General features: G+C 64.5%; 38 protein-coding genes and 4 tRNA genes. 26 read left to right on the top strand and 16 right to left on the bottom strand.

The features are described 5' to 3' along the window. The 4 genes from KMAL_RS05420 to KMAL_RS05405 form a co-directional block, all read left to right on the top strand. A partial coding sequence (locus KMAL_RS05420; protein ID WP_110094725.1) for a hypothetical protein occupies positions 1–187 on the top strand: 187 nt, incomplete at its 5' end. A 305-nt stretch (positions 188–492) separates the two neighbouring features. Continuing rightward, complete coding sequence (locus KMAL_RS05415) at positions 493–831, top strand: P-II family nitrogen regulator (RefSeq protein ID WP_110094724.1); 339 nt, start codon at positions 493–495, stop codon at positions 829–831. A 59-nt stretch (positions 832–890) separates the two neighbouring features. Then, on the top strand, positions 891–2,213 hold the full coding sequence (locus tag KMAL_RS05410; RefSeq protein ID WP_239019959.1) for an ammonium transporter: 1,323 nt from the start codon (positions 891–893) through the stop codon (positions 2,211–2,213). A gap of 318 nt (positions 2,214–2,531) precedes the next feature. Beyond that, a complete protein-coding gene (locus KMAL_RS05405; protein WP_408887895.1) occupies positions 2,532–3,791 on the top strand; it encodes an outer membrane beta-barrel protein in 1,260 nt (419 codons plus the stop codon). Positions 3,792–4,064: 273 nt separating this feature from the next. Here the strand turns inward: KMAL_RS05405 and KMAL_RS05400 are convergent, their stop codons facing one another. The 3 genes from KMAL_RS05400 to KMAL_RS05390 all read right to left on the bottom strand — a co-directional run bounded on the left by KMAL_RS05400 (position 4,065) and on the right by KMAL_RS05390 (position 6,993). Further along, complete coding sequence (locus tag KMAL_RS05400; protein WP_110094723.1) at positions 4,065–4,895, bottom strand: phosphoenolpyruvate hydrolase family protein; 831 nt, start codon at positions 4,893–4,895, stop codon at positions 4,065–4,067. Next, positions 4,895–6,112, bottom strand: coding sequence for a Tm-1-like ATP-binding domain-containing protein (locus KMAL_RS05395; RefSeq protein WP_110094736.1), 1,218 nt, complete (start codon positions 6,110–6,112; stop codon positions 4,895–4,897). Before KMAL_RS05395 ends, KMAL_RS05400 begins: the two co-directional genes overlap by 1 nt. A 170-nt stretch (positions 6,113–6,282) precedes the next feature. Further along, positions 6,283–6,993, bottom strand: coding sequence for a TetR/AcrR family transcriptional regulator (locus KMAL_RS05390; RefSeq protein WP_110094722.1), 711 nt, complete (start codon positions 6,991–6,993; stop codon positions 6,283–6,285). Positions 6,994–7,159: 166 nt separating this feature from the next. Between KMAL_RS05390 and KMAL_RS05385 the strand changes: the two genes are divergently transcribed. From KMAL_RS05385 to KMAL_RS05375, 3 genes are all read left to right on the top strand, one after another. After that, positions 7,160–8,782: an efflux transporter outer membrane subunit gene (locus KMAL_RS05385; RefSeq protein WP_408887893.1), complete on the top strand. Its 1,623-nt coding sequence runs from the start codon at positions 7,160–7,162 to the stop codon at positions 8,780–8,782. Between the two features lie 137 nt (positions 8,783–8,919). Further along, the gene (gene dksA, locus KMAL_RS05380) at positions 8,920–9,333 is read left to right on the top strand and encodes an RNA polymerase-binding protein DksA (RefSeq protein ID WP_110094721.1); all 414 of its coding nucleotides are present in this window, start codon (positions 8,920–8,922) and stop codon (positions 9,331–9,333) included. Positions 9,334–9,433: 100 nt separating this feature from the next. Then, a tRNA-Thr gene (locus tag KMAL_RS05375) sits at positions 9,434–9,508 on the top strand. Positions 9,509–9,723: 215 nt separating this feature from the next. On the opposite strand, the gene KMAL_RS05370 is transcribed toward KMAL_RS05375, so the two are convergent. Beyond that, positions 9,724–10,155, bottom strand: a complete 432-nt coding sequence (locus KMAL_RS05370) for a hypothetical protein (RefSeq protein WP_110094720.1) — start codon at positions 10,153–10,155, stop codon at positions 9,724–9,726. Between the two features lie 182 nt (positions 10,156–10,337). Here KMAL_RS05370 and KMAL_RS17185 point away from each other — a divergent pair, with 182 nt between their 5' ends. Next, positions 10,338–10,499 carry a hypothetical protein gene (locus KMAL_RS17185; protein WP_167400119.1) on the top strand — a complete coding sequence of 54 codons (162 nt, stop codon included), beginning with the start codon at positions 10,338–10,340 and terminating at the stop codon, positions 10,497–10,499. A gap of 22 nt (positions 10,500–10,521) precedes the next feature. On the opposite strand, the gene KMAL_RS17530 is transcribed toward KMAL_RS17185, so the two are convergent. From KMAL_RS17530 to KMAL_RS05345, 4 genes are all read right to left on the bottom strand, one after another. Continuing rightward, complete coding sequence (locus tag KMAL_RS17530) at positions 10,522–10,914, bottom strand: hypothetical protein (RefSeq protein WP_239019953.1); 393 nt, start codon at positions 10,912–10,914, stop codon at positions 10,522–10,524. A 335-nt stretch (positions 10,915–11,249) separates the two neighbouring features. Then, complete coding sequence (locus tag KMAL_RS05355) at positions 11,250–11,642, bottom strand: hypothetical protein (RefSeq protein WP_110094718.1); 393 nt, start codon at positions 11,640–11,642, stop codon at positions 11,250–11,252. Between the two features lie 214 nt (positions 11,643–11,856). Beyond that, a complete protein-coding gene (locus tag KMAL_RS05350; protein WP_110094717.1) occupies positions 11,857–13,137 on the bottom strand; it encodes an NAD(P)/FAD-dependent oxidoreductase in 1,281 nt (426 codons plus the stop codon). A 213-nt stretch (positions 13,138–13,350) separates the two neighbouring features. Beyond that, positions 13,351–14,862 carry an aldehyde dehydrogenase family protein gene (locus tag KMAL_RS05345; RefSeq protein ID WP_110094716.1) on the bottom strand — a complete coding sequence of 504 codons (1,512 nt, stop codon included), beginning with the start codon at positions 14,860–14,862 and terminating at the stop codon, positions 13,351–13,353. Positions 14,863–15,659: 797 nt separating this feature from the next. Here KMAL_RS05345 and KMAL_RS05335 point away from each other — a divergent pair. From KMAL_RS05335 to KMAL_RS05325, 3 genes are all read left to right on the top strand, one after another. Then, complete coding sequence (locus tag KMAL_RS05335) at positions 15,660–15,851, top strand: hypothetical protein (RefSeq protein ID WP_110094714.1); 192 nt, start codon at positions 15,660–15,662, stop codon at positions 15,849–15,851. 517 nt (positions 15,852–16,368) lie between these two features. Next, on the top strand, positions 16,369–17,475 hold the full coding sequence (locus KMAL_RS05330) for an AAA family ATPase (protein WP_180999742.1): 1,107 nt from the start codon (positions 16,369–16,371) through the stop codon (positions 17,473–17,475). Positions 17,476–17,730: 255 nt separating this feature from the next. Continuing rightward, a complete protein-coding gene (locus tag KMAL_RS05325; RefSeq protein WP_110094712.1) occupies positions 17,731–18,186 on the top strand; it encodes a hypothetical protein in 456 nt (151 codons plus the stop codon). A gap of 316 nt (positions 18,187–18,502) precedes the next feature. Here KMAL_RS05325 and KMAL_RS05320 read toward each other — a convergent pair. Then, positions 18,503–18,577: transfer RNA gene (locus KMAL_RS05320), tRNA-Thr, on the bottom strand. A 95-nt stretch (positions 18,578–18,672) separates the two neighbouring features. Here KMAL_RS05320 and KMAL_RS05315 point away from each other — a divergent pair. The 3 genes from KMAL_RS05315 to KMAL_RS05305 are packed head-to-tail and all read left to right on the top strand — an operon-like array spanning position 18,673 to position 22,482. Next, a complete protein-coding gene (locus tag KMAL_RS05315; RefSeq protein ID WP_110094734.1) occupies positions 18,673–20,181 on the top strand; it encodes a paraquat-inducible protein A in 1,509 nt (502 codons plus the stop codon). Further along, entirely contained in the window at positions 20,178–21,842 is a 1,665-nt protein-coding gene (locus KMAL_RS05310; protein WP_110094711.1) for a PqiB family protein, read from the top strand. Before KMAL_RS05315 ends, KMAL_RS05310 begins: the two co-directional genes overlap by 4 nt. A gap of 4 nt (positions 21,843–21,846) precedes the next feature. After that, positions 21,847–22,482 carry a PqiC family protein gene (locus KMAL_RS05305; protein WP_110094710.1) on the top strand — a complete coding sequence of 212 codons (636 nt, stop codon included), beginning with the start codon at positions 21,847–21,849 and terminating at the stop codon, positions 22,480–22,482. 294 nt (positions 22,483–22,776) lie between these two features. On the opposite strand, the gene KMAL_RS05300 is transcribed toward KMAL_RS05305, so the two are convergent. From KMAL_RS05300 to KMAL_RS05285, 4 genes are all read right to left on the bottom strand, one after another. Beyond that, entirely contained in the window at positions 22,777–23,205 is a 429-nt protein-coding gene (locus KMAL_RS05300) for a cupin domain-containing protein (protein ID WP_110094709.1), read from the bottom strand. 133 nt (positions 23,206–23,338) lie between these two features. Beyond that, on the bottom strand, positions 23,339–23,869 hold the full coding sequence (gene nusG / locus KMAL_RS05295; RefSeq protein ID WP_110094708.1) for a transcription termination/antitermination protein NusG: 531 nt from the start codon (positions 23,867–23,869) through the stop codon (positions 23,339–23,341). Between the two features lie 8 nt (positions 23,870–23,877). Continuing rightward, positions 23,878–24,072, bottom strand: coding sequence for a preprotein translocase subunit SecE (gene secE / locus KMAL_RS05290; RefSeq protein WP_040512887.1), 195 nt, complete (start codon positions 24,070–24,072; stop codon positions 23,878–23,880). Between the two features lie 138 nt (positions 24,073–24,210). Next, positions 24,211–24,287: transfer RNA gene (locus KMAL_RS05285), tRNA-Trp, on the bottom strand. Positions 24,288–24,527: 240 nt separating this feature from the next. Between KMAL_RS05285 and KMAL_RS05280 the strand changes: the two genes are divergently transcribed. The 7 genes from KMAL_RS05280 (at position 24,528) to atpC (ending at position 31,522) form a co-directional block, all read left to right on the top strand. Further along, positions 24,528–24,601, top strand: a tRNA-Gly gene (locus KMAL_RS05280). A 127-nt stretch (positions 24,602–24,728) separates the two neighbouring features. After that, the gene (locus KMAL_RS05275) at positions 24,729–26,222 is read left to right on the top strand and encodes an MFS transporter (protein WP_110094733.1); all 1,494 of its coding nucleotides are present in this window, start codon (positions 24,729–24,731) and stop codon (positions 26,220–26,222) included. A 297-nt stretch (positions 26,223–26,519) separates the two neighbouring features. Beyond that, positions 26,520–27,116, top strand: a complete 597-nt coding sequence (locus KMAL_RS05270; protein WP_110094707.1) for a F0F1 ATP synthase subunit delta — start codon at positions 26,520–26,522, stop codon at positions 27,114–27,116. Next, entirely contained in the window at positions 27,116–28,654 is a 1,539-nt protein-coding gene (gene atpA, locus KMAL_RS05265; RefSeq protein WP_110094706.1) for a F0F1 ATP synthase subunit alpha, read from the top strand. The genes KMAL_RS05270 and atpA overlap by 1 nt, the downstream gene beginning before the upstream one ends. Before the next feature lie 16 nt (positions 28,655–28,670). Beyond that, on the top strand, positions 28,671–29,552 hold the full coding sequence (locus tag KMAL_RS05260; protein WP_110094705.1) for a F0F1 ATP synthase subunit gamma: 882 nt from the start codon (positions 28,671–28,673) through the stop codon (positions 29,550–29,552). A gap of 31 nt (positions 29,553–29,583) precedes the next feature. Further along, a complete protein-coding gene (gene atpD, locus KMAL_RS05255) occupies positions 29,584–31,065 on the top strand; it encodes a F0F1 ATP synthase subunit beta (protein WP_110094704.1) in 1,482 nt (493 codons plus the stop codon). Between the two features lie 31 nt (positions 31,066–31,096). Beyond that, positions 31,097–31,522 (top strand): ATP synthase F1 subunit epsilon, encoded by a 426-nt coding sequence (gene atpC / locus KMAL_RS05250; RefSeq protein WP_110094703.1) that lies wholly within the window; start codon positions 31,097–31,099, stop codon positions 31,520–31,522. Between the two features lie 183 nt (positions 31,523–31,705). On the opposite strand, the gene queF is transcribed toward atpC, so the two are convergent. Continuing rightward, complete coding sequence (gene queF, locus KMAL_RS05245) at positions 31,706–32,197, bottom strand: preQ(1) synthase (RefSeq protein WP_110094732.1); 492 nt, start codon at positions 32,195–32,197, stop codon at positions 31,706–31,708. Positions 32,198–32,324: 127 nt separating this feature from the next. On the opposite strand from queF, the gene rnd reads away from it, so the two are divergent. Then, the gene (gene rnd, locus KMAL_RS05240) at positions 32,325–33,512 is read left to right on the top strand and encodes a ribonuclease D (RefSeq protein ID WP_110094702.1); all 1,188 of its coding nucleotides are present in this window, start codon (positions 32,325–32,327) and stop codon (positions 33,510–33,512) included. A gap of 150 nt (positions 33,513–33,662) precedes the next feature. Continuing rightward, positions 33,663–34,244: a GcrA family cell cycle regulator gene (locus KMAL_RS05235; RefSeq protein ID WP_408887894.1), complete on the top strand. Its 582-nt coding sequence runs from the start codon at positions 33,663–33,665 to the stop codon at positions 34,242–34,244. 211 nt (positions 34,245–34,455) lie between these two features. On the opposite strand, the gene KMAL_RS05230 is transcribed toward KMAL_RS05235, so the two are convergent. Next, positions 34,456–34,938, bottom strand: a complete 483-nt coding sequence (locus tag KMAL_RS05230; RefSeq protein ID WP_110094700.1) for a bactofilin family protein — start codon at positions 34,936–34,938, stop codon at positions 34,456–34,458. Between the two features lie 366 nt (positions 34,939–35,304). Between KMAL_RS05230 and KMAL_RS05225 the strand changes: the two genes are divergently transcribed. The 3 genes from KMAL_RS05225 (at position 35,305) to KMAL_RS05215 (ending at position 38,889) form a co-directional block, all read left to right on the top strand. Further along, positions 35,305–36,345, top strand: a complete 1,041-nt coding sequence (locus tag KMAL_RS05225; protein WP_110094731.1) for an adenosine kinase — start codon at positions 35,305–35,307, stop codon at positions 36,343–36,345. A gap of 203 nt (positions 36,346–36,548) precedes the next feature. Beyond that, a complete protein-coding gene (typA, locus tag KMAL_RS05220) occupies positions 36,549–38,372 on the top strand; it encodes a translational GTPase TypA (protein WP_110094699.1) in 1,824 nt (607 codons plus the stop codon). Between the two features lie 253 nt (positions 38,373–38,625). Next, positions 38,626–38,889: a hypothetical protein gene (locus KMAL_RS05215; protein ID WP_110094698.1), complete on the top strand. Its 264-nt coding sequence runs from the start codon at positions 38,626–38,628 to the stop codon at positions 38,887–38,889. Positions 38,890–39,117: 228 nt separating this feature from the next. On the opposite strand, the gene KMAL_RS05210 is transcribed toward KMAL_RS05215, so the two are convergent. Further along, the gene (locus tag KMAL_RS05210) at positions 39,118–40,374 is read right to left on the bottom strand and encodes a D-amino acid dehydrogenase (RefSeq protein ID WP_110094697.1); all 1,257 of its coding nucleotides are present in this window, start codon (positions 40,372–40,374) and stop codon (positions 39,118–39,120) included. Positions 40,375–40,456 lie beyond the last annotated feature (82 nt).

The following is a 40,456-nucleotide window of genomic DNA, read 5'->3' as shown; positions in this document are numbered from 1 at the left end:
GATGCCCGGCGCGCGCATGGTCCTTGCGGTCATCGCGACCGGGGTCCTGTCGGGGCTGGGCGGCATGGCGCTGGCACTGGCGCTGCATGCGATCCAGCATGTCGCCTATGGCTACGGGCAGGCGGGCTGGGTCATGGTGGCCCAATTCTATGCAGGATGTCCGTGCAGGATGCAAAAGCCGATGTAAAAAACCCGGCGTTACCGGGACTTAGGCACGGGTGGCGCGGACTGTGGCAATCATGTTGCGTGGCGTGATTGAAAAGACACTCCAGGTCTTGCGGAATCGCAATGATTGCTTGCATGGATCTATCATGTCGGGAATATGGCAACATGGGGCGTCCGTGCTGGCCCGCGGGAATGGCACGGCGGCCATGGCCCGGATGACCCGGTTTGCGGGTCCGGCATCCGGTCGGGCGCGCGCTGGCGCGCCGCCGCGCATCGCCAGCACCACCACGGGCCATTGCGTGCGCAGGTTGGGGAAGGAATGAAGACATGAAGTTCATCATAGCGGTCATCAAGCCGTTCAAGCTTGATGAGGTCAGGGAGGCGCTTTCCTTGATCGGCGTCGATGCCCTGACCGCGACCGAGGTCAAGGGATACGGTCGGCAGAAGGGCCAGACCGAGATCTATCGCGGGGCGGAATACAACATCCAGTTCCTGCCGAAGATCAAGCTGGAGATCGCCGTTCCCGACGCCATGGCCGACCGCGTGATGGACGTGATCCAGGCCGCGGCCAATACCGGCAAGATTGGCGATGGAAAGATTTTTGTCCTCGATCTGGAAAATGCCATGCGGATCAGGACCCAGGAAACGGGAGAAAACGCGCTGTGAACAAGATGACCGCCGCGCTGCTGCGCGGGTGTGCCCCGGTGGCGGCCTTTGCCGTGGCGATGGGGGGGGCGTCCGCCCTTGCCGCCGATGCAGCGCCCACCCCGCCGCCTGCCATCGATACCGGTGACACGGCATGGATGCTGGTCAGCACCGCGCTGGTGCTGATGATGACGATCCCCGGCCTTGGCCTGTTCTATGCCGGCATGGTGCGCAAGAAGAACGTGCTGGCCACGCTGATGCAGTCGTTCGCGATCTGCTGCATCATGACGGTGGTGTGGATGGTTGTCGGCTACAGCCTGACCTTCACGTCGGGCAATGCGTTCATCGGCGGCCTGTCGCGCGTGATGCTCAACGGCATGGGGGCCGGGATTTCCAAGGGGTCGGACGTTGCGTTCACCATGGCGGCGGGCACGCCTGCGGCCACGACCATGACCATCCCCGAAAGCGTGTGGATGACGTTCCAGATGACGTTCGCCATCATCACGCCCGCCCTGATTGCCGGCGCGTTCGCCGAACGCATGAAGTTCAGCGCGCTGTGTGTCTTTACCATCGTATGGTCGCTGCTGGTGTATGTGCCGGTGGCGCACTGGGTCTGGGGGCCGGACGGCTGGGTCGCGGCGAAGATCGGGGCCATCGACTTCGCCGGGGGCACGGTCGTGCATATCAATGCCGGGATCGCGGGCCTGGTCGCGGCCCTGGTGATCGGGCGGCGCAAGGGGTACGGGCATGACGACATGTCGCCGTACAACCTGACCTACGCCATCATTGGCGCGTCGCTGCTGTGGGTTGGCTGGTTCGGGTTCAACGCCGGTTCGGCCGGGGGCGCGAACGGGCGCGCGGGCATGGCGATGGCCACGACCCAGATCGCCGCCGCCGCCGCCGGTGTCGCATGGATGTGCGCCGAATGGGCCAAGACCGGCAAGCCGACCGTGCTGGGCATCATTTCCGGCGCGGTGGGCGGCCTTGTGGCCATTACGCCGGCGGCGGGCTTCGTCCTGCCGGGCGGCGCGCTGGCCATCGGCCTGATCGCCGGTGTCGTGTGCTTCTGGGGGGCGACCGGCCTGAAGCACATGATGGGATATGACGACAGCCTTGACGCATTTGGCGTGCATGGCATCGGCGGGATCGTCGGTGCGCTGCTGACGGGGGTGTTCGCCTATGGCCCGCTGTCGGCCACCGACGCCAGCCCCGACGGTGTCAGCGGTTCGTTCGCGCAGTTCCTGGCGCAGGCGGAATCGGTGGGCGTCACCATCGTGTGGTGCGCGGTACTGACGTTCGTGATCCTCAAGGCGGTGGACCTGACGATCGGCCTGCGCGTCACCCCGGACGAGGAGATGGAGGGCCTCGACATGGCGCTGCATGGGGAGCGCATCAACTCCTGACCCGGCCGCACAGGCGGGATGTGCGTGATGGAAGGCGGGGCAGGTCCCCGCCTTTTTTCATGCCCGGCGCCCGCCTGGTTTCGATTCCGGAATGTTGCTTATGCGCAATATGGTATGTGATTATTTTGACACATACCTTTGTGAATGTTACGGACCAAGGAGTGTTTCGATGTGTGGATAAAACCTGAACATCCAAATGGAATCTATATTAAATAAGCCAGCGGGGGCAGCTTGATGGGAAAGGCCGGGATGGGCGCGCGGGCGTTGCGTGCAGGCATTGGCTGTATCGTTGCGGTGGGGACGGGCCTGCTGGTGGACATGCGCGCGGCCCATGCGCAGGTGTCCGTGTTCAAGAGCATGGAAAAAAGCGATTCCTCCCTTGCGCGCTGGCTGTCGGGCATCACCCTGACCGGGCAGGTCGAGGGCGGGATCATGGCCAACCCGGCGCGGCCGCAGCCCGGCTACAACTTTGGCGACTTCTTTGCCGACCACGCCAACCAGGTGCAGCTCAACCAGGCGGAATTCACCCTGCAGAAGGCGATCGACCCGTCGCGCGGCGGCTATCAGGTCGGCTTCACGCTGGAGGGGATGTACGGGTCGGATGCGCGCTATTACCAGATCCTTGGCGTCAGCGCGCATGAATGGAATGCGCGCTACCAGCTGATCCCCGCGCAGGCCCATGCCGATGTCCACCTGCCGTGGGCGACGAAGGGGGGGCTGGACATGCATGCGGGCATCCTGCAGGCCCCGATGGGGGTGGAGACGCTCGACCCCACCACGCGGCCGTTCTACACCCTGGCCTACACTTCGGAATATTCCGTGCCCTTCCAGCATATCGGCGCGATGTTCAACTGGCATGTCACCGACATGCTGGACGTGACGTTCGGGATCGATACCGGCAACCAGACCTCCTTCGGCCGGTCCGACAACAACAATGCCCCTGCGGGGTATTTCGGCTTCAACCTGAACAACCTTGCGCACGGGAAGCTCAATATCGTCGAGCTCAGCCGCGTGGGGCCGGAGAACTCGCGCTATTCCTCCGCCGGGGGACGGCATGAGGCGGATAATGCCGAACGGTTCTGGAACGACATCAACGCCGTCTATGCCGTCAATGACCGCCTGACCCTGACGGCGGAGTTCAACTACATCCATGACCAGGGGCTGAACGGCATCCGCGCGAACGGCAATTTCAAGGCCGCCGATGCCGAAAGCTTCGTCAGCTTCCTCAGCTACAAGGTCAACAAGGTCCTGACCTTCAACTATCGCGGGGAAATCTATCGCGACAACAACAACCTGATGGTCGCGACCTTCATCGGCAACAATTCCTACATGGATGGCATCTCCGGCCGCACCACGGCGGCCGACGGGCTGATGCCGGGACCGGGCGGACATGGCACGACCTATGGCGAAATGACGCTGGGTGTGACGTACAAGCCCGATATCGGACACCATGTGCGCGTGTTCATGCTGCGCCCTGAAATCCGCTTTGACCGCTCGCTCAACGGCACGACGCCGTTCAATGGCGGGCGAAACAATGGCATGTTCACCTTTGGCGGGGATGCGGTGATCGGGTTCTGAGGTGTCCCGGCGTGCGGGGAAGGCGCTGCCCGGACCCGGCAGGGAGCGTGCTCCCTGCACCCTGATTCGTTAAAAGTCATGGTTTCCAAAGGGTAATACCCTTTGGTGGGGTTTCAGGGGCAACGCCCCTGAGACTGTCGGTGCATGCGACACCCGGGCGCTGCCCGGACCCGGCAGGGATCACGATCCCTGCACCCTGATTCGTTTAAAAGTCATGGTTTCCAAAGGGTATTACCCTTTGGCGGGGTGCAGGGGCAGCGCCCCTGCGTGGCTTCAGCGCTTCATCGCCTTGAACCGGCGCGTCTGTTCCGTCAGGGCGACCTCGACCGGCAGGCGCTCCATGCTCGACGCACCATAGAAGCCGTGGCAGTCGGGGCAGTTGTCGAGCACCTTCTGCGCGTCGTCGGGCATGGCGATCGGGCCGCCATGGCACAGCAGCATGATGTCGGGGCGGATGGTGCGTGCGGCCTCCGAAATCTCGTTGATCAGGGTGATCGAATCTTCCAGCGTCATGGTTGTGCCCGCGCCGATCGCCCCGCCGGAGGTCAGGCCCATATGCGCCACCAGCACGTCGGCCCCGGCCCGTGTCATGTCGCGCGCCTGTTCCGCGTCAAAGACGTAGGGCGTCGTCAGCAGGTCCTTCTTGCGCGCGCGGGCGACGACATCGACCTCCAACGCGTAGCTCATGCCGGTTTCTTCGAGGTTGCGGCGGAAATTCCCGTCGATCAGCCCCACGGTGGGGAAGTTCTGGATGCCCGAAAACCCGACCCGCTTCACATCGTCAAGGAACACGTCGAAATCGACAAACGGGTCGGTGCCGCACACACCGGCCAGCACCGGGGTATCGGGCACCACGGGCAGGACCTCGCGCGCCATGTCCATGACGATCTGGTTGGCGTTGCCATAGGCCAGAACCCCCGCCAGCGACCCGCGCCCCGCCATGCGGTAGCGGCCCGAATTGTAGATGACGATCAGGTCGATCCCGCCCGCCGCCTCGCACTTGGCGGACAGGCCGGTGCCGGCGCCACCACCGATGATAGGATGTTTGTCGGCAATCATCGTGCGGAATTTCGCCAGTATTTCTGCGCGTGGAATCGAAGGCATCAGGTGTTTTCTCCGTTAAAGAGGCCGCGGAACGTGGCGGCCAGTGTATCGGCAAATGCCGCGTCGTTCACCCCATAGGGCAGCGGAATCAGCCGGCGGCGCGGGGTCTGTTCCACCGTGCGCTCCAGCGCCTCGAACAGGGCCTGGTCCGCCTGCGGGTCATAGAACGGCTCCCCCATGCGGTCGAGCAGGGAGAACCCCCCTTCGGGCAGGAAGAAGCGGACTTCCCCCCGGCACTGGTTCAGCCGTTCGCCAATCCATTCCCCGATCGCGCGGCATTCCTCGACCGAGGTGCGCATCAGCGTGATCTGCGGGTTGTGTTCCACCAGGCGGCGGTTGCGGTAATGGGCGGGCACGGTGTCGGGCGCGCCGAAATTGACCATGTCCAGCGCCCCGCAACTGCCGACATAGGGCACGCCGGTGCGGATGGCCGCACCCAGCCGGTCGTCGTCGCAGGGGAAGATCCCGCCCGAAAGGTAGTCGCAGATTTCGGTGGTGGTGACATCGATGATGCCCGCAAGCTGCCCGGAATCGGCCATGCGTTCCATCGCGCGCCCGCCGGTGCCGGTGGCGTGGAACACCATGCAGTCGAAACTGTCGTCAAGGTCGCTGACGATGCGTTCCACACAGGGCGTGGTGACGCCGAACATCGTCAGCCCCACCGCCGGGCGCGGGTCATGCAGGGTGGGGGGCAGGTGGCTGGCCATGCCCGCCATGGCGTTGGCGGCGTTGGCAAGGATGCGGCGCGACAGGCGGTTCAGCCCCTCCATGTCCGTCACGGAATAGACCATGGCGATGTCCGACCCGCCGACATAGGGCGCGACATTGCCCGACGCGACGGTGGAGACCATCATCTTCGGCAGGCCCAGCGGCAGGGCCTGCAACGCGGGCGCGATCAGCGCGGTGCCGCCCGACCCGCCGATTCCCAGCACGCCGGAGATGTCGTTGCGCGCGCACAGGAAATGGCGCAGCGCGGTGGCCATCGCGGCGATGGAGGAACCGCGCCTGCGGGTGAACACCGCCTGCGTCCCGTCGGGATGGGCGGCGGCGACACTGGTGGGGGGGATCGTGTCGGCATCGTCGGGGCCGGGCGCGCGGTGGGCGGTGCTGACATCGACGATGACTGCCGGCACGCCCTGCCCGGTGATGAGGTCATGGACATAGCGTAGCTCAATGGCCTTGGTGTCGCATGTGCCGACTATGTAGACGCGTCCCACGGTGCTGTCCCCCTTCCTGCCCGCGGCAGAATTCGCGTCCGGGGCGAAGGCGTGCAACCCCCATGGCCGCCGGGTGGGGACACGCTTGCGTGAACATGCCGCCAGGCAACATTATGTCATCGAAAGGCCACTTTTCCGTGCCGCCCGGCGCAACCGCAGGAGGTGGCGCGTCAGGGGGCGGGGGAATAGGTCAGCGGCGGCAGGCGCGCGCCGCTGCGCTGGTAGGTGTTGAGGAAGACGCGCACGGCCGAACGCGCGACGAAATCGATATAGGCGGGGCTGGTGTCGACCGGCAGCTGCATGCGCGCGCGGCCTGCGATGTGCGTCTGGCACAGGGCATAGAACTGTTCGGCCGCGAACATCGCGTCGGGCACGTCGAGAAGTTCGCTCTGCGGTGCGCGGGTCAGCCACGCGGCAAGGATGCTGGTCGCCTGCTGCGGGCCGTTGGCCCAGAAGGTCTTGGCCAGTTCGGGGAAGGTCGCCGCCTCCGACACGATCACGCGGTTGAGCATCAGCGACAGTGGCGAGGTGATGAGTTCGATCAGCTCGCGCGCGACATGTTCGAGCGAGTCCGCCATCGTCGCCCCTTCGTCGATGCGGCGGAACATCAGCGGCAGCTTTTCACGGGTGCACTGTTCGATGAAGGCGCAGAACAGGACCGCCTTGCTGTCGAAATAATTGTAGAGTGTCCCCTTCGACACGCCCGCATTGCGCGCGATGCACGACATGCTGGCCCCTTCGTACCCGTGTTCGGCAAAGATGCGTGCCGCCCCTTCAAGGATCTGCGCGCGCTTGGCCGGCGAAGTGCCCGAGGAGGTGCCCGTCGCCACGGGGGGGACCTGCACCTTGTCCTTGCCGGGGAAGGGGGGCGTTGGTGCCATCAGACGTGTCCTGACCTTTTTGTCCGTTAGTTTCGATTGACCCGATGCATAAAGCGGATAGGTTATGGACCTGACCGAACTGATCGGTCAATGGAAGAAGATATCGCGCAACCGTTGCGTACGAACAGGTTTATCGTATTGGCGACAGGGACAACAGGGGGCCGCGTTGGTGGTTAGGGGATTTTCATGGCGCACCGCCGTGGTCGGGTTGTCGGTGGTGACGGCGGGCTGCGCCGTCGGCCCCAATTTCCACAAGCCGACCCCGTGGACGCCAAAGAAATATGGCGGCCCGACCAACATGCACACCGAAACGAAGGCCGGGGAAAACCCCGTCGCCAGCCAGGTGACGCCCGATGCCCCGGACCCGGCATGGTGGGACTGCTTCCACGACCCCATCCTGTCGGAACTCGAACGCAGGGTCGCGACCGATAACCTCGACGTCCGCCGCTTTGCCTACCGCATGGCCGAAAGCCGCGCGGAACTGCGCATCGCGGGCGCTGAACGCTTTCCCGCCATGGCGGCAAGCGGGTCGTACGCCCGCCAGCAGTACAGCACCAAGATGCTGCAGCGCATCGTCACCGACATCGAGCAGGAACACCCCGAGGCCCTCGGCTTCGCCCCTCCGCCGGGACAGGCGAAGATCCCGCTTTTCAACCAGTGGCGCGACAGCATCGACGCCACGTGGGAGGTCGACCTGTGGGGCCGCGTGCGCCGCCAGTACGAGGCCGCCGCCGCATCGGCGCAGGTCACGCAGGAAGCCCGGCGCGGCATGCTGATCTCGCGCGAGGCGGAGGTCGCGCGCGATTACATGGACCTGCGCGCAACCCAGGAACAGTTGCGCATCGTCATGGAAAACCGCGACGTGGCGCAGCGCATGCTCGACCTGAACCAGGACCGCTACACCCATGGCATGAGCAGCGATTTCGACGTGGAACGCGCCCGCGCCCAGCTTGAAGGCACGCTTGCGCGCATGCCCCAGCTTGAACAGCAACTGGCCCAGCAGGTCAACGCGCTGAGCATGCTGCTGGGCGAGCCACCGCGCGCGCTGTCGGACAAACTGTTCGTGGCGTCGGCCATCCCGCCGGTGCCCCCTGCCGTGCCGATTGGCGTGCCCTCGGAACTGGCGCGGCGCCGGCCCGACATCCGCCGCGCCGAAGCCAACCTGCACGCCGCCACCGCCGAGGTGGGGGAGGCCGTGGCCGAATTCTATCCCCGCGTGACGATCAATGCCGGGTTCGGCTTCGAATCCCTGTCGTTCCGCGACATGGGGTTCTGGAACGCCAAGGCATGGAACGTCGGCCCGTCGATCACGCTGCCGCTGTTCCAGGGCGGGCGCCTGCGCGGGCAGCTGGAACTGCGCAAGGCCGCGCAGAAGGAGGCGGCGCTCGCCTACCAGCAGACGGTGCTGCAGGCGTGGCATGACGTGGACAACGCGCTGACCGCCTATACGGACGAGCAGCGGCATCATGACTTCCTGGCCGCACAGGTCGCGGCGAACGCGGCGTCGCTGAAACTGGCGCAGGACCAGTACCGGCAGGGGCTTGTGACCTACCTGTCGGTGCTGGACGCGCAGCGCCAGCTGCTGTCGTCGCAATCCGACCTGACCAGCAGCACGGCGACGATCTCGGCCAATCTGGTGCGGCTGTACAATGCCCTCGGCGGCGGGTGGGAGATGACCTATCCCGAACCCGTGCCCAAGGGAAAGAAGGCGGCCCCCCGCGCCACCGCCGCGTCCACCACCACGCCCGTGGCCACATCCACCACCCCCGCCGCAGGGAAACCGGCATAGGGGAAAAGACCCGAAAAGGTGCGGAAATGCTTGGCGCGGCCAGACCTCGCCTGATATAAGCCGCGCGGTTCCGCCATGCCGGTCCCGACGCGGGGGCCGCAGCCATGCCGGAGCCGAGGTGCAGGGACCAGTTTGATATGCTTACATTGCCACCCGATTACCATCCCTCGGAATCCGAGGAATTCATGAACCCCCTCCAGGTGGAATATTTCCGTAACAAGCTGTTACGCTGGCGCGGGGAGCTTCTGAAGGAAGCGGATGAAACGCTGGCCAGCCTGTCCGAAGGCGGCATCCACGAAGCCGACATCACCGACCGCGCCAGCGTGGAAACCGACCGTGCGCTGGAACTGCGCACCCGTGACCGCGCGCGCAAGCTGATCGCCAAGATCAACCAGGCGCTGCAGCGGATCGAGGCGGGGACCTATGGCTATTGCGAGGAAACGGGCGAGCCGATCGGCCTGAAGCGGCTGGAGGCGCGTCCCATCGCCACCCTGTCGATCGAGGCGCAGGAACGCCACGAACGCATGGAAAAGATCCACCGCGACGACTGATGATGCCTTTTTCCGCCCTGTGTTTGCACAAGATGCACAAAATCCCATGAAAAGGGGTTGCAACGCAGGGCGGGAAAAGCTACCAACCGCCCACGGCGTCGCTGCTGTAGCTCAGTGGTAGAGCACTCCCTTGGTAAGGGAGAGGTCGACAGTTCAATCCTGTCCAGCAGCACCATGATTTCCCTACATGTTTTGTTTTCTGTCGGGTTGTTTCCTGTGCCAGTTGGCGCGGAAAACCCCCATGACCCAGACCGGGCCTGTGCTATCCGTCTGTGGAAAATCCGTGGGCACGACATCCGGATCATTGATTGGAGGTGTTCGGGTGTCGCCTTTTTCCAAAAAAAGGCGACGTCTTCCGAAGCATCTTGGAAAAAGCTTTGCCAGAAACGTCTACGCCGTTTCCCTGTCCTGCATCTTCTGCGTCTCTTTGCGCCGCTCCATCTCCGCCGTGATGAGGTTGAGCGCGTGGCGGGCGGCGTTTTCGTTGCCGTGGGTGAAATCCGCGCGGCACAGGTCGCGTATGATGGTGGAAAAGCAGGCGTCATCATCCACGGCGGCAAAGCGCTGCACCGCGTCCGTAATGCGGCGTGACAGGGGCATGCGGGGGCGGATCTCCATCCCCAGCCATTCGTGGATATAGAACACGGCGTGCTGCAGGTCTGACGTGCCGTCATGTGTGCTGGCGCGCCATCCGCGCCAGACGCACCGGACCGCGTTGCCAAGGCAGAAGGACATGTGGCGCGCGATATCGATGCACGCCACCCCGGACGGGTGCCGGTACGTGATGGCCGCGGGCGCGGCGGAAGCAGGGTGGTCGGCCACAGGACGGTTTCCTTGTTGTTTTGTCCTGCATTGTGCCGGATCAGCACGATCCGTGCTTATGCCCGTTATGCGAAGGCGTCATGCGTCAAAGCTTCATGCAATCGTCACACCGTCCCCGCAGGGTGGCTGCTATGGAACCCGTGCCCGCGCTGATGCGGGCGGCAGCCAGAGGTGTCCGGATCATGAAAACGAAATCCGATTGCCCCCCGAAACCCACCCGCGATCCCCACGAAGAATGGCGACTGGCCCTGATCCGCGCATGGAAGAACAGGCGTGGCTATACCCGGCCGACCGACATGGCCTGTGCCATCGCGGATGAAGATTTCATCCTCGACGAATTCTGACCGGGCCGTGTCACCGGCCGCTTTACTGCTGCGCCGCCGTGCCGGGGCTCGAAGGTGTGGAGGGGGCGGGCGTGGACGGGGTGGCGGAATGGTATTTCGAATGTTTATGCCCATGCCACGTCTGGCCGTTATGGATCGGGCCGGATGATTGCGTGGCCCCTGTTTCCCCGTTGCTTCCGTTGGATGGCGGTTGTGTCCCGGGCTGTTCAGTTACGGTGCGCGGGTTGTTCCACAGCTTGTCCGATGGATTGACCCGGTTGCCCGTGCTGTCGGTGGCGGAAGGCGGGTTCCTGCCCACTGCCGATGCGGCGGAATCCGCCGTGGGGGCGGGCGGGGTGGCCGGTTGCGCGACCGCAAGCGTCGGAACCCCGGCCAGGGTGGCGAGCACGCAGATGGAACTGAAGTGGATTTTCATGATGTTTCCTTTCTTGCGAAATGCCGACAGGTATGAATTCCAACAGGCTGCGTGCAAAAAGGTTGCGCAGGTATCGGCATGCGCCACGCGCGGCCATGCCTCATGGCGGACAGGGCGCAGGATGCGCCGCTTTGACCGTTCGGTACGGACGCCCGTGGATGCCACGCCCCGTCGTATCGTCATGGATGGCTGACGGTTTCCAGATAAGGTGCTGATGTAATCGATAAAAGTCCGTGGGGGCCGCCTTTTTTAAAAGGCGGCGTTCTTTCGAAGCTTTTTGAAAAAAGCTTCACCAGAAACTTTTGTTCCTGTTTTTTCTGTGTGGGCCGGGGATTTCATTCATCCGGGCCGGTTGTTTCTCCCTTGGAGGGGGGATCGCTGGCGGGGAAGCTGTCTTCGAGCGCCTCGTCACGGTCATGGTCTTTTTCGCTGTCCGGCTTGGGGACAGGTTTTTCGGGATCGTAGCCTGTGTTCGCCATGGAAATGTTCCCTTTCCAGAGTGCGGAATCCCTCAACAGCATGACCGCGCCAGAGTTCCGGAAATACTGCACTGTCGCGCAGGCAAGCATGGGGGGCGGGATGGGCTGCGGGTCGTCGATCGGCTGTGGGTCCTCGCCGGGTTCAGGCGGGTGCGTGGGGGGCACCGGCGTGCCCGGCGGCATTGGCGGCACCGGCGCGGGGCAGGGCGGCTGGTCCAGCAGAGGATGTGATACGGGGGCAAAGCGCATGTCTGTGTCTCCCTTGCGTGCAGGGGGCAACGGGGCTTTGCGGGGCCGGTTCCACGAAAAAAAATCGCCGGGCCCACGGTGGATGTGGACCCGGCGACAGGATGGGGCTGAAAAGGAAGCGATCAAAAGTCTTTGGTGAAGCTTTTTTCAAAAAGCTTCAGAAGACGTCGCATTTTTCCAAAAAGGCGACGCCCGGAAATATCTGCGGTCCTGATCAGTCCAGCCGGACGGACGGCCGCACGAACACGTCCAGCCAGTCCACAAGGCACGAGACAAGGCCGCGGAACGTGCCGTAAAGCTCGAACTGGTGCTGGCGATACAGCATCAGGTGGACCATGCGCGCGGTAATGCCCTTGAGCCAGCCGCCGCCGAACACCTTGCCGCCGGGGAAGGTGCCCCAGCCGTTATAGTCGCCAAGCGCCACGACCGCGCCCTTGTTATGGAACGCAAACGGCTGCAGCTGCCCGCCATTGATCCAGCGCGGCATGTAGCGCGCCAGGTGGTGCGCCTGCTGGCGTGCGACCTGCGCGGTGGGGGCCACCGGCTTTTCTGCGATGAAGGCGCAGTCGCCCATGGCAAAGATGTTGTCATCTTCCAGAAGCTGCAGCGTCGGGCGCACCTCAAGCTGCCCCGAACGCGACAGCTTCAGCCCGGCGAACTTGCGCGTCACGTCCGGCGCCTTCACGCCCGCCGCCCAGACACGCAGGGTGGCCGGAATGCGCGTCCCGTCCTTGAGCATGTAGCCCTTTTCATCCGCGCCGCTGACCATGGCCGATGTCATGACCGTCACCCCGATCGCCTCAAGCTGCTTCTGCGCGGCTTCGGATACGGATTCAGGGAAGGCGGGCAGGATGCGCGGCCCGGCCTCAAGCAGCGTGATCTTCAGCTTGGGCGGCTTCTTGCCAAAGCTATAGAGTGCCGCGAGGTCCAGCGCCTTGTGCAGTTCGGCGGCAAGCTGCGTGCCGGTGGCACCGCCGCCGACGATGGCGATGTCGAGTTCCTCGTTATTGCCAAACGCCTTGAGCAGTTCCATGCGGAAACGGTCATTGAAGCCGTTGGCATCGACAAGGTTGTCGATGAACAGGCAGTGCTGGGCCACGCCGGGTGTGCCGAAATCGTTGGCGCGGCTGCCGATCGACAGCACCAGCGCATCATATTCCAGCTTGCGTTCATCCAGGATGACCTCGCCGGTGGGCTCGACCACGGGGGCAAGCGTGATGGACTTGGCCGTGCGGTCCAGGTCCGAGATCTCGCCGGGCCAGAACTCGAAATGATGGCGGCTGGCCTGTGACAGGAAGCTGATGCGATCATTCTCGTTCGCGGCCGTGCCGGCGGCGAAGCAGTGCAGCATCGGCTTCCACACATGGGCGAAGCTCTTGTCGACCAGCGTGATTTCAGCGCGTCCCGACTTGCCGATGGAATCACCCAGGCGCGTTGCCAGCGCCAGGCCCGCGATACCACCGCCGACGATCACCACCCGAAACTTTTGTGCCATCCTATGCCTCTTTCACCCCTGCCGCACAGTGTCCCGGCCCCCGTGGGAAAAACCCTGTCGCATTCCTGATATATCAAAAACTGTTCATGTCCTGTGCCATCCACGCCCATGTGCGGGGACGGAAGACGGCAACGGCCGACCCGGCAAAATAACCGGCCCGGCCGCACCGCCTGCGCATCATGTCGTGGCGGCCTGCGCCGCCACGACATGCGATCAGAAGAAGCCGAGCTTCTTTTCGCTGTAGCTGACCAGCATGTTCTTGGTCTGCTGGTAGTGTTCGAGAACCATCTTGTGGGTCTCACGGCCGATGCCGGACTTCTTGTATCCGCCGAACGCCGCATGCGCGGGATAGACGTGATAGCAGTTGATCCACACGCGGCCGGCTTCCAGCCCGCGACCCATGCGGAAGCAGGTGTTGGCGTCGCGGCTCCACACGCCCGAACCCAGACCGAACGGGGTGTCGTTGGCGATGGCCAGCGCTTCTTCTTCCGTCTTGAAGGTCGTCACGGCCAGAACCGGGCCAAAGATTTCCTCCTGGAAGATGCGCATCTTGTTGTTGCCCTTGAACACGGTCGGCTGCACATAGCACCCCTTGTTCAGGTCACCACCCAGGTCCGGACGGCCGCCACCGGTCAGCAGCTGGGCGCCTTCGCCCTTGCCGATGTCGATGTAGGACAGGATCTTTTCCTGATGCCCGTGCGAGTTCTGCGCGCCCATCATGGTGTTGGGATCCAGCGGGTTGCCCTGGCGGATCGCCTTGATGCGCGGCAGGGCGCGCTCGATGAACTTCTCATAGATCGATTCCTGGACCAGCGCACGGCTGGGGCACGAACAGATCTGGCCCTGGTTCAGGGCGAACATCGTGAAGCCTTCGATCGCCTTGTCCAGGTAATCGTCGTCTTTTTCCATGATGTCGGCGAAGAAGATGTTGGGCGACTTGCCACCCAGTTCCAGCGTCGCGGGGATCAGGTGTTCGGCCGCGGCGTGGGCGATCATCTTGCCCGTCGGCGTGGAACCCGTGAACGCGATCTTCGCGATGCGGTCGCTGTTGGAAAGCGCTGCACCCACGTCCTTGCCAAGGCCGTTGACGATGTTCAGCGTGCCGGGCGGGAACAGGTCACCGATCAGTTCCATCATCACGAGGATGCTGGCGGGCGTGCTTTCGGCGGGCTTCATGACGACGCAGTTGCCGGCCGCCAGCGCGGGGGCGAGCTTCCACGAACCCATCAGCAGCGGGAAGTTCCACGGAATGATCTGCGCGACAACGCCCAGCGGTTCGTGGAAGTGGTACGCGATGGTCGTGTCCGTGATTTCGCTCAGCGAGCCTTCCTGCGCGCGGATGCAGCCTGCGAAGTAACGGAAATGGTCGATCGCCAGCGGGATGTCGGCGGTCAGGGTCTCACGGATGGGCTTGCCGTTGTCCCACGTCTCGGCGCGGGCGAGCAGCTCGAGGTTCTGCTCCATCTTGTCGGCTGCCTTGAGCAGGATCAGCGCGCGATCGGCAGGGGAGGTGTGGGCCCAGGCGGTCTTCGCCTTGTGCGCGGCGTCAAGCGCCAGCTCCACGTCGGCGGCGGTGGAGGCGGGAACTTCGCACAGCACGCGACCATCGACCGGCGAGGTGTTCGTCAGGTAATGGCCCGCGATCGGCGGCAGCCACTTGCCACCAATGTAGTTTTCATAGCGCGCCTTGAACGGCGGCTTCTCGGTCGTGTAATCGGAAGACATGTGTCATGTTCCCTTGTGGTTTTATTGTAACCAGGCATGTATTCCATGGAAATACGGAATACAGTTCCGTGGCTACCTGATCGTCCGGCGTTGCCGATCCCGGCGCCGGTCCCGCCTGAAGCCCGTATTCCGACAAGGGAATGCGATGAGGGCGATCATGTGCGAAACCAGTATTGTTGTTGCTGTTATGGCATTCGTTTCTTGAACTTCTGTGCCGGGATGAAATATTCGCGCATTTTCCACCCCGGTCTGCCGGTATCAGGGATCGGTGAGGAAAGAACAAAACCGCCGGATACAGCGGAATGTCTATATCCATTGGTATATAGATAAATTGTGATCCGCAAGCGCGATCGACATCACGTATCCGTGATCTGGACACTCAATGTCACATTGTCTCCCATAAAAATACATATATAACAACGTGTTATGAGTTCACGTTTTCGCAAAATTTCAATAAATGAAACATGATGAAAGAGCAGTTGCATAAAAAATGCCGCTGCGGGGACGGGGAAATGCGCGCCCCGGCGCCATGATGTCCATGGCCTGTGCATGCGGGGGCGGGAGTCGTGGAACATGCCGGGTTTCACAGGGCGGGATCGCGAATCCGGCACCGCGTGCCAGAAAGGCCGCGCGCGGTCATGATGCCCATGCACTTTCTGCCGCGATGGGGATGGCGGACACGGGGCGATGGCATGCGTGCCGCACGGGGCGCACGGGCGATGGATGGGGCTGACGGGCAGGGGGGCATGCGGTATCACGCGCAGTAGTCTAAGGACACACACGGACAAGGAAGTGCAATGACCCAGCAGACCCCGACCTCCCCCGCCACCGACGATCCCACGGCACAGGGCAAGGCCGCCGCCGTCCGGGGCGAGCCGCTGATCGAAAACCCCTTCAAGGAGGATACGCCCGAATTCGCGCAATGGTCGGCGGGATGGTGGAGCGTGCGTGAAAATGACGGCGATGAAGACCCGCTGGACCAGCCCTGATCCCCACGCCACCTGAATGAATGTCACGGCCGGGTATTACATCGCCGTGACCTCAGCGCGTTGTTACCGCAACCGTGTTGTATCGTTATTCAGATGTGTCATTAATAAAGAACAGGAACGCTGTTTTTCCAGACGGTTGTGACTGTTCTCAGATGGGCGGCATTCCTCAGGGGATGCCGCCTTTGCGTATTCAGGGATGTTTTTTCTTCGCGAAAGAAGAATTTTCCTTGAAAAAAGAACCGAAATCTGCCATATCCCAAGTATGACGTTTCAGCGAATAGCACTCTGATTGCTTCGTGACCACAGCAACACGCCATTGGTCGCCACCGTCTTTCCCCAACATGACTGCATACGATGTCCGTGCGCATCCCCACGTGCGTCCGGCATACCGTGCGGACTCTGTCCAGGTCAGGAAATGCCCATGTCATTGCCGATGTTGAAGTTCATACGTTTTGCCCTCCTCCCGGGCCGCAAGACTCCATGATCTCCAACATCAGGGCACCGCGATATGAGCAACATGAATTCTTCTGACGATGACGACGACAGCTCCTTCGACGAGTTGATGGCGTTCTGGAAGGAACAGTCCACGGATTCAGGCGAGGAGGAAGTGGACGAACTTGTCCTCATCCCGGACGGGGACGAGGAGTTCGAGGACCACGCCCCGCCGCGCCGCCGCCATCGCCAGCGGCCCGAAGAGGCCGCGCCGTCCCCGTCGTCCGGGGCTGGGGCCGATCCCGCCCCGGAAGGGGGCATCCGCATCCTGCCCGCGGATTTCAGGTTCCCGCAGGTCAAGTCGGGCACGCGCACGCCTGACCGCTTCGCCTCCGTGCGGCGGCTGGAAAAACCGGTACAGCTGCATGTCCCGGATTTCGTGGACTCGCGCATTGGCCTTGCGTTGCAGGCCTGTCCCCACGCGGCGGACGCGGTGGAGGCAATGGCCCATGCCGAACGTGAACTGATGGCGTGGGGCACGCCGGGGCGGATGCGTCCGGTCCTGCTGGTCGGGCCGCCGGGATCGGGGAAATCCACCGTCGCGCGCCATTATCACGAGGCGCTGGGCTATCGCGTGCAGAAGCAGAACGTGGCCGGCATGGCCGATGCCCTGTCGCTGGTGGGGACGCACCAGACCTATGGCGATTCCAAGCCGTCGATCGTGACGGAAGCCATCGCGCAGAGCGGCATGGCCAATGTCTGCATGATCATGGACGAGGTGGAAAAGGCCCCGCGTGAAAGCCGCAACGGTACGGTACAGGACGCGCTGCTGCAGTTCCTTGACCAGGGGGAGGCCCGCGCCTTTCGCGATGTGTACCTGAACACGTCCGTCGATGTCAGCCATGTGCGCTGGGTGCTGACGGCCAATGACCTGAACATGGTCACGGCCCCGCTGCGTTCACGCTGCACGGTGGTCCATGTGCCCGCCCCCACGGTTGAGCACGTGCCCGCGCTGGCGTGGAACATCATCCGCGAAATCGAGGTGGAGCGGAACCTGCAGCCCGGCTGGTTCGACCTGTCGGGCTATGAGATGACGAAACTGCAGGAAGTCTTTACCGGCGACATGCGCATGCTGCGCCGCTGTGTGGAGGTGGTGCTGCGTGAACAGGTGCGCCACTGGGCCCGCGCCTGACGCCATGGCAAGGCGGGATGCTGCCTTTCTGAAACAGGCAGTATTCCCCGGCGTTTTTTCAAAACAGCCTTGATGGGTCTGGGGGCGCCTGTTTCAGGGGCTTCGCCCCCGCTCCCCCCACCAAAGGGTATTACCCTTTGGAAATCGATGCTTTCATGTAACGTGAATGTTGCGCCTGCGTGCGTGCAGGATTGTAATGCAGTCCTGTCAGACCCATATCCATGTTATAACATGATGGCTGGAGGAGTTCAGGGCGTGATTGATCGTGATCTGCAGGTGGAAATGCTGATGTCCATGCAGGCGGCGGGTGGGACGGTCGCGTTGCAGATCCCCGATGGCGCGGATGAACAGAAATATGCACGCAACCTGCTCGACCTGGAGTTGCAGGGGTTCTGTACCGGCGGCGTGTCCGCCACGGCGCAGGGATTTCGCGTGCAGGGCGAAAGCACCATCACCGATGCGGGCCGGCAGTTCCTTGCGCGGCCCGAAAATGTGCAGATCACCATGAAAAGCCCCGACATGCTGGCGGCCCTGCGCCAGCGTGTCACCAATGATCCTTCCCTGTCGGAAGACAAGCGGCGCGAACTGCATGGGGCGCTGGACGGGATGCACCCGCTGACGCTGCGGGCGCTGGGGCGTGATCTGCTGGGCGCCGCGCTTGAGGACGGGCCGCATGCCGTCTCGCTCCTGCGGAAGCATTCGGGCACCTGAAGGCCGCGTTGCCACCGTGACGGAGTCTGCGGCGGATATCGCCGCGCGGCGCGGAGTCCCTGGCGGTCTTTTTACGTAAAAATGGTTACATAATATGACGGGCCGTCCCCTGCGGCCTGCTGCATGGCAGCCATGCTTCTGGCACGGCAGTGCAGCTTGGCGGCGCGTGCGGGCAGGGACGACAGGCTGCCAGTTGCCTGATTTCACGCGATAAGCTGCTGGAGAAAGAATCGGCGGGCAATATCGCGCCATGCTGGCGCCGGGTTGCCCCGTCCCTAGGGAAACATCCCCACATCCTTGGAAACCAAGGGGAAAATGGTGCCGACACTCGGAATTGAACCGAGGGCCTACTGATTACGAATCAGTTGCTCTACCCCTGAGCTATGTCGGCGAAAGTTGAGCGCTTGATATCCGACGTTGGACGCGGATGCAATATGCCAAATGCGGCATTCCTCAATTTAATTCGCGTTGTATGGTGGGACCGGCATGAGAACATTCATCAAGACCCTTCCCGCCCGGCTCGGCTGTCAGTCGCTTGGCGTCGCCCCGGCCCCGGTCGAACACCTGCGTGTCATCGGCGGACTGGCGGAATGTCCGGGCTGCGGGCTGTACCAGCATGTCCCCGAACTTCAGCCCGGGCAGCTTGCGGCGTGTCCGCGCTGCGGGCAGCACCTGCTAAAGCGCAGGCGGACCGCGCCGGTGGCGGCCCCCCTGGCGTTCTGCATCAGTTCGGCTGCGTTCTACCTTGCGGCGCTGGCGTCCTCGCTCATGACGCTCAATGTCTATGGGCGCGAACGCACGGTGGACCTGCTGACCGGGCCGATGGAACTGCTGCACGAAGGCTGGGGGGAGGCCGGGCTGCTGGTCGGCGCGGTGACCATCATGGCGCCTGCGGTGGCGATCGGCCTGATGTTCGCCATCCTGTATGCCGGCACGCGCCCGACCCTGCCGAACTGGGCGCCCGGCATCCTGATCTGGTACGAGAAGCTGCGGCCGTGGTCGATGGTGGAGGTCTACATCCTTGGCATCTTCGTCGCCTATACCAAGCTGACGGACATGGCGCATGTCGATGTCGGCCCGGCGGTGTACCTGATCGGCGGGCTGATGCTGACGATGGCGGTGACGGATTCGACGCTGGACACCGAACGGATCTGGCGCCATCGCAAGGTGGATGCGCTGACCCGCCTTGACGATGGCGACGTGGTGGAAATCGAATATGTCCATGTGGACGATGTCGGCATGCCGCCGGTCGAACGCCTTGTCGCGTGCCCGTCATGCGGGCTGGTGGGGGAGATGGAACACCCCGTCAGCAACCTGCACTGCGTCGGCGCCTGCCCGCGCTGCGGCCACAGCGTATGGCGGCGCGCGCCTGAATCCCTGACGCGCACGACGGCCTACCTGATCGCGGCGGTGACCTTCTACATCCCGGCCAACCTGTACCCGGTCATGACCTTCATGCGCATGGGCGGCGGCGGGGGACATACCATCATCGAAGGGGCGCTGGAGTTGTGGAGCGACGGGATGATCCCGCTGTCGCTGCTGGTCTTCTTCGCCAGCATCACCGTCCCGATGCTCAAGATCATCAGCCTCGCCACCATGGTCGTCATGACATGGCGCGGGTCGCGGCGCGGCCTGGTGCGGCGCACGCGCCTGTTCCGCGTGGTGGACATGGTGGGCCGGTGGTCGATGATCGACGTGTTCATGATTTCCATTCTGGTGGCGGTGGTGCGTTTCAACGCGATGGCCACCGTGACCGCCAATGCCGGGATGGTGGCGTTCGCCGCTGTCGTGGTGCTGACGCTGTTCGCGGCATGGAGCTTCGACCCGCGCATCATGTGGGATGCGGCCGGCATGAACGGCGAACTGGTCGATGGCCTTTCCCCCGCCGTGCTGAAAAGGCATGACAGCGACACCCCGCAGGGGCCGTCGCGTCCCGCACACACATCCGCGGCGGCCCCCCGCCCCGCCGCCAACATGGAGCCGAACCAGGCGTGAACGATTCCCCGAACGATCCCCGCAACGGGCGGTCGCCCACTTCCATCCCGCAGTCCGATACGCGCACATACCGGTTTTCCGTCATCTGGCTGGTGCCCATCGTCGCTTTGCTGATTGCGGGCTACCTTGGTTGGCGGGGGCTGACGACGCGCGGCCCGGTCATCACCATCACGTTCGACACCGCCGATGGCCTGACAAGTGGCCAGACCGAGGTGAAGAGCAAGTCCGTCTCCCTCGGCACGGTCGAATCGATCCGGCTGAGTGACGACCTGCACCATGTGGAGGTCGGCGTGCGCATGACGTCCGCCGCGTCGCGGATGATGACTGACCACGCGCGGTTCTGGGTGGTGCGCCCGCGCATCAACGGCGCCAGCATCACCGGGCTGGAAACCGTGATGTCCGGGGCGTACATCGCCATGGACCCCGGCGAGCCGGGCGGCCGTCACACGACCTTCTTCAAGGGGCTGGAAGCCCCGCCGGGCGTGCGTTCGGACCAGCCGGGCCATACCTATACCCTGATGACGCCCAGTCTCGGCTCCATCGGGCAGGGGGCGCCGATCTTCTTCCGCGATGTCGTCGCGGGCGAGGTGCTGGGCTATACCCTGCCGCCGGGAGGCCGCGGGCCGATCAAGGTGCAGATCTTCGTGCAGGCGCCGTATGACCAGTACCTGCGCACCGATACGCGCTTCTGGAACGTCTCTGGCGTGCAGGTCGGGCTTGGGGCCGGTGGCCTGAAGGTGAAGCTGCAGTCGTTGCAGGCGCTGCTGTCCGGTGGCATCGCGTTCGCGCCGCCCGATGCGCGTGACGAACATCTGGTGCAGGCCAACGCCGACACCGTCTTCCGCCTGTATGACAGCCAGGAGGAAGCCGACGCCGCCGGGTATCGCGAACGCATCCCGCTTGTCACGTACCTGACCAGCCCCGTGGCAGGTCTGACGAAGGGCGGGCGGATGACCATGTTCGGCATCCAGGTCGGCACGATCGACGATGTGAAGCTGCTGGTTGACCCGCATACCGGCCAGGCACGCGTGCGCGTGGCTATGGAGCTTCAGCCCGAACGTGTCCTGAACGATCAGGAAGTCCCCGCCGACGCGCTGCGCGCCCTGCTGCATACGCAGGTGGCGAACGGGCTGCGCGCCTCGGTCCAGAGTGCGAGCTTCCTGACCGGCGAATCCGAGATCGCGCTGACTTTCGTCAAGAACGCGCGCCCCGCCACGATCACGCAGGAAGGCGACGCGCTGGTCCTGCCGGGACAGGCGGGTGGCATGGCAGGCATCATGGATTCGGTGTCCACCATCACGGACAAGGTCGCGGCGATGCCGCTGACGCAGGTGGGCGAGAACCTGAACAACCTGCTGGCCCATGCGGATGCCCGCATCAACAGTGCCGACATGCGGCAGGGGCTGTCCTCGCTGCGGGCGTCGATGGAGAACCTGCAGGTCATCTCCCACGATGCGCGCGCGCGTATGCCGCAACTGCTGGCGGGGCTGGATTCCACGCTGAAGAATGCGAACTCGCTGCTGTCCAGCTATGGCGGCGATACGGATTTCCACCGCAACCTGCAACAGATGGTCGTGCAGCTTAACGAGGCGGCGCGGTCGCTGCGGTTCCTGTCCGACTTCCTTACCCGCCATCCCTCGGCGCTGATTACGGGACGATAATGCGATGACCCAGTCCTTGAGCATCCTCACCCCCGCGCGCGTCCTGCGCCGCGCGGCACTGGCGCTGGCGGCCGCGACCCCGCTGCTGGCGGCCTGCGGTTCGGCGGACCCGACGCTCTACAGCCTCGCCCCCACGCAGGGCAGCCCCATGGGGCAGGCCCCCGCCGTGATCGAGGTCCGCACCCCCGGCGTGCCCCCCGCGCTGGACCGTGACCATATCGTCGGCCAGCAGGCGAATTACAGCCTGACCACCCTGCCGGGGGCGGCATGGAGCGAGCCGCTGGCGCAGATGATCGGCGATACCCTGACCAGCGACCTGCAGCAGCGCCTGCCCGGTAGCTCCGTCTTTGCGCAGAATAACGCGACGAGCATGCCGGCCAAGGCGTTTGTCGAACTCGACGTGACACAGTTCGCCCGTGATGGGGCAGGGCAGGTGCGCCTGTCGGGCACGCTGTCGGTGCATCGCGCGGGTGATCCCGAAACCGGCACGGCGCAGGCCTTCACGCTGGCGACCTCGTCCGGCAGCGGGGCCACGGCCATGGTCGCGGGGCTGAGCCAGTTGCTGGGGCAGGTGGCAGACAGCGCGGCGCAGCGCCTGCGGACCCTCCCCGCCGAGGAAGTCCCCCATCACGCGCGGTAGGGTACTGTGGGCCGGCGTGCAGGGGCGTCGGTGTGTGTGATCCGGGCGCTGCCCGGACCCGGCAGGGATCACGATCCCTGCACCCTGATTCGCTAAAAGTCATGGTTTCCAAAGGGTAACACCCTTTGGTGGGGGTTCGGGGGCAAAGCCCCTGAGGACATCGCCACCCGCAACACCCGGGCTCTGCCCGGACCCGGCAGGGAGCGTGCTCCCTGCACCCTGATTCGTTTAGAAGTCATGGTTTCCAAAGGGCAATGCCCTTTGGTGGGGGGGGCGGGGGCAAAGCCCCTGAATTCAGGCCAGCGTGTTGGCGTAATCCTTCAGATGGCTGACGAATTTCAGCCCTTTTGCTGCCTCGGGGTCCACGAAATGCACGTCGTCGGGTGCGCGGCGGGGCGTATCGGCGGCGAAGAACACGACCGGGTCGGTGCCGATCGGCCGGACGCCATGCACGACATTGCGCAGGAAGGACACCATCTGCCCGGCCCGCAGCCGGCAGGGTGGTTCATCCTCGATCAGGAATTCCAGTTCGCCGCGCAGCAGCAGCAGGTGTTCGTCGCACTGCGTATGATAATGGCGGGGCAGGGGATGGTAGATGCGGAACAGCCGCATGCTCGCCTCCGCCGAATCGCTCAGGTAGGCATCCACGATCAGCGTCTCGGCCTGATCGGGGAACAGCTTTATGATCTCGTTGAAATCCGCGAATTTGTAGCGCTCTTCCATCGTGCGTCCTCCCGTATGCTGGCGCGGCAGTCTAGCGCGGGGAGGGGCATGCGGCCCATGGCATCCGGGGCGTCCCAACGAAAAAAGGCACCCGCAGGGGTGCCTTTGCCGTGATCCGCAGGTGCGGGAAGGATCAGACCTTCTCGACCTGGTTGTATTCGAGGTCCACCGGCGTGGAACGGCCGAAGATGGAGACGCTGACGGTCAGGCGGCCCTTTTCCTCGTCCACTTCCTCGATCGTGCCGTTGAAGGACGTGAACGGGCCGTCGGCCACGCGGATCTGCTCGCCCACCTCGAACGTGACGGAAGGACGCACGCGCTCGACGCCTTCCTGCGCCTGCTTCATGATCCGCTCGGCCTCGACCTTGGGGATGGGCGACGGCTTGGTCTTGCTGCCCAGGAACCCGGTCACCTTGGGGGTGTCCTTGACAAGGTGCCACGCCTCGTCCGTCAGTTCCATGTTGACCAGCACGTAGCCGGGGAAGAACTTGCGCTCGGAATTGACCTTCTGCCCGCGACGGACCTCGGTCACTTCCTCGGACGGGACCAGGATTTCCCCGAAATGGTCGGCCAGCCCCTTCTGGGCGGCCTGTTCCTTGATGTGCTGGGCGATCTTCTTTTCAAAGCCCGAATAGACGTGGATGACATACCACCGCTTGGCCATGGCCGAACTCAGCCTCCCAGTCCAAATAATTTACGCACGCCAAGGCCGATCACCTCGTCGACGAGGAAGAAAAATACCGATGCCAGCCCGGCCATCGCCAGGACCGCGCCCGTCGTCATCAGTGTCGCGCGGCGGGTGGGCCATGTGACCTTTTTCGCCTCTGCGCGGACTTCTTCTACAAATTTCGCGGGACTGACCGACACGAAACATCCTTCCTGCAACACCCGACGCGCCTGACCGGGATGCCCGGCGGGCGCGGGGGCCTGAAATCCGGTCAGCACGGCGTTGTCCTGACCAAAACATGCCAAGCCGGAAGGGGGGGAATTATCCCGACCGGAGAATGGCAGGGGTGGAGGGTCTCGAACCCGCAACCTCCGGTTTTGGAGACCGGCGCTCTAGCCAATTGAGCTACACCCCTGCAAAGCCGCTATCGACCCGCCGTATGGAAACGGGAAGTGATCCCGCCATCCGGCCTGCCCATGCGTACCCGGCACAGTGAGGCGGAAAAGAATACGTCTGGCGGTGAAAGTCAAGGGGGCGTGTGCGATTTCATGCACATGGGGGCAAAAAACGTGCCCATGCGGTGGGAAAGTGCGCGGCCATGGCCAAGGGGGCTTGCAACCGGTCCCCGCGCCGCATTATACATGCGCCGAAATGGGCGGGCGTAGCATAGTGGTAATGCAGTAGCCTTCCAAGCTTCTGAGGAGGGTTCGATTCCCTTCGCCCGCTCCATTCCCCCCATTCATGATGATTATGGCTCCCGCTTCGCACGGAACGGGTTTTCGTGTCGGGCCTGTGCTGCGGGCCATCCGGGCATCGTGGCCTGCGGGTGCTTCCGACCGACGGAAACCAGAGCGCCATGACCGCCCCCATGCCCCCATCACGCCCCGACGCGGCGGCCGTGCATCCGGCCCCGCTCCACCCGGCCATCGTGCTGGTGACGTGCTGCCTCAGCCTGCTGCTGGTGATGATGGACGTGACCATCGTCAATGTGGCGCTGCCGTCCATACGCACCGCCCTGCATGGCAGTTTCTCCACCCTGCAGTGGGTAGTTGACGGCTATACGCTGATGGTCGCCAGCCTGCTGGTGCTGATGGGCGCGATCGCGGACCGCCTGGGCCGCCGCCGGGTGTTCGTCGCCGGGATCTCGGTATTCTGCCTCGGTTCGATGCTGTGCGCGCTGTCGGGGTCGATCCCGTTTCTGGTGGGTGCGCGCATGCTGCAGGGAATCGGCGGCGCGATGCTCAATCCCGTGGCGCTGTCGATCATCGCCAATGTCTTTACCGAACCGCGCGCCCGCGCGCAGGCCATCGGCGTATGGGGCGGGGCGTCGGGTGTCGCGCTTGCGCTGGGGCCGGTGGTCGGCGGGGTGCTGGTCCACTGGGTCAACTGGCAGGCGGTGTTCTGGGTCAATGTGCCGATCGGGATCGTGGCGATCTTCCTCAGCCTGCGCTTCATCCCCGAATCCCGTGCCCCGCATACACGCCCGTTCGACGCGCCGGGACAGTTGCTGGTGATGGTGACGCTGGCGATGCTGACCGCCGCGCTGATCGAGGTGCGTGATTTCGGCTGGGGCGACCCGGTCATCTCCGGCTTCCTGTCGCTGGGCGTGCTGGCGATGGTCGGTTTCGTGATCGTGGAGCAGCGCAGCACCGCCCCCCTTGTGGACCTGCGGTTTTTCCATGCCCTGCCATTTTCGGGGGCGATCGTGACCGCGATCCTCGCCTTTGCGGTGTTCAGCGCGTTCCTGTTCCTCAACACGCTCTACCTTCAGGGCGCGCGCGGGATGTCGGCGCTGCATGCGGGGCTGTGCACGTTGCCGTTCGCGGTGTGCAGCAGCATCTGCGCGCCGCTGTCGGGGCGGTTGGTCGGGCGGATCGGCGCGCGCGTGCCGCTGTTGCTGTCCGCGCTGGGATTCGGGTGCAGCGCGCTGCTGCTGACGGGGCTGTCGGCCACGACGCCGCTTGCGCTGCTGCTGGTGGCCTACGGGCTGTGCGGGTGTGGCTTCGGGTTGTGCAACGCGCCCATCACCAACGCCGCCGTGGCCGGCATGCCGCGCAGCCAGGCGGGCGTCGCGGCGGCGCTGGCGTCCACCAGCAGGCAGGTGGGCGTGCTGCTGGGCATCGCGCTGTGCGGCACGCTGACGGGCGGGGCGGCGGGACAGGCCGGGACGATCCGCTGGGCGCTGTTCGCGCAGGCGACGCACCGCATGTGGTGGGGGATGTTCGCCGCCGCGCTCCTGATCGGGGTCATCGGCATCATCGTGACCAGTGCCCGCGCGCGTGCCAGCACGCAGGCCGTGGCGGCGCTGATGGCGGCGGGGGAGGGGGCTGCGGCTTCGCGGCGCGGATGATGCGCTTTGTGCATGCGTATTATGCGCGTGACGCATCCTCCACCGGCAATGTCATGACGAATCGTTCATGAACTCTATTCCCGAACGGGGGGCAGGTATGTATGCTACGCCCGGCTTTGGTACGGTGGCCTGATCCACCGGACGACCCGCTGTCTGCCGCGCCCCGGAACATTCTGGCGCGGGGCGGGGCCGTGTCGGTTGCGTGGGTCGGTACAGCGTGCTAGAGCCGCGCCAGCAGACTTGGGGCCTGTCGTGTTCCGGGGCCTGCAGCTTGTTTGTGTGACCCACGATTCTGGATTGGAAAAGCGGACAGTGGATTCGACTGGAACGACCTCAATACCAATCGCCTCCATTGCCAATGGCCTTGCGGGCCGTTATGCGACGGCGCTCTATGACCTCGCCTCCGACAGGCAGAAGCTCGATCTTGTGCTTGACCAGGCAAAGGCCCTGTCCTCCATGCTGGACCAGAGCGCGGACCTGTCCGCCGTGCTGGTCGACCGTACCCTCGATGTCCGCCAGGCCACCCGCGCGATGGTGGCGGTGCTGGACAAGGAGGGGTTCGACCCCCTGATCCGTGATTTCGTCGGCGTGGTGGCGACAAACCGCCGCCTGCCGCACCTTCGTGAAATTCTTGCCGCCCTGGCGGCAATCGCCGCTGCCCGCCGGGGCGAGGTGGTGGCGGACGTCGTGTCCGCCCACCCCCTCAACGACGTGCAGCGCGCACAGCTTCGCGGCCGCCTCGCCGAGGCCGGCTATTCCAAAGTCAATATCCAGGAGCGTGTTGACGCGGCGCTGCTGGGCGGTCTGGTCGTGCGCGTAGGCGCCCGCCTGTATGATACCAGCCTCAGATCCCGCCTTACCCGCCTGCATCATGCCATGAAGGGAGCCGCGTGATGGAAATCCGCCCCTCCGAGATTTCGGATATCCTCAAGCAGCAGATCGCCACGTTCGACCAGTCCGTCGATGTTGCCGAAACCGGCACCATCCTGTCGGTTGGTGACGGCATCGCCCGTGTCTACGGGCTGCAGAATGTCGAAGCCGGCGAAATGCTGGTCTTCCCCGCCAGCGGCCAGCATGGCATGGCGCTGAACCTTGAAAACGACAATGTCGGCGTCGTCATCTTCGGTGATGACACGGCGATGCGCGAAGGCGACACCGTCGCGCGCACCGGCAAGGTCGTCGAGGTCCCGACCGGCAAGGCCCTGCTGGGCCGCGTGGTCGACGGGCTGGGCAACCCGATCGACGGCAAGGGGCCGCTGGTTGGCGAAGTCATCAGCAAGCGCGCGGAAATCAAGGCGCCGGGCATCATGCCCCGCCAGTCCGTCAGCGAGCCGATGCAGACCGGCATCAAGGCGATCGACGCGCTGGTGCCCATCGGGCGTGGCCAGCGTGAACTGATCATCGGTGACCGCCAGACCGGCAAGACCGCGATCCTGATCGACACCATCGTCAACCAGAAGGGCGTCAACGCCCTGGGCGACGAGTCCAAGTCGCTCTACTGCATCTATGTCGCGATCGGGCAGAAGCGCTCCACCGTGGCGCAGCTGGTCCGCACGCTGGAGGAAACCGGCGCGATGGAATATTCCATCGTCGTGGCCGCCACCGCGTCCGACCCGGCCCCGATGCAGTACCTGGCGCCGTATGCCGCGTGCTCCATGGGCGAATATTTCCGCGACAACGGCATGCACGCCCTGATCGTGTATGATGACCTGTCCAAGCAGGCCGTCGCCTACCGCCAGATGTCGCTGCTGCTGCGTCGTCCGCCGGGACGTGAAGCGTATCCGGGTGACGTGTTCTACCTGCATTCGCGCCTGCTGGAACGCGCGGCGAAGATGTCCGACAAATTCGGCGCGGGTTCGCTGACGGCCCTGCCGGTGATCGAGACGCAGGCCGGTGACGTGTCCGCCTACATCCCGACCAACGTGATCTCCATCACCGACGGTCAGGTGTTCCTTGAAACCGACCTGTTCTACCGCGGCATCCGCCCGGCGGTGAACGTCGGCGGTTCCGTGTCGCGCGTCGGTTCGGCAGCGCAGATCAAGGCGATGAAGCAGGTTGCCGGCAAGATCAAGCTGGAACTGGCGCAGTATCGTGAAATGGCCGCCTTCTCGCAGTTCGCGTCGGACCTCGATCCCGCGACGCAGAAGCAGCTTGCCCGTGGCGCACGCCTTGTCGAACTGCTCAAGCAGCCCGAAACCTCCCCGCTTTCGGTCGAGGAACAGGTTGTCGTGCTGTATGCCGGCACCCGTGGCTATATCGACAGCGTGCCCGTGAACCAGGTCACGACGTACGAGAAGCGCCTGCTTGAGGAAGTGCGTTCGGCAGGCAAGGACATCCTTGAATCCATCCGGACCCAGCGCCAGCTGACCAAGGATATCGAAAGCCGACTGAACGATTTCCTGACGACGTTCGGCCGTCAGTTCGTCAACTGAGGAAGAACGCGCATCCATGGCTTCCCTGAAGGAACTGCGCGCGCGGATCGGCAGCGTCAAATCGACGCGAAAGATCACCAGCGCGATGAAAATGGTCGCCGCGGCCAAGCTGCGTCGGGCTGAAACCCGCGCGGCGGCGGCGCGTCCCTATGCCGACGCGATGCGCCGCATGCTCGCCGAGGTCGCCCGCAGCATGGGTGGTGAGGGCGGACAGCCCAAGCTGCTCGTGGGGACGGGTGGCAGCACCACCCACCTGCTGGTGCCGATGTCGAGCGACCGCGGCCTTGCGGGGGCCTTCAACTCGAACATCAACCGCAAGACGCGCGACATGATCCTGAAGCTGCAGGCCGAGGGCAAGACCGTCCGCCTGCTGCCGATCGGGCGCAAGACGTTCGAATACCTGTCGCGCGACTTCTCGGACCTGATCGTCGACCATATCCACATGGCGTCGGGCAAGGACGTGTCGTTCAAGGTCGCAGCCGACCTGGGCGAGAAGATTTCCGGCATGCTCGACCGCGACGAATTCGATGTCTGCACGCTGGTCTACAACCGCTTCCAGAACGTCATGTCGCAGGTTCCCACGGAAATGCAGCTGATTCCGCTGGCGCTTCCGGGCAACGACAACCAGGCGGCAGGCGAGACCGCCGCCTATGAGTTCGAGCCGGACGAGGGCGCGCTGCTGTCGCGCCTGCTGCCGCGCAACCTGCAGGTCCAGCTCTATGCGACCATGCTTGAAACCGCCGCGGGTGAAAACGGCGCGCGGATGACGGCGATGGACAGTGCCACGCGTAACGCGGGCAAGGCCATCGACCGCCTGACGCTGACCTATAACCGCACCCGCCAGACCAACATCACCAATGAACTGATCGAGATCATTTCGGGCGCCCAGGCAGTCTGAAGATCGGTCTCCACGCTCCAGGAGCTGTCCCATGTCGGAAACCACAACTCACGAGGCTCCTGTCTCCACACAGGGGCAGTCGCAGAAAAGCAACGTCGTCGGCCGTGTGACGCAGATCCGCGGCGCCGTCGTCGATGTCCAGTTCGAAGGCACGCTGCCGCACATCCTCGATGCGCTGCATGTCTCGCTCAACGGCCAGACGCTGGTCCTCGAAGTCGCGCAGGAAATCGGCGAGCACGAAGTCCGCTGCATCGCGATGGACACGACCGACGGGCTGAGCCGCGGCACCGAAGTCGTCGCCACCGGCACGCAGATCACCGTGCCGGTCGGTCCGGGCACGCTGGGCCGCATCCTCAACGTCATCGGTGAGCCGATCGACGACCGTGGCCCGATCCAGGCGAAGGGCCGTTCGCCGATCCACCGTGCCGCCCCCGCCTTTGACGAGCAGGCGGCCGCGACCGAGATCCTGCCCACGGGCATCAAGGTCGTCGACCTGCTGTGCCCCTACCTGAAGGGTGGTAAGGTCGGCCTGTTCGGTGGTGCGGGCGTCGGCAAGACGGTCATCATCCAGGAACTGATCAACAACATCGCCAAGGCGCATGGCGGCGTGTCCGTGTTCGCCGGTGTCGGTGAACGTACCCGTGAAGGTAACGACCTGTATTACGAAATGCAGGACGCGGGCGTCATCAAGATCGACGGTGACTCCACCGAAGGCTCCAAGGTGGCGCTGGTCTATGGCCAGATGAACGAACCGCCGGGCGCGCGTGCCCGTGTCGCCCTGTCGGGCGTGACGGTTGCGGAATATTTCCGCGATGTCGAAGGCCAGGACGTGCTGTTCTTCGTGGACAACATCTTCCGCTTCACGCAGGCCGGCGCCGAAGTGTCCGCGCTGCTGGGCCGCATCCCGTCGGCCGTGGGTTACCAGCCGACGCTGGCGACCGAAATGGGCGCGCTGCAGGAACGCATCACCTCCACCAAGAAGGGGTCGATCACCTCGGTGCAGGCCGTTTACGTCCCCGCCGATGACCTGACCGACCCGGCGCCTGCCGCGACCTTCGCCCACCTTGACGCGACGACGGTTCTCAACCGTTCCATCGCGGAAATGGGCATCTATCCCGCGGTTGACCCGCTGGATTCGACCTCCCGTTCGCTCGATCCCAAGATCGTGGGTGACGAACACTACCAGGTGGCGCGCGACGTGCAGCGTATCCTGCAGACCTACAAGTCGCTGCAGGACATCATCGCCATCCTTGGCATGGACGAACTGTCGGAAGACGACAAGCTGGTGGTGGCGCGTGCACGCCGTATCCAGCGCTTCCTGTCGCAGCCGTTCCACGTGGCCGAAGTCTTCACCGGCGCGCCGGGCAAGCTGGTTGCGCTGGCCGATACGGTGCGTTCGTTCAAGGCGATTGTCGCGGGCGAATATGACCACCTGCCCGAAAGCGCGTTCTACATGGTTGGCGCGATCGAGGAAGCGGTGGCGAAGGCCGAGAAGATGAAGGAATCGGCCTGATTACTGGCCCCTGACGCAAGGAAGACAGACCATGCCGATTAAGGTCGAGATTGTCAGCCCGGAGAAGACCCTCTTCTCCCACGCGGCTGACATGGTGGTCATGCCCGGCTCCGAGGGCGATATCGCCGCGATGCCGGAGCATGCGCCGCTGATGCTGATGCTGCGCGGTGGCGTTGTCGAGATTTACGAGGGCGATACCGTCGCCCATCGTTTCTTCGTGTCCGGTGGTTTTGCCGACATGACGCCTGACCACTGCACCATCCTGGCAGACCATGCGACGCCGGTTGCGGAACTGTCCGCCACCGACGCGCAGTCCCGTCTGGCCGGACTGGAAAAATCCTATGACGAGGCGGACAAGATGAACGTCCCGGCGCTGGATATCCTGATGGACAAGATGCAGTCCACCCGCGCGGAAATAGAGGCCGCCAAGAACGCCGCGCCCGAGATGTCGATCTGACATCCCGGCGTCTGGCCTGAGCATTACGAAAAACGGCACCCCATTGCGCGGGTGCCGTTTTTTGTTGGAAAGCCAGTTTCAAAAGTTTTTTGGTGAAGCTTTTTTCCAAAATGCTTCAAACAACGCCGCCTTTTGGAAACAGCAGCCCCCAAAACTTTTACCTGCCAATGTATGACGCGCCCGTCAGCCGCGTCCGCGATATCCGGGAACGTCCTGCGCCGGGATCCATGTGCCTTCGGGCGGGGTGCCTGTCTGCCAGAAGATGTCGATCGGCATGCCGCCGCGCGGATACCAGTACGCCCCGATCCGCAGCCACACGGGATCAAGCAGGTCCACCAGCGTGGTCGCGATCTGCATGGAGCATTTCTCGTGGAAGGCGCCATGGTTGCGGAAGCTGGTCAGGAACAGCTTGAGCGACTTGCTCTCCACGATCCAGTCGCGCGGGATGTAGTCGATGATGATATGCGCGAAATCCGGCTGTCCCGTCACGGGACAGAGCGAGGTGAATTCGGGCGCGGTGAAGCGCACCACGTAGCGCCTGTCCGCATCGGGGGCGGGGACGCGTTCCAGCACGGCGTTTTCGGGGCTTGTGGGCTGGGCGGTGGTATGGCCCAGCTGCGTCAGCGCCTGGCTGCCGTCGTCCGGCCTTGCGGCGGGCGGGGTGGGGGAGGACATGGGTGTTTTCTTTCCACGGTTTGCCTGATGGGCGGGTGATGCCGGACGGGATATGGCGACGTCAATGGATTGCCATGCCATTTTGCCCGCTGTTGCAACCTGTGTGGCTCATGATAACACAGCAGTCATGGCACCTGCATCCCGAACCGAATTCCCCGATCCGGTCCTTGTGACCACAACGGCAGAGCTGGACGCGGTGACCGCGCGGCTTCGTCGCGAACCCTTCATCACGATCGACACGGAATTCGTGCGCGAACGCACCTACTGGCCGGAATTGTGCCTGGTGCAGCTTGCCGGCGCGGACGAGGTCGTGGTCGTCGATGCGCTGGCGCCGGGCATGGACCTGTCCTCCCTTGGCGAACTCCTCGCCGATGAGGGTGTTATCAAGGTGTTCCATGCCGCGCGGCAGGACCTGGAGATTTTCCTGCACCTGTTCGACCGCCTGCCGCAGCCGCTGTTCGATACGCAGGTGGCGGCGATGGTGGCGGGATATGGGGACCAGGTGGGGTATGACAACCTTGTCGCCTCGGTCGTGGGCGCGCAGATCGACAAGTCGCACCGCTTTTCCGACTGGGCCGCGCGTCCCCTGTCGGCGGCGCAGATCAATTACGCCGCCGCCGACGTGACCTACCTGCGCGAGGTGTACCAGCGCCTTGTCGCACAACTGGAGCGGGAAGGGCGGCTGGACTGGATGACGGCGGAGATGGATGTCCTCAACTCCCCCGCGACCTTCCGCCCCGACCCGCAGACGCTGTGGGAGCGCATGCGCCAGCGCACGAACAACCGCCGCATGCTGGGCATGCTGCGTGCCGTCGCGGCATGGCGGGAGCTGGAGGCGCAGCGCGTCAATGTCCCGCGCCAGCGCCTGGTGAAGGACGAGAGCCTGATGGAAATCGCCGCCACCGCCCCGGCCGATGTCGATGCGCTGGCGCGGGTGCGTGGCATTTCACGCGGCTTTGCCGAGGGGCGCAGCGGGCAGGCCCTGCTGGAGACGATCGCGGCGGCACGGCGCGAACCCGACGCCGCCCTGCCGCGCCCGCCAAAGGGCCGGGGCAAGGACGCGGCGCGCCCGTCGGCCGCACTGGTGGCGATGCTGCGGGTGTTGCTGGCGGCGTGCTGCGAACGCCACCGGGTCGCGCCGAAGCTTGTGGCCTCGGCCGAGGATATCGACCGCCTCGCGCTGGAGGATGCGCCCGAAATCCCGGCGCTGCAGGGCTGGCGGCGGGAGGTGTTCGGCACGCAGGCGCTGGCGCTGAAGTCGGGGGAACTGACGCTGGGTGTCGCCGATGGCGCGGTCCGGCTGATCCGCGGCTGAGGGGCGGGGCGTACTCCGCGGGTTTTACAAGGGTTGCGAACAGGTTATCTCCACCCTTGTCCACAAGATTTTGTGGTATGCCGGTTGAGTCACCTACAATATAAGCCTATTTTGCCCCCAATTCCGCGTAATGGAGTGTGAGCGATGGCGATGGAATGGACCGAGGAGACGATCGCGCGTCTTCGCGACCTGTGGCAGCAGGGATTGTCAACGGCGGAAATTGGCCGTCAGTTGTCAGTGACCAAGAACGCGGTCGTTGGAAAGGCGCATCGGCTGGGTCTGAAGCCACGCCCGTCACCCATCCGCAGGGGGGCGAAGGCGGAAAAGGCAGCCGACAAGGCCGCGCAGGCCCCGGCGGCATCCGCGCCTGCGGCACAGCCTGCGGTGGTGGAGGTGTCGGTCGCGGCGGTTTCCGTGGCCGTGGCTTCCGCCCCCGTCGCGTCATCCGCCCCGGCCGCGCCCGCCGCTGCGGCGCAGGAGGAGGCACGTCCCGCGCCAAAGGCCCCGCGCAAGGTGACCCCGACCCGTGCCGAGCGCGCCGCCGCCGCCCGCGCCGCAGCAAACCCGCCGCGCCGCCGCAGCAGCCAGTCCTGCTGCTGGCCGCTGGGCGATCCGGGGACGCCGGGCTTCCACTTCTGTGGCGCGACCCCGCTGCCGGGCAAGCCCTACTGTGCGGAGCATGCGCAGCTGGCCTATGTGAAGCTGCGCGATCGCCGCGATAACGTCGCCTGAGGCCGGGCGCCCGCACGGGCCCGCGCCGTGGCGGATGTTACGGGCAGGCCTGTAGCGCACATGAAAAAGCCGCCGGGAACATGGTGTTCCGGCGGCTTTTTTCATGGAATGTCCGCAGTGCATGCCCTGCCGGGCGGCCTGTCGCGCCACCGGGCCGCAACACCCGCGCGGTTCGCGGGCGTCAGGGCCGTGGGCGCGTCGCGGCCGCGCCTCAGGGGGTTTGCGGCTTCTCGGCGGGGGCGGCTGCGGCAGGTGCCGCTGCGGCCGGGGCCTCGGGCTTGGGGGTGGTGATCATCTCGAGCTGCCCCGAAACCTGGCCCCCGTCCTCGACCTTCAGGCGGCGGCACTTCGCCGTGCCCAGCAGGCGGCCGGTGGAACGGATCGTGAGGCCACCCTGCACCGTCAGCGTGCCGTCGATGGTGCCGGCGAGTTCGGCGTCTTCCACCTCGACCTCACCCTTGAACACACCGCCATCGGCGATCAGCAGTTCGGTGGCGTTGATCATGGAGGATTCGACCATCCCTTCCACGACCAGGCGTTCGGCGTCCTTGATGGTGCCCTGGACGCTGATGCCACGGCCAACGACCAGCGTGCGGCGGTCATTATCCTTTTTCGCACCTGTCGTGGGCATGCCGGGGCGCGCGGCGCCTGCGGGCGTGGCATTGGGGGTCTGGGGGAAGGGCGGACGGGCCATCGGCGCGTTTTCCTTGTTGGCTGGTGTGGAAGAAGGCGCTGGGCGCGCGGGTTGCGGAGTGGCTGCCTGAGGCTGTGCGGTTGGCTTGGCCGCTTCTGGCTTACGACGTCTGAACAATATTACCCCGCTTCATCTGGCTGTATCCGGTGCTGGGAATAGTCCGGATCGATCTTCGCTTTCGTGCTGGACAGGCAGGTCCCTGCTCTTGTTTCGGTTATACGCGCGCATGTCCCCGCGACAAGGGCGTACGTCGCGTGGCGATGGTGAAAAACGTGCTGGCATTGCAGTTTGCCTGCCCCGGTGATAGCGAATGCGCAACTTAGTCATACGCAATATTGGTCATTTCATGGCGACGTTCGTGCGATGATGCCGTGCGATGCGCAAAGAGGGGACGGACAGTTGGAAAAGAACACGGAAAATTCGGGACAGGCCACGGAATGCAGGTTCGATATCCTTGGGATCGGCAATGCGATCGTTGACATCCTGGCCCCTGTCGAACCCTCCTTCCTTGCGGCCAATGACATGGTGCCGGGCGGCATGATGCTGATCGATGCGATCCGCGCGCAGGAACTGGGGCGGGAAATCCGCCGTGAAAAGGAAATGGGCGGCGGTTCGGCGGCCAATACCTGCGTCGTGGCGTCGAACATGGGCGCGCGCGTCGCCTATCTGGGCAAGGTGGCCGATGACGCGACCGGCCGCGCCTTCGCCGCCGACATGCAGGCGGCGGGCGTGTATTTCCCGTCCGTCCCGCTCAAGGGCCGCGAGGCGCAGGAGCAGCCGACCGCAAGCTGCCTGATCCTTGTCACCCCCGACGGGCAGCGCACGATGAACACCTACCTTGGCGCGTGCGTGTCGTTCGGGCCGGACGACGTGCTGCCCGACGTGGTGGCGGCGTCCAAGGTGACCTACATGGAAGGCTACCTGTTCGACCGGCCGGAAGCGCAGGCCGCGTTCCGCCGGGCCGCGGAAATCGCGCATGCGGCGGGCCGCCGCGTCGCGCTGTCGCTGTCGGACGCGTTCTGCGTGGACCGCCATCGCGATGCGTTCCTCGACCTCGTGCGCGGGCATGTCGACATCCTGTTCGCCAACGAGGTGGAGATCCTCTCGCTCTACCAGGTCAAGGAATTCGACGACGCGCTGCGCCATGTCGCGGCCGACACGCATTTCGCCGTCCTGACCCGCAGCGAGAAGGGCAGCGTGATCGTGCAGGACAACCAGCAGATCGCCATCGAAAGCGTGCGCACGCAGGTCGTGGACACCACCGGGGCGGGCGACGCCTATGCCGCGGGCTTCCTGGCCGGGTGGACATCGGGGCGCGAACTGGCCGAATGCGGCCGCCTCGGCAGTGTCGCGGCGTCCGAGGTCATCTCCCACTATGGCGCGCGGCCACTGATCAACATGCGCTAGGACATGGGGTTCTGATCGCACGCGCGGCAGAATTCATCGCCGGGATGCGCGCGGGACGTGAAGTTTCGCGTGCAATCCGCGCCAGTCCCCTTTATCTACGCCACAGCACCCAACAATGCCGCCATGTCGCTCGGGCCTGAACTGCCCGCACGGGCGGCGCGCCCTCTTGGCGCCCCCGCAAGGAAAGTCAGGTTACAACCGTTATGGACATCCGTAATATCGCCATCATCGCGCACGTCGATCATGGCAAGACCACGCTGGTTGACCAGCTTCTGAAACAGTCGGGCTCGTTCCGCGACAACCAGCATGTCGCCGAGCGTGCGATGGACAGCAACGACCTGGAGCGTGAGCGCGGCATCACGATCCTGGCGAAGTGCACGTCCGTCGTGTGGAAGGACACCCGCATCAACATCATCGACACCCCGGGCCATGCCGACTTCGGCGGCGAGGTGGAGCGTATCCTGAGCATGGTGGACGGCGCGGTCGTGTTGGTCGATTCCGCCGAAGGCGCGCTGCCGCAGACGAAGTTCGTCGTCGGCAAGGCGCTGGCGCGCGGGCTGAAGCCGATCGTGGTCGTCAACAAGATCGACCGTGGCGACGCCCGCCCCGACGAAGTGCATAACGAGATCTTCGACCTGTTCGCGGCCCTCGGCGCGAATGACGAGCAGCTGGACTTCCCGATGCTCTATGCCTCCGGCCGTCAGGGCTGGGCGGATCTGGAGATCGACGGGCCGCGCAAGGACCTCTCCCCGCTGTTCGACCTGATCCTGCGCCATGTGCCGCCGCCGAAGGTCAACAAGGACGCGCCGTTCGCGATGGTCGCGACCATCCTGGAGAACGACAACTTCCTTGGCCGCGTGCTGACCGGGCGCGTGGAGCAGGGCACCGCGAAGATGAACATGCCGGTGCATGTGCTGCGTCCCGACGGTTCGGTGGTCGAGACCGGGCGCCTGACGAAGCTGCTGTCCTTCCGCGGGCTGGACCGCGTGCCGGTGGAGGAGGTCGAGGCCGGTGACATCGTGGCCGTGGCCGGCCTGTCGGAAGCGACGATTCCCGAAACCATCGCTGCCCTTGAGGTGAAGGAGCCGCTGCCCTCCACCCCCGTCGACCCGCCGACGCTGTCGATGACCTTCCGCCTCAATGACGGCCCGCTGGGTGGCCGTGAAGGCAAGAAGGTCACGTCGCGCCAGATCCGCGACCGCCTGTTCAAGGAAACCGAGGGCAACATCGCCATCCGCGTGTCCGAAAGCCCCGAGAGCGAGGCGTTCGAGGTTGCGGGCCGTGGCGAACTGCAGCTGGGCGTCCTGATCGAGCAGATGCGCCGCGAAGGCTTCGAGCTGACCATCGGCCGCCCGCGCGTGCTGTTCCGCACGAACGAGGAAACCGGCGAGCGCGAGGAGCCGTTCGAGGAAGTCCTGATCGACGTGGACGAGCCGTATTCCGGCGTCGTGGTCGAGAAGATGGCCCTGCGCAAGGGCATCATGCAGGACATGCAGCCGTCCGGTGGCGGCAAGGTGCGCCTGACGTTCCAGATCCCGTCGCGCGGGCTGATCGGCTATCACGGCGAATTCCTGACCGACACGCGCGGTTCGGGCATCATGAACCGCCTGTTCTCCGGCTACCAGCCCTATGTCGGGCCGATCGCCGGGCGTCGCAACGGTTCGCTGATCTCTTCCGAGGATGGCACGACGACGCAGTATTCGCTGTTCTCGCTGCAGGATCGCGGCACGCTGTTCGTCGATGCGGGCGAGAAGGTCTATGTCGGCATGATCATCGGGGAGCATTCGCGTGAGAATGACCTCGAGGTGAACCCGATCCGTGAAAAGAAGCTGACCAACATCCGTGCCGCCGGCAAGGACGAGGCCCTGCTGCTGATCCCGCCGCGCAAGATGAACCTTGAACAGGCCATCGCCTATATCGAGGACGATGAGCTGGTGGAGGTCACGCCGTCGGCCGTGCGTATCCGCAAGCGCTACCTCGACCCGCATGAGCGCAAGAAGCGCGAGCGTTCGGGCACCGTGGACTGATCTGTCCACGGACCGGAAATGCGGGCCTGACCATCGCTGCCCGCATTCCCTGCAACCATTCGTAATGTTTCCGGCATTGTGATTGCGGTAGGAATGCGGCAGTTATGGGGTTCACTCCGAAAATTTAAAATTTTTAATTCGAGACGCGGCCTCGCGGTGCGTGTTACATCCGTGAATGTCGAATCGGGCTGGTGTCGTTGCCGGTCCGGCGCAGGCATTGGGATTTTGTCCCGATTGTTGGAGATATGAGTTCATGATCGTTTCGACCCGCCGTTTCCTGGCCGCCCTGTCCGCAGTCGCCGTGATGGGCGTTGCGTCCCCCCTGATGGCGCAGACCACCCCCGCCGAGCCGACCGCCCCGGCAGTGTCCGGCCCGGAGCATGCGCCTGACGCCGCTGCTGGTGACGCTGCCGCTGCTGGCGAAAAGAAGGTCCATCATGGTGGTCACCACCACGGTGGCAAGCATCACGGCAAGAAGAAGGCCGCCGAGGCCGAAGCACCTGCCGCTGCGCAGTAATGTTGCATGAACGCCGGCCCCAGGGCCGGCGGACCATGACTGCATGACGCACGAAAACGGGGCACGGATTTATCCGGCCCCGTTTTTTGTTGCCCGCGTGGGATATGGGTAAATGTAAGGAATAAAAGTTTTTGGGTGCCGCCTTTTTCCAAAAAGGCGGCGTTCTTCGAAGCTTTTTGGAAAAAGCTTCACCAAAAACTTTTATGGCTCCGGTAATCCGGCAGGCGTTTACTGCGCGTACCGGTCGATCGACAGGTCGAGGCTGGGGATTTCGGTCGGGCGCTGGCTGATCATGTCGGCCAGCAGCTTTCCCGACCCGCAGGCCATCGTCCATCCCAGCGTCCCGTGGCCGGTATTGAACCACAGCCTGCCAAACCGCTTCGACCCGCCGATGACGGGCGTCCCGTCGGGCGTGTTCGGGCGCAGGCCGGTCCAGTACACCGCCTGCGACAGGTCGCCGCCGCCAAACAGTTCGGTAAAGCTTTCCTCCAGCCCGGCGCGCCGGTCACGGCTGAGGCGGGTGTTGTAGCCCGCCAGTTCCGCCGTGCCGCCGATGCGGATGCGATCGCCCAGCCGCGTGATCGCGACCTTGTAGCGGTCGTCATTGACGGTGGAGGTCGGCGCGCGGCTTTCATCCGTCACCGGCAGCGTCAGCGAATATCCCTTGACCGGATAGACCGGCAGCTTCAGCCCCAGCGGACGGACAAGGCGCGGCGCGTAACTGCCGAGTGCGACGACATAGGCATCGCCCGTGATGCGCCCGGCGGATGTCCGCACGCCCAGAATTTCCTCGGCCGAGGCATCGAGCGCCTGGATTGTGGTTTCATACCGGAACGTCACACCCAGTTCGGCGGCCTTCTGCGCCAGGCGCTGGGTGAACATGTGCGCGTCCCCCGATTCGTCCCCCGGCAGGCGCAGCCCCGCGCGCAGCAGGTGGCGCGATCCCGACAGGCCGGGTTCGTACTGCGCGATCTGGTCGGGGGTCAGCAGTTCGTGTTCCACCCCGTGCTGCGACAGCACCTGCATGTCCTTGTGTGCCTTGGCGACGTCGCGGTCGGTGCGGAACAACTGGATCAGCCCGCGCTGGCGGTCGTCATAGGTGATGCCGGTTTCGGTGCGCAGCGCGTCAAGGCAGTCGCGGCTGTAGGTTGCAACGCGCAGCATGCGTGACTTGTTGATGTCATAGGCATGGGCGTTGCAGTTGCGCAGGACCTGCATCATCCAGCCGAACATGGCGAAATCGATGCGCGGGCGGATGATCATGGGGCTGGCGGTGCTGCACATCCATTTCAGGACCTGCAGCGGCAGGCCCGGCCCGGCCCATGGCGCGGAATAGCCGGGGGAGACCTGCCCCGCATTGGCGAAGGAGGTTTCCATCGCGGCGGCGGGCTGGCGGTCGATCACCTCGACCTCGTGTCCCTGCCGGGCGAGGTACCATGCGGTCGTGACACCAATCACGCCCGAGCCCAGAACAATAACCTTCACCCGCTGCCCCTTCCTGTTACGTTGCACGATGCGGGCGCGATGCTATCGCCCGCGCCCACGGGGTCAAGCACCGCGCGATCGA

It is taken from the genome of Novacetimonas maltaceti, from assembly GCF_002906255.1.
In the GTDB taxonomy this organism is placed as follows: Bacteria; Pseudomonadota; Alphaproteobacteria; order Acetobacterales; family Acetobacteraceae; genus Novacetimonas; species Novacetimonas maltaceti.
This window is presented reverse-complemented; position numbering and strand designations above follow the sequence as displayed.

Excerpts from the sequence above, each read along its gene's own strand:
- nusG (WP_110094708.1), bottom strand. The coding sequence starts at position 23,869 with ATGGCCAAGCGGTGGTATGTCATCCACGTCTATTCGGGCTTTGAAAAG.
- KMAL_RS17530 (WP_239019953.1), bottom strand. The coding sequence starts at position 10,914 with ATGAAAATCCACTTCAGTTCCATCTGCGTGCTCGCCACCCTGGCCGGG.
- atpC (WP_110094703.1), top strand. The coding sequence starts at position 31,097 with ATGCCGATTAAGGTCGAGATTGTCAGCCCGGAGAAGACCCTCTTCTCC.
- KMAL_RS05215 (WP_110094698.1), top strand. The coding sequence starts at position 38,626 with ATGATCGTTTCGACCCGCCGTTTCCTGGCCGCCCTGTCCGCAGTCGCC.
- atpA (WP_110094706.1), top strand. The coding sequence starts at position 27,116 with ATGGAAATCCGCCCCTCCGAGATTTCGGATATCCTCAAGCAGCAGATC.
- KMAL_RS05230 (WP_110094700.1), bottom strand. The coding sequence starts at position 34,938 with ATGGCCCGTCCGCCCTTCCCCCAGACCCCCAATGCCACGCCCGCAGGC.
- KMAL_RS05335 (WP_110094714.1), top strand. The coding sequence starts at position 15,660 with ATGACCCAGCAGACCCCGACCTCCCCCGCCACCGACGATCCCACGGCA.
- KMAL_RS05330 (WP_180999742.1), top strand. The coding sequence starts at position 16,369 with ATGAATTCTTCTGACGATGACGACGACAGCTCCTTCGACGAGTTGATG.
- KMAL_RS05355 (WP_110094718.1), bottom strand. The coding sequence starts at position 11,642 with ATGCGCTTTGCCCCCGTATCACATCCTCTGCTGGACCAGCCGCCCTGC.
- atpD (WP_110094704.1), top strand. The coding sequence starts at position 29,584 with ATGTCGGAAACCACAACTCACGAGGCTCCTGTCTCCACACAGGGGCAG.
- KMAL_RS05390 (WP_110094722.1), bottom strand. The coding sequence starts at position 6,993 with ATGGCACCAACGCCCCCCTTCCCCGGCAAGGACAAGGTGCAGGTCCCC.
- queF (WP_110094732.1), bottom strand. The coding sequence starts at position 32,197 with ATGTCCTCCCCCACCCCGCCCGCCGCAAGGCCGGACGACGGCAGCCAG.
- KMAL_RS05410 (WP_239019959.1), top strand. The coding sequence starts at position 891 with ATGGGGGGGGCGTCCGCCCTTGCCGCCGATGCAGCGCCCACCCCGCCG.
- KMAL_RS05235 (WP_408887894.1), top strand. The coding sequence starts at position 33,663 with ATGGAATGGACCGAGGAGACGATCGCGCGTCTTCGCGACCTGTGGCAG.
- KMAL_RS05305 (WP_110094710.1), top strand. The coding sequence starts at position 21,847 with ATGACCCAGTCCTTGAGCATCCTCACCCCCGCGCGCGTCCTGCGCCGC.
- KMAL_RS05315 (WP_110094734.1), top strand. The coding sequence starts at position 18,673 with ATGAGAACATTCATCAAGACCCTTCCCGCCCGGCTCGGCTGTCAGTCG.
- KMAL_RS05225 (WP_110094731.1), top strand. The coding sequence starts at position 35,305 with ATGCCGTGCGATGCGCAAAGAGGGGACGGACAGTTGGAAAAGAACACG.
- KMAL_RS05350 (WP_110094717.1), bottom strand. The coding sequence starts at position 13,137 with ATGGCACAAAAGTTTCGGGTGGTGATCGTCGGCGGTGGTATCGCGGGC.
- KMAL_RS05275 (WP_110094733.1), top strand. The coding sequence starts at position 24,729 with ATGACCGCCCCCATGCCCCCATCACGCCCCGACGCGGCGGCCGTGCAT.
- KMAL_RS05400 (WP_110094723.1), bottom strand. The coding sequence starts at position 4,895 with ATGCCTTCGATTCCACGCGCAGAAATACTGGCGAAATTCCGCACGATG.
- dksA (WP_110094721.1), top strand. The coding sequence starts at position 8,920 with ATGCTTACATTGCCACCCGATTACCATCCCTCGGAATCCGAGGAATTC.
- KMAL_RS17185 (WP_167400119.1), top strand. The coding sequence starts at position 10,338 with ATGAAAACGAAATCCGATTGCCCCCCGAAACCCACCCGCGATCCCCAC.
- KMAL_RS05300 (WP_110094709.1), bottom strand. The coding sequence starts at position 23,205 with ATGGAAGAGCGCTACAAATTCGCGGATTTCAACGAGATCATAAAGCTG.
- KMAL_RS05405 (WP_408887895.1), top strand. The coding sequence starts at position 2,532 with ATGCGCGCGGCCCATGCGCAGGTGTCCGTGTTCAAGAGCATGGAAAAA.
- KMAL_RS05345 (WP_110094716.1), bottom strand. The coding sequence starts at position 14,862 with ATGTCTTCCGATTACACGACCGAGAAGCCGCCGTTCAAGGCGCGCTAT.
- KMAL_RS05415 (WP_110094724.1), top strand. The coding sequence starts at position 493 with ATGAAGTTCATCATAGCGGTCATCAAGCCGTTCAAGCTTGATGAGGTC.
- typA (WP_110094699.1), top strand. The coding sequence starts at position 36,549 with ATGGACATCCGTAATATCGCCATCATCGCGCACGTCGATCATGGCAAG.
- KMAL_RS05260 (WP_110094705.1), top strand. The coding sequence starts at position 28,671 with ATGGCTTCCCTGAAGGAACTGCGCGCGCGGATCGGCAGCGTCAAATCG.
- rnd (WP_110094702.1), top strand. The coding sequence starts at position 32,325 with ATGGCACCTGCATCCCGAACCGAATTCCCCGATCCGGTCCTTGTGACC.